This is a genomic window from Chloroflexota bacterium, assembly GCA_035652535.1.
Lineage (GTDB): Bacteria > Chloroflexota > UBA6077 > UBA6077 > SHYK01 > DASRDP01.
In genome coordinates this window covers 57,672-115,342 of sequence record DASRDP010000124.1, presented here as the reverse complement: position 1 = coordinate 115,342, position 57,671 = coordinate 57,672, and the positions used below count along the sequence as shown (strand labels likewise).

At 65.6% G+C, this 57,671-nt stretch carries 53 protein-coding genes, 1 tRNA gene and 1 pseudogene (1 of these 55 only partly in view); 18 read left to right on the top strand and 37 right to left on the bottom strand.

The genetic code is table 11. From position 1 onward, the window contains the following. Positions 1-29: 29 nt before the first annotated feature. Positions 30-1,718, bottom strand: a complete 1,689-nt coding sequence (locus VFC51_15995) for an ethanolamine ammonia-lyase reactivating factor EutA (protein HZT08524.1) — start codon at positions 1,716-1,718, stop codon at positions 30-32. 194 nt (positions 1,719-1,912) lie between these two features. Here VFC51_15995 and ftsH point away from each other — a divergent pair, with 194 nt between their 5' ends. Together ftsH and VFC51_15985 are read left to right on the top strand one after the other, a co-directional pair. Then, on the top strand, positions 1,913-3,907 hold the full coding sequence (ftsH, locus tag VFC51_15990) for an ATP-dependent zinc metalloprotease FtsH (protein HZT08523.1): 1,995 nt from the start codon (positions 1,913-1,915) through the stop codon (positions 3,905-3,907). Positions 3,908-4,031: 124 nt separating this feature from the next. After that, positions 4,032-4,385: a cupin domain-containing protein gene (locus tag VFC51_15985; GenBank protein HZT08522.1), complete on the top strand. Its 354-nt coding sequence runs from the start codon at positions 4,032-4,034 to the stop codon at positions 4,383-4,385. 93 nt (positions 4,386-4,478) lie between these two features. On the opposite strand, the gene VFC51_15980 is transcribed toward VFC51_15985, so the two are convergent. Beyond that, positions 4,479-5,570 carry an amidohydrolase family protein gene (locus tag VFC51_15980; GenBank protein ID HZT08521.1) on the bottom strand — a complete coding sequence of 364 codons (1,092 nt, stop codon included), beginning with the start codon at positions 5,568-5,570 and terminating at the stop codon, positions 4,479-4,481. A 182-nt stretch (positions 5,571-5,752) separates the two neighbouring features. On the opposite strand from VFC51_15980, the gene VFC51_15975 reads away from it, so the two are divergent. Together VFC51_15975 and VFC51_15970 are read left to right on the top strand one after the other, a co-directional pair. Further along, the gene (locus VFC51_15975) at positions 5,753-6,874 is read left to right on the top strand and encodes an LLM class flavin-dependent oxidoreductase (GenBank protein HZT08520.1); all 1,122 of its coding nucleotides are present in this window, start codon (positions 5,753-5,755) and stop codon (positions 6,872-6,874) included. A gap of 75 nt (positions 6,875-6,949) precedes the next feature. Continuing rightward, entirely contained in the window at positions 6,950-7,909 is a 960-nt protein-coding gene (locus tag VFC51_15970) for a TAXI family TRAP transporter solute-binding subunit (GenBank protein ID HZT08519.1), read from the top strand. Positions 7,910-7,967: 58 nt separating this feature from the next. Here VFC51_15970 and VFC51_15965 read toward each other — a convergent pair whose 3' ends face one another. From VFC51_15965 to VFC51_15930, 8 genes and pseudogenes are all read right to left on the bottom strand, one after another. Next, complete coding sequence (locus tag VFC51_15965) at positions 7,968-9,332, bottom strand: MmgE/PrpD family protein (GenBank protein ID HZT08518.1); 1,365 nt, start codon at positions 9,330-9,332, stop codon at positions 7,968-7,970. 96 nt (positions 9,333-9,428) lie between these two features. Further along, positions 9,429-10,439, bottom strand: a complete 1,011-nt coding sequence (locus VFC51_15960) for an LLM class flavin-dependent oxidoreductase (protein HZT08517.1) — start codon at positions 10,437-10,439, stop codon at positions 9,429-9,431. A 31-nt stretch (positions 10,440-10,470) separates the two neighbouring features. Beyond that, complete coding sequence (locus VFC51_15955) at positions 10,471-10,875, bottom strand: RidA family protein (protein HZT08516.1); 405 nt, start codon at positions 10,873-10,875, stop codon at positions 10,471-10,473. A 23-nt stretch (positions 10,876-10,898) separates the two neighbouring features. After that, positions 10,899-12,437 (bottom strand): ABC transporter substrate-binding protein, encoded by a 1,539-nt coding sequence (locus VFC51_15950; protein ID HZT08515.1) that lies wholly within the window; start codon positions 12,435-12,437, stop codon positions 10,899-10,901. 281 nt (positions 12,438-12,718) lie between these two features. Continuing rightward, positions 12,719-13,879 (bottom strand): Rieske 2Fe-2S domain-containing protein, encoded by a 1,161-nt coding sequence (locus tag VFC51_15945; GenBank protein HZT08514.1) that lies wholly within the window; start codon positions 13,877-13,879, stop codon positions 12,719-12,721. Between the two features lie 43 nt (positions 13,880-13,922). Further along, positions 13,923-14,723 (bottom strand): annotated as a pseudogene (locus VFC51_15940) (class II aldolase/adducin family protein). A 29-nt stretch (positions 14,724-14,752) separates the two neighbouring features. Then, complete coding sequence (locus VFC51_15935; protein HZT08513.1) at positions 14,753-15,703, bottom strand: hypothetical protein; 951 nt, start codon at positions 15,701-15,703, stop codon at positions 14,753-14,755. A 71-nt stretch (positions 15,704-15,774) separates the two neighbouring features. Next, positions 15,775-16,995 carry a Rieske 2Fe-2S domain-containing protein gene (locus VFC51_15930; protein HZT08512.1) on the bottom strand — a complete coding sequence of 407 codons (1,221 nt, stop codon included), beginning with the start codon at positions 16,993-16,995 and terminating at the stop codon, positions 15,775-15,777. A gap of 318 nt (positions 16,996-17,313) precedes the next feature. Here VFC51_15930 and VFC51_15925 point away from each other — a divergent pair, with 318 nt between their 5' ends. After that, entirely contained in the window at positions 17,314-18,885 is a 1,572-nt protein-coding gene (locus tag VFC51_15925; GenBank protein ID HZT08511.1) for an ABC transporter substrate-binding protein, read from the top strand. 37 nt (positions 18,886-18,922) lie between these two features. Beyond that, entirely contained in the window at positions 18,923-19,339 is a 417-nt protein-coding gene (locus VFC51_15920; protein ID HZT08510.1) for a hypothetical protein, read from the top strand. Positions 19,340-19,496: 157 nt separating this feature from the next. On the opposite strand, the gene VFC51_15915 is transcribed toward VFC51_15920, so the two are convergent. Next, positions 19,497-19,943, bottom strand: coding sequence for a MarR family transcriptional regulator (locus tag VFC51_15915; GenBank protein HZT08509.1), 447 nt, complete (start codon positions 19,941-19,943; stop codon positions 19,497-19,499). 61 nt (positions 19,944-20,004) lie between these two features. Between VFC51_15915 and VFC51_15910 the strand changes: the two genes are divergently transcribed. Continuing rightward, positions 20,005-20,502: a cupin domain-containing protein gene (locus tag VFC51_15910; GenBank protein HZT08508.1), complete on the top strand. Its 498-nt coding sequence runs from the start codon at positions 20,005-20,007 to the stop codon at positions 20,500-20,502. Between the two features lie 117 nt (positions 20,503-20,619). On the opposite strand, the gene VFC51_15905 is transcribed toward VFC51_15910, so the two are convergent. The 8 genes from VFC51_15905 to VFC51_15870 all read right to left on the bottom strand — a co-directional run bounded on the left by VFC51_15905 (position 20,620) and on the right by VFC51_15870 (position 25,769). After that, positions 20,620-21,687, bottom strand: coding sequence for an LLM class flavin-dependent oxidoreductase (locus tag VFC51_15905; GenBank protein ID HZT08507.1), 1,068 nt, complete (start codon positions 21,685-21,687; stop codon positions 20,620-20,622). A gap of 22 nt (positions 21,688-21,709) precedes the next feature. Further along, entirely contained in the window at positions 21,710-22,315 is a 606-nt protein-coding gene (locus VFC51_15900) for an NAD(P)H-dependent oxidoreductase (GenBank protein HZT08506.1), read from the bottom strand. Positions 22,316-22,699: 384 nt separating this feature from the next. After that, positions 22,700-22,775, bottom strand: a tRNA-Cys gene (locus VFC51_15895). 27 nt (positions 22,776-22,802) lie between these two features. Next, the gene (locus tag VFC51_15890; GenBank protein HZT08505.1) at positions 22,803-24,059 is read right to left on the bottom strand and encodes an MFS transporter; all 1,257 of its coding nucleotides are present in this window, start codon (positions 24,057-24,059) and stop codon (positions 22,803-22,805) included. A gap of 151 nt (positions 24,060-24,210) precedes the next feature. Further along, the gene (locus VFC51_15885) at positions 24,211-24,615 is read right to left on the bottom strand and encodes a heme-binding protein (protein HZT08504.1); all 405 of its coding nucleotides are present in this window, start codon (positions 24,613-24,615) and stop codon (positions 24,211-24,213) included. A gap of 50 nt (positions 24,616-24,665) precedes the next feature. Further along, the gene (locus VFC51_15880; protein HZT08503.1) at positions 24,666-25,079 is read right to left on the bottom strand and encodes a heme-binding protein; all 414 of its coding nucleotides are present in this window, start codon (positions 25,077-25,079) and stop codon (positions 24,666-24,668) included. Between the two features lie 15 nt (positions 25,080-25,094). Further along, the gene (locus tag VFC51_15875) at positions 25,095-25,541 is read right to left on the bottom strand and encodes a DUF309 domain-containing protein (protein ID HZT08502.1); all 447 of its coding nucleotides are present in this window, start codon (positions 25,539-25,541) and stop codon (positions 25,095-25,097) included. A gap of 27 nt (positions 25,542-25,568) precedes the next feature. After that, positions 25,569-25,769, bottom strand: coding sequence for a ferredoxin (locus VFC51_15870; protein HZT08501.1), 201 nt, complete (start codon positions 25,767-25,769; stop codon positions 25,569-25,571). Between the two features lie 177 nt (positions 25,770-25,946). Between VFC51_15870 and rpsO the strand changes: the two genes are divergently transcribed. The 5 genes from rpsO to dapA all read left to right on the top strand — a co-directional run bounded on the left by rpsO (position 25,947) and on the right by dapA (position 31,536). Then, positions 25,947-26,216 carry a 30S ribosomal protein S15 gene (rpsO, locus tag VFC51_15865; GenBank protein HZT08500.1) on the top strand — a complete coding sequence of 90 codons (270 nt, stop codon included), beginning with the start codon at positions 25,947-25,949 and terminating at the stop codon, positions 26,214-26,216. 122 nt (positions 26,217-26,338) lie between these two features. Further along, a complete protein-coding gene (pnp, locus tag VFC51_15860) occupies positions 26,339-28,726 on the top strand; it encodes a polyribonucleotide nucleotidyltransferase (GenBank protein ID HZT08499.1) in 2,388 nt (795 codons plus the stop codon). Between the two features lie 2 nt (positions 28,727-28,728). Next, positions 28,729-29,547: a 4-hydroxy-tetrahydrodipicolinate reductase gene (gene dapB / locus VFC51_15855; GenBank protein HZT08498.1), complete on the top strand. Its 819-nt coding sequence runs from the start codon at positions 28,729-28,731 to the stop codon at positions 29,545-29,547. A gap of 18 nt (positions 29,548-29,565) precedes the next feature. Continuing rightward, on the top strand, positions 29,566-30,624 hold the full coding sequence (locus VFC51_15850) for an aspartate-semialdehyde dehydrogenase (protein HZT08497.1): 1,059 nt from the start codon (positions 29,566-29,568) through the stop codon (positions 30,622-30,624). A 9-nt stretch (positions 30,625-30,633) separates the two neighbouring features. Continuing rightward, positions 30,634-31,536: a 4-hydroxy-tetrahydrodipicolinate synthase gene (dapA, locus tag VFC51_15845; protein HZT08496.1), complete on the top strand. Its 903-nt coding sequence runs from the start codon at positions 30,634-30,636 to the stop codon at positions 31,534-31,536. Between the two features lie 13 nt (positions 31,537-31,549). On the opposite strand, the gene glgA is transcribed toward dapA, so the two are convergent. From glgA to VFC51_15820, 5 genes are all read right to left on the bottom strand, one after another. Next, the gene (gene glgA / locus VFC51_15840) at positions 31,550-33,046 is read right to left on the bottom strand and encodes a glycogen synthase GlgA (protein ID HZT08495.1); all 1,497 of its coding nucleotides are present in this window, start codon (positions 33,044-33,046) and stop codon (positions 31,550-31,552) included. Then, a complete protein-coding gene (locus tag VFC51_15835; protein HZT08494.1) occupies positions 33,043-34,752 on the bottom strand; it encodes a 1,4-alpha-glucan branching protein domain-containing protein in 1,710 nt (569 codons plus the stop codon). Before VFC51_15835 ends, glgA begins: the two co-directional genes overlap by 4 nt. Before the next feature lie 93 nt (positions 34,753-34,845). Continuing rightward, positions 34,846-36,153: a glucose-1-phosphate adenylyltransferase gene (locus VFC51_15830; GenBank protein HZT08493.1), complete on the bottom strand. Its 1,308-nt coding sequence runs from the start codon at positions 36,151-36,153 to the stop codon at positions 34,846-34,848. A gap of 11 nt (positions 36,154-36,164) precedes the next feature. Next, entirely contained in the window at positions 36,165-37,415 is a 1,251-nt protein-coding gene (locus VFC51_15825) for a hypothetical protein (GenBank protein ID HZT08492.1), read from the bottom strand. 57 nt (positions 37,416-37,472) lie between these two features. Then, entirely contained in the window at positions 37,473-38,144 is a 672-nt protein-coding gene (locus VFC51_15820; protein ID HZT08491.1) for a 7-cyano-7-deazaguanine synthase, read from the bottom strand. 97 nt (positions 38,145-38,241) lie between these two features. Between VFC51_15820 and VFC51_15815 the strand changes: the two genes are divergently transcribed. Genes VFC51_15815 through VFC51_15805 form a run of 3 tightly spaced genes read left to right on the top strand, consistent with a single transcriptional unit; the run spans position 38,242 to position 40,194 of the window. After that, positions 38,242-38,976 (top strand): SDR family oxidoreductase, encoded by a 735-nt coding sequence (locus VFC51_15815; GenBank protein HZT08490.1) that lies wholly within the window; start codon positions 38,242-38,244, stop codon positions 38,974-38,976. An 11-nt stretch (positions 38,977-38,987) separates the two neighbouring features. Further along, positions 38,988-39,437, top strand: coding sequence for a 6-carboxytetrahydropterin synthase (locus tag VFC51_15810; protein HZT08489.1), 450 nt, complete (start codon positions 38,988-38,990; stop codon positions 39,435-39,437). Then, positions 39,430-40,194 (top strand): PIG-L deacetylase family protein, encoded by a 765-nt coding sequence (locus VFC51_15805; protein HZT08488.1) that lies wholly within the window; start codon positions 39,430-39,432, stop codon positions 40,192-40,194. The genes VFC51_15810 and VFC51_15805 overlap by 8 nt, the downstream gene beginning before the upstream one ends. A 37-nt stretch (positions 40,195-40,231) precedes the next feature. On the opposite strand, the gene VFC51_15800 is transcribed toward VFC51_15805, so the two are convergent. Further along, the gene (locus tag VFC51_15800; GenBank protein ID HZT08487.1) at positions 40,232-42,607 is read right to left on the bottom strand and encodes a transglycosylase SLT domain-containing protein; all 2,376 of its coding nucleotides are present in this window, start codon (positions 42,605-42,607) and stop codon (positions 40,232-40,234) included. A 212-nt stretch (positions 42,608-42,819) separates the two neighbouring features. Here VFC51_15800 and VFC51_15795 point away from each other — a divergent pair, with 212 nt between their 5' ends. Continuing rightward, positions 42,820-44,031: a M24 family metallopeptidase gene (locus tag VFC51_15795; protein HZT08486.1), complete on the top strand. Its 1,212-nt coding sequence runs from the start codon at positions 42,820-42,822 to the stop codon at positions 44,029-44,031. Between the two features lie 51 nt (positions 44,032-44,082). Here VFC51_15795 and VFC51_15790 read toward each other — a convergent pair whose 3' ends face one another. From VFC51_15790 to VFC51_15735, 12 genes are all read right to left on the bottom strand, one after another. Then, positions 44,083-45,195, bottom strand: a complete 1,113-nt coding sequence (locus VFC51_15790) for a CARDB domain-containing protein (GenBank protein ID HZT08485.1) — start codon at positions 45,193-45,195, stop codon at positions 44,083-44,085. A 124-nt stretch (positions 45,196-45,319) separates the two neighbouring features. Beyond that, a complete protein-coding gene (gene thiD, locus VFC51_15785) occupies positions 45,320-46,138 on the bottom strand; it encodes a bifunctional hydroxymethylpyrimidine kinase/phosphomethylpyrimidine kinase (protein ID HZT08484.1) in 819 nt (272 codons plus the stop codon). A gap of 27 nt (positions 46,139-46,165) precedes the next feature. Next, positions 46,166-47,062, bottom strand: coding sequence for an amidohydrolase family protein (locus VFC51_15780; GenBank protein HZT08483.1), 897 nt, complete (start codon positions 47,060-47,062; stop codon positions 46,166-46,168). Positions 47,063-47,329: 267 nt separating this feature from the next. Then, complete coding sequence (locus tag VFC51_15775; protein ID HZT08482.1) at positions 47,330-48,502, bottom strand: amidohydrolase family protein; 1,173 nt, start codon at positions 48,500-48,502, stop codon at positions 47,330-47,332. A 28-nt stretch (positions 48,503-48,530) separates the two neighbouring features. Further along, positions 48,531-49,538, bottom strand: a complete 1,008-nt coding sequence (locus tag VFC51_15770; protein HZT08481.1) for a cupin domain-containing protein — start codon at positions 49,536-49,538, stop codon at positions 48,531-48,533. A gap of 59 nt (positions 49,539-49,597) precedes the next feature. After that, positions 49,598-50,755, bottom strand: a complete 1,158-nt coding sequence (locus VFC51_15765) for an amidohydrolase family protein (GenBank protein ID HZT08480.1) — start codon at positions 50,753-50,755, stop codon at positions 49,598-49,600. Between the two features lie 109 nt (positions 50,756-50,864). Next, the gene (locus VFC51_15760) at positions 50,865-51,836 is read right to left on the bottom strand and encodes a dihydrodipicolinate synthase family protein (GenBank protein HZT08479.1); all 972 of its coding nucleotides are present in this window, start codon (positions 51,834-51,836) and stop codon (positions 50,865-50,867) included. Between the two features lie 168 nt (positions 51,837-52,004). Continuing rightward, entirely contained in the window at positions 52,005-52,427 is a 423-nt protein-coding gene (locus tag VFC51_15755; protein HZT08478.1) for a pyridoxamine 5'-phosphate oxidase family protein, read from the bottom strand. 94 nt (positions 52,428-52,521) lie between these two features. Beyond that, complete coding sequence (locus VFC51_15750; GenBank protein HZT08477.1) at positions 52,522-52,854, bottom strand: hypothetical protein; 333 nt, start codon at positions 52,852-52,854, stop codon at positions 52,522-52,524. 98 nt (positions 52,855-52,952) lie between these two features. Then, positions 52,953-54,683 carry an ABC transporter substrate-binding protein gene (locus VFC51_15745; GenBank protein HZT08476.1) on the bottom strand — a complete coding sequence of 577 codons (1,731 nt, stop codon included), beginning with the start codon at positions 54,681-54,683 and terminating at the stop codon, positions 52,953-52,955. Positions 54,684-54,721: 38 nt separating this feature from the next. Then, entirely contained in the window at positions 54,722-55,201 is a 480-nt protein-coding gene (locus VFC51_15740) for a flavin reductase family protein (protein ID HZT08475.1), read from the bottom strand. Positions 55,202-55,321: 120 nt separating this feature from the next. Next, on the bottom strand, positions 55,322-56,326 hold the full coding sequence (locus VFC51_15735; protein ID HZT08474.1) for a cupin domain-containing protein: 1,005 nt from the start codon (positions 56,324-56,326) through the stop codon (positions 55,322-55,324). Between the two features lie 123 nt (positions 56,327-56,449). On the opposite strand from VFC51_15735, the gene VFC51_15730 reads away from it, so the two are divergent. Together VFC51_15730 and VFC51_15725 are read left to right on the top strand one after the other, a co-directional pair. After that, positions 56,450-57,577, top strand: coding sequence for a cupin domain-containing protein (locus VFC51_15730; protein HZT08473.1), 1,128 nt, complete (start codon positions 56,450-56,452; stop codon positions 57,575-57,577). 25 nt (positions 57,578-57,602) lie between these two features. Continuing rightward, positions 57,603-57,671: the 5' end (the start) of a VOC family protein gene (locus tag VFC51_15725; protein ID HZT08472.1), read on the top strand. 303 nt of this gene lie beyond the right edge of the window; 69 of the gene's 372 nt are visible here — the first part of the coding sequence; its start codon is at positions 57,603-57,605; its stop codon lies off the right edge, out of view.

The window sequence follows — 57,671 nt, the reverse complement described above, 5'->3', positions numbered from 1 at the left end:
TCCTAACGCCGCGAGTGCGTCTTGGCTATTCAACGTGACGGGATACTTTCGCGTCCAGCAAACAGCAGCGACTTGATCACCACGGGGACTACGTTGCTCGCCTCCACGACCTCTCCGATGTCCACGAAGTCGAACTCCTTCAAGTCCATTCCGTCAATCGAGATCACGTCGCAGGCGACGTCAAGATCGCGCCGCAGGATCTCCCCCAGGGTCCGACCAACGTCGCGATCGAACAAGAGGACCAGGGGCAATCGCTGTTCGAGGAACGGAGCCATCGCGCCTGCGATTCCCTGCGCCAGAACGCGAAGGCGACGGTACAGCGGGTCACCGGGCCAGCGGAGCCCGAGCGCAACCGCGGCATCGGCGACGTCCATGCGCCGGAGGGCGGCGTCGATGGCGCGAGAGACATGCTCGGGGGTGATCTCTTGGGACAGATCGATTCGCGGATACACGACCGGGAGGTTGCGCAGCGGGAGCACGGACCGGTTGGACACCGAAATCGTGCTCCCGCTGAGCTGCACGGTGAACTGGGACGCTCCAATCACCGTTGCGCGAATTCCCTCGCCCGGATCTGCCAGCCGGTGTGGGATCCGACCGACCCCCAGAGCGGCCGCAAGCTCATGGCCCAGCGCGGCACCCAGGTCCTGGTACGCGGCGCGCTCGCGCCCGTAGACGTACTCTGATACGCCGCCGGAGAACGAGATTGAATCAATGGGCTCCCGAAGGACGATAGGGTCTGTAACGAACAGTCGCGCCGTCTCGTCGGCGATCTCCTCGCCGTTGACGATCCGCACCAGCGCGTCGACCCAGTACCGGACGAGGCGCATCCTGGCGTCAGGCGAGACTGGCTCGCCGAGCGCGATCTGTAGTCCCGCGGCCTCCGCCGCGAATCGCCCTGGCTCTTCGAGCCGCGTCACACGGCCAGCGTCATCGAGCGCGACGAGGCGCCCGCCGATGGCGATAGCCGCCGTGGAGACGATCTCGCCGTCCCTGATCAGCGCGAATTTGGACGTGCCGCCGCCAATGTCAACGTTCAGAACCGTCGAACGGTTGCGCCGCGAGATCGCTACCGCGCCCGACCCATGCGCCGCGAGCGATGCCTCCATGTGGTGCCCGGCGAGCGCACACACGAATTTTCCGGACTCGGCGGCGAACAGGTGAGCGATCGCCTCGGCGTTCTTCCGCTTGAGCGCCTCGCCCGTCAGGATAACGGCGCCGCTGTCGATCGCGTCTCGCCGGATCCCCGCGTCGCGGTATGCGCGCTCGATGAACGCCTCGAGCGCATCCGTGTCGATCGTGTCGTCCGCCCGGTACGGCGTGATCTCGATCGCGGACCGCCAGAGCACCTCGCGGCGCACGACGACGAATCGGCTCGAGAGGGCATCGGAGAGCCGGCGCAGGTGAACCTCGGCAAACATCAGGTGGGACGTCGACGATCCGATGTCGACGCCCACAGTTCGAAGCTCGACGTTTTCGAGTCGCCAAAGCCGCTCGGCAAGCTCCTGCTGCTCTTCCGGCGAGAGGTCTTCGCCGTGGTGGTCGTGGAATTCGTCCTCGTCGTGCCAGTGGTCGTGCGCATGGCCGTGGGCATGGATGTGTGCCGCCGACTCATGCGCGTGGCTGTGGACCGACGGCCCGTGCGTTGCGCGCGGGCTGCCGTCGCCGTCGTCATGCGCGTGGGAGAACGAATCGTGGGGGTGATCGTGGGTGCGGCTCATCTCGGGCTCCCTCGCGGGATACCTATTTGGCGGAAGTTGCCGATCTCGGGGGGCTGGCGTATCTCGCGACCGCCAGCATACCACGCGAGCGGCGATCACGATGAGACGTCTCGGCACCCCATCGATTAGTATCGAGGCAGGAACGGCGGCGCGAGCGTGGTTGCGCCCGCGTACCGCCTGCGAGGTAGTCAAGGATGGACGCAAGCCCGCCCGCGAGCAACAAAAAGAACGGCCCGTCGACCAATGAGCGCTCGAAGCAGCCACGGCCCCCGCGTCCTTTCCTCCCCCTTTGGCTCTGGTGGATCCTCCTCCTCGTCACCTTGCTGTGGAACGGATACGAGTTCTTCGTCCCTAAGTCGGCGCCCCAGGTCGCGCTGACCTATACCGAGTTCATCGGCCAGGTTCGAGCGGGTCAAGTGGCGTCGGTCACTATTTCCGGCCAGAACGTTGATGGCATGTTCAAGCAACCCATCGCGTGGCCGCCCCAGCAGCCCGCTCCGCAGAGCCAGGCGACTGCCCAACCCACGGCAGCTAGCCAGCAGACATACGCGCGATTCACAACGGTGTTGCCACCCATCGAGGACCAGCGTCTGCTTCCGCTCCTCGACCAGCAGGGCGTATCGGTGTCCGCGAAGGACACCAGCGGCGGCTCGTGGTTGCTGGAGCTGGCGGTGAACTTCCTGCCCATGCTCCTCTTTGTCGGGCTGCTGTTCATGATGGGGCGGCAGGCCCAACGTGGTCAGCAATCGCTCTTCGGGTTCGGCGCCAGCCGAGCCCGCAAGTACAGTAGCGAGCGCCCCAAGGTTACGTTCGCCGACGTGGCCGGAGCCGAAGAAGCCAAGGCGGAGCTGCAGGAGATCGTCAGCTTTTTGAAGGAACCCCAGCGGTACCAGGCGTTGGGCGCTCGCCTGCCTCGCGGAGTCCTCTTGGTCGGCCCTCCGGGAACCGGCAAGACGCTCCTGGCACGCGCCATCGCGGGCGAGGCGGCGGTGCCCTTTTTCAGCATCTCGGCCTCGGAGTTCGTCGAGATGTTCGTGGGCGTGGGCGCAAGTCGGGTGCGCGACCTATTCACGCGAGCCAAGCGGGAGGCCCCATCGATCGTCTTCGTCGACGAGATCGACGCCGTGGGCCGCCAGCGCGGCGCTGGTCTCGGCGGCGGCAACGATGAGCGCGAGCAGACGCTGAACCAGCTTCTCGTCGAGATGGACGGATTCGACGACCAGACGCACGTGATCGTGCTTGCCGCGACCAACCGGCCGGACGTGCTCGACCCGGCCCTGCTACGTCCCGGGCGATTCGATCGCCAGGTGACGCTCGGACTGCCGGATCGCGCCGGGCGCGAGGCGATTCTCGGCATTCATACCCGCCACCTGCCCCTCGCGCCGGACGTTGCTTTGGCGAACCTTGCGCGCCGCACGCCGGGATTCTCCGGCGCCGACCTGGCGAACCTCGCCAACGAGGCCGCGCTCCAGGCGGCGCGGCGGAACGCGCGCGAGGTTGGGATGCGCGACTTCGACGAGGCCATGGACAAGATCGTGCTCGGGACGCGACAGGCGATCCCGCTGAGTGAGGATGAGCGGCGGCTGGTCGCGTATCACGAGAGCGGCCACGCCCTGGTCGCCAAGCTGACGCCTGGCGCTGACCCCGTCAACAAGGTCACGATCATTCCCCACGGCCGGGCGCTGGGCGCTACCGAGCAACTCCCGGAGGAGGAGCGACACAATTATCCGCGGGAATATCTCCTGGGGCGGATCGCGGTCATGTTGGGCGGCCGCGCTGCCGAGGAATTCGTCTTCAACCAGCCGACCACCGGCGCGGAGAACGACTTGAAGCAGGCGACCGCCCTCGCGCGGCGCATGGTCGGCGTGTGGGGCATGAGCCGCGAAGTGGGCCCAGTCTCCTACGGTCTCGGCGAGACGCACCCGTTTCTCGGACGCGAGATCGGCCAACCTCGCGAATATGCGGAGGCGACGGCCGAGGCCCTCGACCGCTCGGTGCGCGCCATCATCGACGAGGCGTACGCGAACGCCCGTCACACGCTCGAATCCCATCGTGGTGTGTTGGATGCGCTGGCCGCGGCCCTCATCGCCCACGAGACGGTGGAAGGCCAGCAGATCGACGCGATCCTGCGAGAATGGGACGCCGCGCCGCCATCCACTGATCGCGTAACGACGGTTCCTGCGGCATAGCGATCACGGATCTCGGTGGCGCCCACCTCGGGGTACACTTTCCTCGACCTGAGCGGACACGGAAAGCGTCTCGCGCATCGCGCGCCGCGAGAACGTGCGCTGTCAGGACGAAAGGAGAGGTACCGTGAGACGTATCCGGCCGTCCGAGGTGAAACCGCAGCAGGACTCCGCGCCGATCTTCGTCGGCGACGTCACGCGCCAGCCGCTCTTGAGCGACAGCCAGGACTTCACTCTCACCGTCATCAACTTCGAGATCGGCTCGCGAAACAGGTGGCACGTGCACTCCGGCGACCAGGTCCTTTTCGTCACCTACGGCGCGGGATACGTGGCCGACGAGCGACAACAGATCGAGATCCACGCAGGCGACGTCGTGCATGTGATGGCTGGTGAGAAGCACTGGCACGGCGCGACGGAGCACTCGGCCATGTCGCACATCTCGCTTACGCGGGCCGGCACCACCACCACGATCGTCGAGTGACGCGCCAGCCCACCCTCCCTGGCTTAGCGAGGGCTCGGGTGGTGCCCTCCCCGGCCGCGGCCTGGGAGGGAGGAGGGGTGCGGCCGCTGGCGATCAGTCGAGCCCGTAGAGGCGCGCGCAATTGTCCCACATGATCTTCTGCTTCGCCGCGCGACTGACTCCCTCGAGACTCACGAAGTGACGACCTGCCTCCGGGAACTCCGAGTCAAAGTGCGGAAAATCCGATGACACAACCAAGTTGTCGTCGCCGATGGTGGCGATGACGCCCGGTAGCGTCCACTCGCTCACCTCGACCGAGCAGAAGCACTGCCGGCGCCAATATTCGACGGGCCGCAGCCGCACGTTCTCATCGATCCCGGGGTGGCGGCTCCGGAACTTTTCGCACTCCTCCTCGAGTCGAAACAGCCAGTACGGCACCCACGACGCGCCGCACTCGAGAAAAGCGACCCGCAGCCGAGGATGGCGTTCGAGAACGCCGCCCACCAGCAGCTCCATGAAGGTGCACATGTGCCCAACTGGCCGAGCGGAAGCGTGGACGAACAGATGTGTGGGCCGATCCCCGTAGCGGGCCTCCATCTGGCGTGGAATGCCGTTGTGAAAGTCCACCGCCAAACCGACCTCTTCCGCAGCGGCCCAGATCGGCTCGTACACCGGATCGTCGAACGGCGCGCCGTCAGGTCGCGGGTCCAGCAGGATGCTGACGGCCCCGAGCTCCTGTCGCGCCCGGCGAATCTCCTTCGCTGCGGCGACCGCGTCGCCCGTGGCGATGACCGCGTTCAGTTTCAGGCGCGAGGGGTCGAAGGCGCAGAATTCATGCAGCCAATCGTTGAAGGCGCGGCGCACGGCCATCGCCGCGTCAGGATCAGCCGTGCGTGGAGACGAGAGCGCTATCGTCGGAAAGAGAATCGCCGCGTCGATCCCCTCTCGATCCATGGCCCGAAGCTGCCCGGCCGCATCGATGGAGACGCCGTCCGGACCAAGGTAATCGTCGAAGAGATGGACCCGCGTTTGCCGAATCTCACGGATGTTGGCGGCCGGACCATGGGTGAGGGGATTGTAGCCCTCCGGTACGCCCGTGAGCGCCTCGATGTCGCCACGGAAGCGCGGATCGACGTATCGATGCCACAGGTTCCATGGCTCCGCCATGTGCATGTCGCAGTCCAACCACCGGAGGCCGTCGTTCATAGACTCGCGCTCCTCATACGCCAGATGGTCCGACGCTCTGTGATCATCGATGGCCAGTTTATGGAGCCAATGAGAATCACGCAACTGGCCGCCAATAAGCGTATCATCGGGTGGCCATCGGAACGTACCAGCATGCAATGCAGCTCAGCTCGTGACAGCGAGCTCCGCGGAGGAGTGAGGCGATGGAAATCTGGCTATTCGACATCATGATGTGGCCATACCGCCAATGGGAGATCCCCTACCCGTTCCCTGCGTCCATGTACGACCGGAAGCTGGGCATGAAGCTGTACGACGGCCACCTCGCGCTCCTGAAGCGGGCCGACGAGCTTGGCTACGACGGCGTGTGCCTCGCCGAGCACCACTTCGCCTTCAATGGGACTGCCCCGTCGCCCAACCTGATCGCCGCCGCCGTGGCGACGCACACATCCAACACCAGGATCGTCCTCATGGGCAATTGCCTTCCCATCCACGGACACCCGGTCCGCGTGGCGGAGGAGCTGGCGATGATCGACGTCCTCTCCCACGGGCGCCTCGTCAGCGGCTTCCTGCGGGGCACAGCACGAGAGACCCACGCCTACCTCGTGGACAACAGCGAGGCGCGGTCCATGTGGGAGGAGTCGTGGGAGCTGATCGTGAAGGCATGGACGGAGCCGGAGCCGTTTGCGTGGCACAGCGAGCACTACGACTACGATGAAGTGTCCATCATTCCTCGGCCGGTCCAGCAGCCGCACCCGCCCATCGTAGCGGCAGCCAACAGCGCGGAGAGCATTGAATGGGCGGCGAGCCACCACGCGGGGCTCCTCACGAGCTTCTCGCCGACCGAGCAGATCGCTGAGACTCTCGGCTACTACCGAAAATACGCCCAGGAGCAGTGCGGCTGGACCCCGCGGCCAGAAGACACCGGCGTGAGTCGTCAAGTGTATGTGGCCCACACCGACGCCCAGGCGCGCGAAGAGGTCGAGGCCCACGCCTTCCAGTTCTACAGCAACATCGGCGCAGGGGTGCACGATCCCCAAACGCGCGAGCGGCAGCGCCTCCGGATCAGCGATCGAAGCTACGCGTACAAGTCCGCAGGGCACCGGGCGATGCCCATCGGCGAGGACGCCCGGTATGAACGGGTGATCGAGGACGGATATCTCGTGGCCGGAAGCCCGGATACCGTCACGCGGCTGATCAAAGAGCAGCAGAAGGCGCTGGGCGTCGGCCGGTTCCTGACATACCTCCCCTTCGGGACGATGGAGCCCGATCAGGCGATGCGCAGCCTAGAACTGTTCGCAAAAGAAGTCATGCCGAATCTCCGCTGACCGCTGAACCCGTTCCCGACCACGAGCACGAGAGTCCCACGCATCGATCCAATTGCATTGAAGGAGCGCCCACCGGTGGCTGAACGACCAACCACATCCGTCCCGGCCGTCACTCGATCGTCCTTGATCCTCGAGGCGACCGCCGAGATGGTCCGCCAGCCCGGCTTTCGTTTCGATCAATCCCGCGTTCAGATGCGGACCCAGGGACAGCAGGCCTGGGCGGCGACGCTCTTCGGCAGCGATTCCTACCAGGTCGTAGACCAGGTCGTTCGCGGGGAAGTGGACATCGCGCTCATGAACCCCGCCGGGCCGTTGGCCGCCGCGTATCGCGGGAAGGCGGCGTGGTCGAAGCCGATGCCCGTGCGCGCCATCGCCGTTATTCCGTCGCTCGATTGGCTGGCCTTCGCCGTCGCGGACCGCACGGGCCTCCGCTCGCTGGCCGACATCAAGGAGCAGCGTTATCCACTGAAGATGTCGCTCCGCCGCCAGCCCGACCACGCCACCCACCTCTACATCGACCAGGTGCTGGCCTGCTACGACTTCAGCGTGGCGGACATCGTGTCATGGGGCGGGGCCGTCGTGCCCAGCTCGCACATGTCATTTCAGCGCGAACGGACCAGCCAGGTCTTGAGCGGCGAGGTCGACGCCATCTTCGACGAAGCCGTGCTCTCCTTCATTCCACAGCTCGGCGATCTGGGAATGCATCTCCTCCCCCTGGAGGAATCGGTGCTTCAAGCTATGGACGACGTTGGCTTCCATCGTTCGCCGATTCCCAGGTCGCGGTTTCCAAACCTCGACTCAGACGTACCGGCTCTCGACTTCAGCGGCTGGCCGATCTACACGCGCGCCGACGCGCCCGACGACATGATCTACCGGTTCTGCCAGGCGTTGGACGCCCGCAAGTCGGCGATCATCTGGCAGGAGCCCCGCGATCTTCCTATCGACGAGATGTGCCGGGACACCCAGGCAGCCCCGCTGAAGGTCCCGCTCCACCCGGCGGCCGAACGCTATTGGCGCGAGGCCGGCTACCTGTAGGGCGCCGCATCCGCCCCGATCGCGGGGAGTTGCCCGCCGAGTTGCCCGGTCGCCGTCGCTAATTGGCCAGGAGGGGGCGGAGCGCCGCAATGGACTGAAGCCCGGTCAGATCGAGGATCGCGTGCGCGGCTTCCGTGGCGCGCTTCTCGCCGTACACGCTGCCGATCAGATCCACGGCCTTTGCCAAGACCTCGTCCCGCGTCATGGGGTTGTCCCGCGTGCCTTTGACTGCCGGCACGTGCCGTTCGAGGACCGAGCCCTGGTTGGTGTGGACGCGAACCGTTGCCGGGCGCTGGCTCTCCATGCCCGCGAAATCCGGGTTGCCGGCGAGGCTCACGCGCTCCATCAGTCCAGTGATGGCCGGGTCGTTCAGGCGATCGTAGGAGTGCGTAGCCGCGAAGGTGAGCTTCCCTCCGTCGAGGAGGATGGACGCGATGCAGTACTGGAGATTGACGTCGGGCATCGTTCGCCCATCGACAACGCGCGCCCCCTGGGGAGGCAGCAGAACGTCGACGGAACGCACGTCGGACGCAGTCAGGCTGTGCTCTGTCACCAGGGCGGTCATCGCCTCGGCCGCCGCCTGGATCGGCGATCCAACCGAAAATTTCTTGATGTTCGTCAAGGAGATCTCGTAGTGCGAGCCGAGGGTAGACACCAGCTCGGGAAACTGCTCGCCCCTCGGGCAAAAGACCTCCAGGAAGCCGTTCTCCCCGTCGAACGCGTTCTCCTCGCCCGTCATTCCGGAAGCGACGAAGAGCGCAGCGGTCACACCGCTGCGCGCGCCGTTCCCACCGAAGACGAAGGACTTCTCCACGTGTTCCAGGTCTCGCACCCAGGAGGTGATGCCCGAGGCCTGCTGGGCCGTGAACGATAGCGCGTACCGAACGCCGACGGAATCGAGCTTGAGCAGGGCGGCCGCCGCCGCGGCCGAGCCGAACATTGGGCCGATGGTGTGCGTCGCATGCCCGTGCCATCCCCGGGCGTCGATCCCCCCCATTGCCCGTGCGACACGGCAGCCCACGTCGTATCCCAGCGCGACGGCGCGGATGAACGCCTCGCCCGTCGACTGCTGGCGCTCCGCGACAGCAAGCGCGGCCGGCACAATGGCGCAGCCCGGGTGGGTCAAGGATGGAGCATGGGAGTCGTCGGTCTCGTCAGAGTGCGCCAACATTCCGTTCGCCAGCGCCGCGTTGATCGCGGTGGTGACGATGGGCGACCCGACCACCGTCGCCTCCTGCGTACCGCCCTGGGTGCGGATGAAGTCGATAGCGGCGCGGCCGGGGCGGAGGCGCGACCCTGTGACCATCGCAGCGACCGTGTCGAGGATGTGGAAGGAGGTCTTCTCTTGCACTTCGGGCGGCAGCGGTCGCGACAGGGCCGACGAGATATAGTCGGCCAGCGACTCGAATGGTGAAGAGCGCACCACGGAACCTCCTTCATCCAACGACGGCGCGGTGCGCGCCGAGCGCGTATCGACACCGCTGTGCTCCGCAGTCGCCATGCGTGCGGAGCCGAGGCATCAGCCGAACGCGGGCATGACTGCACGGGCAAAAAGACGCATCGACTTCACCACGTCGGCGTGTGGGAGCCCGCCGAAGCTGAACTGCATGCCGAAGATGTCGAAGTCGAAGTTTTTCATCGTCCGTCGCAGGATCTCGACGCACTGTTTTGGGGTGCCATACACGTTTCGGCCTGCGGCGAGCATGCCCTCCCAGTCGCTCTCATCGGGTCGGGCTGGACGGCCGAGTCCGACGCGAGACAGCGCGTTGTACCGCGCAATGGCAGCCTGGCCCAGCTCACCCGCGCGACGCGCGTCCTCGTCGACGTAGGCCCGAAGGTGGATGAGGCAGTGGCGATCGGTCGGGCTGAAGCCAGCGTCTGCGAGGTTGCTTCGCCACGCGGCAACGCCCGGGCGAACCTCAGCCGGTGGGCGCGGATGGGCGACGGTCATGATGTTGTATCCGCGCTGGCCGGCCCGGCTCAGCGATGTCTCCGAGAGGCCGGCGATCCAGAGGGGCGGGTGCGGCTCCTGGATCGGGCGTGGGAAGATCGTGAGATCGTCGAATTGCCAGAACCGGCCCTTATGGCTATAGCGCTCATGCGTCCATGCGCCCAGGATCACCTCCAGCGCCTCCTCAAACCGGTCGCGCGCCTCGGCGATGTCCACGCCGAACACGTCGTACTCGCGCGGATTGTTTCCCACGCCCATGCCGAACTCCAGGCGGCCACCGGACAGCGCATCGGCGAGCGCGTAATCCTCGGCAATGTGCACGGGGTGCCGGAGCGGGAGAACTGAGACGGAGCAGCCGAGCCGAATCCGAGACGTACGGGCAGCGGCTGCGGCAATGAGCGCGGCTGGGTTCGGGCTGGGACCTCCGTACTGCATGAAGTGGTGCTCGGTGAACCAGAAGCAGTCGAAGCCAAGATCCTCCGCCAGCGCGATCTGCTCGAGCAGCTCCCGATAGTAGTTCGCGAACGGCGGGTCGACACCAACCACGTAGTTCGGCAGCATCACGACATGAAATCGCATCGCGGGAGCGCTCGAGTCTCAGGACCCGGTCCTACAGGACTGCAAGGACCGAGACTTCGAAAAACAGGTTGCTGTTGGGAAAATCGCGGTAGACGACGATCCGCCCGGGTCGGCTCTCCGGGTTCGGGAACATCTTCAGCCACTCGGCGTTGATCGCCTTCCGGTACTGCTCGTCCTTGAGATACACGGTGAGCTGGACGATGTTTTCGGTGGTGCCGCCGGCGTTGGCCATGAACTGCTCGACCGCGCGGAACACCTCGCGGGCCTGCTCCTCCGGATCGGTTCGGCTCATGTCGCGGACATCCCAGTTGATCCCGTGAAGGAGGGATGACGCTACGACGTTGCCGATCCGGGACCCCTCGGGGATAGGAGCCGAACCGGCCTCCTGGCGTCGCGGCCCTTCGCGCGAAAGAAAGATGGATCGTCGGTCAGCCATATGATGTTCCCCTCCAGATCACATTAGCTCGATACGTCCCAATCGTGGGCGTTCCAGGTCTGGACGGATTTCTGACTTCGCGCCGTGACGTTCTTGAGCCGCTTGGCAATCGCCGTCGGCTCGGTCTCATAAAACAGCCCCATCCACAGGACCTGGTCGGTCATGAAATGAACGATCTGGCCGAGCACGCGCATCCGATCCGCGAACGGAATCGTCGTGGTGTAGCTGTCGATCTGTGCGTCGAACTCGGGATTCCGGTATCGCGTGCGGTTGAGACCGGTGAAGTTGTTCTCGGGAAGGGGCGTCGTGCGGCTGTGGGCGCGCGTGATGGCATCGACGTCGTTGGGCTGGCGTACGAGAGCGAAGCCGGAGAATGTGGCGCGGTACTCCGCGTCCGTCGCGCGCTGCGGAGGGACGACGTCGACACCGACGCCGATCCCCAGCTTCTGCCAGTAGTCCGCCACGGAGAACGCCGACTTAACCTGGGCCTCGAGGCTCGACGTGACCTGGATCTGGACACCCAGAGCGGTTCCGGCCGCATCCCGATAACTGCCATCGGCCCCAGTCTCGAACCCCAGCTGTGACAGCCGCTGCTTTGCGGATCGCGGATCGTATTCATACTTCACGACGCTGGGCAGTATCTCGTTGAATTCAGCGTCCTGGGGGCTGACGTACACGTGCGCTACGGGGACCATCCCGAATTCGAGCGTATCCGCCATCTCCTGTCGGTCGATCCCATCGAGCAAAGCGCGACGAAACGCAGCCTCGCCGATGATCGCGGGATGTGGCGTAAGAAGCTGTGGGTACAGCGCCATCCAGCTTTGTGACGCGATGTCGACGGTGCCATCGCGCCATTGATCGCGGAGGTTGACGCCCTGCTCGAGGGACAGACTCCGCCCGAGCGTCACTTCGACGGAATCCGCGAGCAGGTTCGCGACGACCGCCGCGTTATCGGGGATGAATCGAATCTCAATCTCGTCGATCTTTGGCCGCCCGAGGACGTAGGCATCGTTAGCGCTCACCGTAAGGGAGGCGCCGCGCTCGAACTCCTTGACCCGAAACGCCCCGGTACCGATGAACTCGCCGCTCCAGTACGAGAGGTCGAGAAACCCGGCCCGGTCGTAGGTATACGGGTCCGCCAGGATGTGCTTCGGGAGCGGCAGCGCGATGGCCCGCGAGAACATCGAGTCGGCGCGAATGTACGGTCCGGACCAGCGTACGCGTACCGTGCGGGCATCCAGCGCATCGACGGACTCCACGATGTCGTACGTCGGGTCGCGAAAGACGGGTATCTCGCGATCCTGTCCGACCTGGACGGTGAAAACCATATCGTCCGCCGTAACCGGTACGCCGTCGTGCCACTGGGCGTTTGGCCGGATCGTCCACGTCGTCTCCATCCGCCCGTCGGACGTGACGATCCAGTGGCCGTTCTCGACCGTTGGGACCTCCTCCGCCAGCCGCGCCTGGAGCACTCCGTGGGCGTCCGGCGTGGACATCCCCACGTTCAGCAGCTCCTCGATGGCGTCGACGCCCGGTTGCGACCCACCAACGGTCGAGCCCACCCGTGAATTCAGCGTGGGCGGGTTGCTTTGCACGGCGGCGACGACTCGCTTTAGCGCTCCGGGCGATTGCCCCTCCGCGTTTGGACGTGACGAATAAGAGGACGAGCTCTGGGACGTGCACGCCACGACGAGGGTGAGCATTACAGCCCCCGTGAGGACGCGCACGATCTGGCTGGGGCACTGTGCGAAGGATCTCGCTCGACGGCGATGCTTCGCTACGATCAGCATGACCGTTCTGCCACCCACGCCGTTGGGGAGCAGATAGCCAGGTGGCTCACGAGCTAGGCCAGCGCGCGCGCCCGACGCTCGGGCCGCCGAAACTCGTTGTCCACGTTCGTGTCGATCACGGCGTGGTTCGGGTCTCGAATCACGTTCAGTGGGTCGAGCCCTTGCTGTACTCTCGCGATGTTCTCGAACATCATCTCCCGCAGCATCACGATCCCGCGATCGCTCGTCGCCAGCCGTTCCGCCGTGCGGTCTGCGATCTGTCCCTGGGTCTCCCACGCCATGTGGTCCTGCGCCTGGACTTCGATACGCGTGTCGAACCTCGCCTCCGGATGAATGCCGTCGGGTGGGCTCTTATATGGCGCAACATACTTCACCGACGACTCATCTTCATCCTCGATAACGCTTCCATCGGGTGTTGGCTCAAATCCGACCCGAAAGATCTGGGTGTGGGTATCGTCGACCGGGACCCGGATCTGCGTCTCGGTGAAGACGCGCAGGATGTTGGGAAAGATGTAGGGATGCTCGTCCACGTCGCCGTTCGTCCGAAGACGGCGCTTCATGATGCCATAGGGCACGCGCCACCACTTCTCCTCCACCACTTCGTCCTGCAAGCCCCGCGTCGTATTGGCGACGGGCTTGCCGCGCGCGATGAACTCCTGGTGCAGGATGAACCCATGGGCAATGTCCACGGCGTTCTCGGTGGGCTGAAACCAGTTGGCCGCCAGCATCGGCTGGACCGCGAGGTGCCGTCTGCCGTCCTTGCGTGCCCAGATATCGTACTTGGGAATCTCTGGCGCGGGCTGCGGGCCGAGATAGGCCCAGTACAGCCCGACAAACCGCCTCACCGGATACGCCTTCATCTTCACCGTAAGGTGGAACCTGCTCTCCGCCGGCTCGGCGGGCGTTTCCAGGCAGTTCCCGGCCGTGTCATAGAGCCAGCCGTGGTAGGCGCAGGAGATCCCGCGCTCTTCCACGCGGCCGTAGAGCATGGACGCCCCGCGGTGGGCGCAGTGGTCCTGAATCAGGCCCACGTTGCCCGACTTGTCCCGAAACGCGACGAGATCCTCTCCCAGCAGGCGGACGAACTTCGTCGGATTGTCGGGCGTCAGCTCGGCCGCGACGCAGAAGGGGAACCAGTACCGCCGCAGCAGCTCCCCACCGGGCGTGCCGGGGCCAACGCGTGTGAGGACTGCATTCTCTTCGTGTGTGAGCACGCGACCTCCTTCGCGATCGCATCGCACCCGTTATTTGGGTCGATCAATGGCCGAAGGCGAATCCCAGCTCGTTGAACTGAATGAGCCCGGGCTCATTGACCAGACTTACGTAGTAGTCCCAGCCGAAGCCGCGCTCACCGTCGCTTTGGCCGCTCGCCGCCGCCACACGCTCGCGACGATCGAACTCGGCTTTGTCCTCGTCGGAGATCTCGGGCGCGTCGCCCTTGAGGGCAGCGAGGTAATTCAGCCGCGCCAGGTTCTCCAAGACGATGGACTTGTGGGTCGCCTCCTCGACCGTCTTGCCCACGACGAGGATGCCGTGGGCCCGCATGAGGCAGACGTCTTTCTCCCCCATGCACTCGAGCATAGGGTTCGTCTCATCGAGAGTATGCAGCGTGATGGACCGCTCCTAGAGCGGAAGTCCCTTATATGCCATGCGCATCCCCGGCGGCTCATAGCCCCCAAAGATCGGCCGGAGGGTCACCCCCGTCATCGTGCACAGCAGAACTCCCGGCGGGTGGGCGTGGACGACGGCGTTGACGTCGGGGCGCCGCCGATACACTTCGGTGTGGAGATAGATCTCGTTCACGCGGCGTACGCCCTTGGCGTCCCCGACGACCTTTCCGTCGAGATCCACCTCGATGATGCTGGCGGGCTCGGCATACCGAAGACCCCGGTCCGCAGCAGGTCGCCCGCGCACGAGCACGTTGGCCGACTCCGGATGCCGCGTGCTCACGTGCCCCGTCGATCCCTTGACGAGCCCATGCTGCGCCAGGATTCGGCACGAGAGCGCCACCTTCTCTTTCAGGCTCTCGACCGTCTCAACCGCGCCCTTCGCCTGCATGTCCATACCCCCCATTCCGTTTTTCGTGTCTACGGACGCCAGATGCCGAACGTTACCCCCTGTCCGGTGCCTACCGCGGAACGGTAACAGGGGATGTAGTCGACGAGTGTCATCGCCCTGGGCTCCATGGAACCTGCGCAGGCGATCCAATTCAGGATCTCGGGCGTCCCTGGGGCGCCATTGAGGCGCTCGCGAGACACCGAGCACAGTGCCTCAGAGTCTGAGCTGACGAGCGCGTCGATGACGCTGCGGTCCAGCGCCTCATCGATGATCTGGTGGCTGAGGCCGCCCGACGCCATGATGACCACACGACGGTCAACATCCCAGGCTTCGACAGCGCGCCGGAGGGCATTCCCGAGCTGATAACAGCGTCGCGGGGTCGCCTGGTTCGGCAAGTACCGACTGATAGCGAACGGCACGTAGGCCACCGACGCCGCCGGGTCATAGATGCGCTGGAGCAGCGTGAACGCCTCATCGAGGTTCGCGCCCGGGCGCGACTGAAACGCGCACGCGAGGTCGAAGCCGTCATCGACCAGGTATTGCATCAGGTGCCGGGCGAGGGAGCCATCGGTCGGATAGGGCGGCCCTTCTCGGCGCTCGGCGGGATCGCTAACGGTGAGAGCCCGCTGGCGCGGATAGCGCGTGGTGACGGGCGGGGGATCGTCCAGATAGATCCCGAACGTTGGCTGCATGCGGTCCTGGTCGACGCCGCCGTGCGGATTGCTGAGCACGATCACCGTGTCAGGCGCCGCGTCGCGCAGCGCCTGGGAAACCAAGCCGATGGCACGCTGGCATCGATCGTATCGCTCCTGCAGTCGCTCGGGCGCAAGCTCGTTCTCGATGGCCGGGCCCGGCTTTAGCGCTGTGAAATCGAAGCGCGGGTCTTGCCGGTCTTCGACACCAAGCCGCAACCAATGGTCCGGCTCGGTGTGCATCGTGGGACCATGAGAGCTGCCGACCCCCAACACGACCGTTGCCATTGCACCGTCCCCTCTTCACGTCAGACTGGTTTCCCGCCGCTTCCGGGATTCGGTTGAAACCGGGTTCGCTCCTAGCGCGAGCTTCGGGAGCTGGAGACGCCGCCCACAGGGATCCCCGCGCGCATGAAGGGCACGGTGTCCCCGTCGAGATTCGTGTCGATGATCGCGTGATCCGGATCTCGCACGATGCCCAGTGGGTCCCGCCCCTGCTGCACCAGCTCGATCTGTTCGCGCATCATCTCGCGCAGCATGACGATGCCGCGGTCCGAGGTCGCGAGTCGCTCGGACGTGCGGTCCGCATTTTGCCCCTGGGTCTCCCACGCCATGTAGTCCTGCGCCTGAACCCAGTCGCCTGAGCCGTAGCCGGCCACGTCGATGATGCGCATGAAGTAGTGGGCGGAGGGATACAGCGCAGACGGCGGGTCCTTGTACGGCAGCGTGTACTCGACCGGGATCTCGCCCTCGTCCTCGATCAGACTTCCATCCGGCGTCGGCTCGAACACCACGCGAAACACCATCGTTCGGGAGTCGTCGACCGGTGTGCGGATCTGGATGGTGTTCCCGACCCGCAGCCCGTTGGGGAAGATGAGCGGGTGCTCATTGCCCGTTCCGTCCCGGTGCACGCGCTTCTTCATCAGTCCGTAGGGCACGCGATAGAACGTGTATGACTGGATATCGTCCACATTGCCGCGTGTCGAATTGGTGATGCGGACGCCACGCTGCTGGTGTGGCTCGTAGTGGAGCACATCGGCGTGCACGGGATCCGCCGCGTTCTCCATCGTTTGAAACCAGTTGCAGTCCAGGGTCGGCTGCACGACGATTCGACGCCGCCCATCCTTCCGCATGAAGACGTCGTAGCGAGGGATCACGGGGGTCGGCGCAGGGCCGAGATATGCCCAGAGCAGTCCCGAGAACTCCTGCACAGGATAGGCCGTCTGCTTCACCGTCATGTGGAAGCGGCTGCCCGCCGGCTCGGCCGGACATTCGAGGCAGTTTCCGCTCGTGTCATAGAGCCAGCCGTGGTACGCGCACGCAATTCCACGCTCTTCGACTCGTCCATAGAGAAGCGAGGCGCCGCGGTGCGCGCAATGGTCCGCCAGCAGGCCGACCCGTCCGCGTCCATCCCGAAAGAGCACGAGATCCTCGCCAAGGACCCGGACAAATTTCGTGGGCGAAGCCGGCGTCAATTCGGCGGCTGCACCGATGGGCATCCAATATCGGCGCAACAGATCCCCGGCCGGAGTGCCCGGCCCGACGAGCGTGAGTGCCTGATTCTCTTCCGGTGAAAGCACCCCTTCCTCCGCGCAGAGAGACTTCTTTTGGGATCCGGGTGATTGGGAGGAGTTGACGCGATGGCTCGTCCGAGTATAACGCGCTCGAATCGAGGTGATAGAGCAGAACGAGGCTCAGCGCGGCCACCGCCGCTCCGTATAATCGCGCGCATGCGATGCCTCCATACCATGCTCGGCTCGCGAACAGGTGCCGCGGTCCTATTGATCACCATCCTCACGTGGACCGATGCGTGCGCTGCCCTGGGCGCCGGAGGGACCGGTCCGCGGGGAGACGGCCCCGGCTCCAACTCCGCTCCGAAACGTATTCTCGCGGCCGTCATGAGCGATCCACCCCTCCTGAGCTTCAAGCTCAACCCCGTGTCGAACGTTCCCGGCGTTGACGCCATCGACGATCTGGTCAACGTCGGACTCACGACGATGGACGACACCAGCACAATGCAGGCACGGCTGGCGGAGGCGGTTCCCGCGCTGGAAAACGGCCTGTGGACGTTCCTACCGGACGGTCGGATGCAGACGACGTGGCGGATCAGGCCCGACGTCACCTGGCACGACGGAGAGCCCTTCACCTCGGCGGACCTCGTCTTTACGACAACCATCGATCAGGATCGGGACCTGCCCACCTCGCGCGACTTCGCCTACGACCTGATCGAATCGGTGGACGCGCGCGACCCTTTGACAATTACGGTCACCTGGAAAAAGCCCTTCATCGAAGCCGACACCATGTTCTCTCAGCTTCGAGGATTTCCCCTGCCGAAGCACATTCTCGAGAGCGCGTACGCGGCAGACGAGTCGACGTTTCTCGAGGTTCCCTACTGGAGCACCGAGTTCGTTGGCACCGGGCCGTACCGAATGAAGGAATGGATTCGGGGCGGCTCAATGCAGCTCGAGGCGAACGACGCGTACGTCCTCGGAAGGCCGAAGGTCGATGTGATCGAGATCAAGTTCATCCCCGACTCGAATGCGCTCGTGGCGAACATCCTCGCGGGCGCAGTGGAGCTGACGTTGGGGCGGAGCCTTTCGGTGGAGCAGGCGGTCCAGGTGCGCGACCAATGGCCGGCGGGACGTATTGGCGTGGGCATCCGCGACTGGATCGCAGTCTATCCCCAGATGCTCAACCCGACACCGGACCTCATTACCGACGTTCAATTCCGCCGAGCGCTCATGTACGCCCTCGATCGTCAGGAGATGGCCGACACCCTCGAGCTGGGACTGGCACCGGTCGCGCACGCATACGTGAGCCCGAACGACGCGGAGTATCCAAGCATCGAGGCGAGCATCGTTCGCTACGAACATGATCCCCGGCGCGCCACCGAGATGCTCGTCTCGATGGGGCTGACGCGAGGTCCGGACGGGATGTTCGTGACCCCGAGCGGCGGCAGGCTCGCCATCGAAGTGCGCACCACCGCCGGCGACGACCTCCAGGAGAAGGCAGCGCTGGCAACGGCGGGCTACTGGCAGCGGGTGGGCATTCCATCCGATCCGCTCCTCAGCCCACGTCAGCGCGCCCGAGATCTCGAGTATCGCGCCAACTTTCCGGGGTTCGAACTGGTGCGACAGCCGACAGCCCTGACATACGATTCGCTGACTCGGTTCCATGGTAAGCAGTCGCCCCTGCCGGAGACCAACTACGTCGGTCGGAACCGCATGCGCTACCAGAACGCGGAGTTCGACGGCCTCATCGACACGTTTCTCACCACAATCTCGCGGACGGATCGTGTCGCGATACTGGGCCAGATCGTGCACCACATGACGGACCAGGTCATCCCCCTCGCCCTTTTCCACAACGCTCAGCCGACGATCATCGCGAACCGCCTCGTCAATCTTCGGGGGCAGGGATCAGAGGGAACATATGCCTGGAACGCCGAGCAATGGGACGTGAGCGGCCCGTAATGCGTCAGGGTTGCGCGCCCACTGGGCGAGATTCCGCATGATCGAGCCGGGAGAATACTCGGATACGCTTCGCGCCCTCGGTCACTTCCTCGATCGGACCGGCGCGTCCAGCATCGAAATCGTCGATCGCGGCGATCACTGGCTCGTCGCCTCCACGCTGGGGAGCGAAACCCTCTTCGAAACCTATCACCTCGCTGACCTTCGGAACGAAGGACGCTTGCGGCGCGGCGACCCGGACAACAGACCGGACTCAGGTCTCTCCTGGATGCTGCGGACCCTGGGCCACGTCCTCGATACGCTGCGAGCAACCAGCTTCGGGATCTTCCAGGTCGAGGAAGGCTTTCGCCTTACGGCGACGAACAGCGCCGAAGAGATTGACCGAACCTACACGCTAGCGGAGATCCGCGCGCTCAACGAAGAACGGCGGCGCGATCGACGAGCGCTGGAGGCGTAGGCGCACATCGGCGGAGATCCTATCGCACCACCGCCTGCGCCGCCGTCGGCCCAAGGCTCCGGTGGAGCAGGACGACACGGTGGGAGCCTGATCGGTTGCAGCCCGGGCCGTGGAGCGCCTGCTCCGACACCGCCCAGTCTGTGGGCGAGGGTCGAATCTACTGGACGAGATCCGAAACCCACACCTCACAGAGCAGGGCCTTGAGCCGGGCGAACTTCGCGTCTCCCAACCGGTCACGCCATTCGGCTTCGATGTCCCGAAGGATCTCGTAGACCTTGGCCCACGCCGCGGCGCCGCGCTCGGTGAAGTGGACGATGCGCGCCCGGCCGTCGGCCTCGGCGCCGCTTCGCCGAAGGTAGCCGAGCCGCTCCAGACTACGCAGGAGCTGATTCATGGCCTGTTTGCTCATTCCGGCGCGCTCCGCCAGCTCAGTTGGACGGTAGCCGTCCGGGCCGGGGTACTGGAACACACTCATGTGCGGGAGGCGCAGATCATCGAAGCCGGCACTGTTCAAGCCGGCGATGATCCGGCGATGAATGGCGTGGGCGGGGAGTCGCAGCAGGGCGCCAATCAGCGGGTCCTCGGGCAATTCGAGTCTTGACATCGACAGTAAACTCCGTGTACTCTAATCAAGTCAATCCAATTTACTTTACACGGGAGGAGTCATGGCAGCCCAGCCCACAGTCAACGCGTCGGAAGAGACCATCCGCGTCGGCCCAATCGACATTCGTTTCCTCCTTACGGGCGAAGACACCAATGGAAGCGTGTCCGTCTTCGAGATGACGGTGCCCGCCGGGCAGAAAATCCCTGCGCCAGCGCATATGAACGACGCCTACGAAGAGACGCTGTATGGAATCGAAGGTGTGCTCACCTGGACCATCGACGGTCGGGCGATTGCGGTGGGCCCGGGCCAGGCCGTGTGCATCCCGCGGGGCGCTGTGCATCGATTCGACAATGGCGGCGCGGTGGCCGCCCGGCAGCTCGTCATGGTCACACCGGCGATCATGGGACCGGCCTACTTCCGCGAGGCCGTCGAGATCGTGCGTGCCGCGGCAGGCGGCCCGCCGGATGTGGCCAAGATGACGGACGTCTTCCGTCGCCACGGCATGACCCTCGCCGCTCCGCCTTCGGCCACGGCGCACTACAGCGGGTCACAGCCATGACCGGAGCGCAGGGAGCGCGGACCGGTCGGGCGGGGGTTTAATCTTGCCGCCACGTTCCCGAGGGCTGCCGTCGGACTAACTCCACTTCAACCGGCCCCGGCGCGGGCTGCGCTCGTTTTAACGCAGCCCGCGCCGCTCGATCAGCGGCGTGACGAGGGCGTCGAACCGCTCGAGCCCGTCGATGAAGTCCGGAAACGAGAAGAGCATGCCGTCGAAGTGTCCGTTCACGGCCATGTCTTCGATGAAGTCCGCGACGAGCTCCGGCCCGCCAATTAGAGGATGGGCATGGTAGATGAGCGTCCGCGGGAAGCCCTTCTCAAGGATCTCCCGGCCTCGGGCGACGCGATCGCCCTGGTAACCTTGGTCGTACACGTTGGCGATTGCCTCGTAGTCCGCCCCCGCGCGGAGATGATCGAGGATCCGCTGGGCGTCCGCGTTCGTCTCGCCGAGGACGAGCGTGACGTGCGCTTGCGTCTTGATCGTGCGGCCACGCTCGGCCGCCATCGCCTTCAACCGCTGGCTGACGTCGTTCTTCTGCGGACCCGCCTGGACGAAGGCCTCGTCGCACTGCTCGGCGACGAAGCGGAACCCGCCCTCGGACGACGTGGCGTAGAGGATCGGGGGCCAGGGCCGCTGGACCGGGCGCGGGTTCGAAGCATAGCCGTCGATGCGGAAGAATCTGCCCGCGAAGTCAACGGGCTCCCCGCTCCACAGCGCCTTCACGACGCGGAGCCATTCGTCGATGTAGGCGTGGCGGTAGGACTCGAATTCGTCCGGGTAGAGGCCCATCCGCGTGTATTCTGTGTCGGAGCTGACAATGTTGATGCCGATGCGGCCTGCGGAGATGTCGTCCAGGGTGGCCACCATCTTGGCGACGATCGCCGGGTGGATCAGGATCGGGGCGATCGACGCCACAAGCCGCAGCCGAGTGGTCGCCACGGCGAGCGCTGCCATGAGCGTGAAGGACTCGATCGAGAAGTCCCAGAAGCGCGTCTCTCCACCATAGCCGCTCCATTTCGCCATCGAGAACACGTAGTCGAACCCGATCCGTTCGGCCAGCTGCGCGATGTCCCGGTTGAGCTGGTAGGTCGGGAGGTACTGCGGGGCGGTCTTGGTCAACATCCACCCGTTGTTCCCCACCGGCATGAAGACGCCGAGTCGAAAATGCTTTCGTTGCGCGCTCACATGCTGCTCCGTCGCGCGGCGGTCATCTCGGCCGCGTCACTGCCCCGACCCCGGGAGATGGCGGGCCCCAGCCACGACCCGCGAGCTGGCGGGTCATGTACACGAGATCCCTGCCCAACGCCTCGGCTTGCTCGCGCAGCGCATCGTTGATCGCGCGCTCGGGCAGGAACTGCTCCCGCGAGCCGTAGAGCACGCCGGGTACCGTGTGCATGTTGAAGAAGGTCATGATGGGACGGAAGGCGATGTCGAGCGCCAGGAAATGGTGGAACGACGCCCCGGTGGCGACGAGCGCCGCCGCTTTGCCCAGCAGCGCCTCGACCGGCATCAGGTCGAAGAAGTTCTTGAACGCGCCGGTATAGGTGGCGCGATAGATCGGCGAGCCGAACACGAAGCCCTCAGCGTGGCCGGCCAACTCCAGCGCCCGCCGCGTGGCGGCGGAGTACTCCTCGGCCGGTCGGTTGGCCGCGAAATCGATCGGCGTCTCGCTCAGGTCGAGCAGCGCGGTGTCCACCTGCTCATCGGCCGACGCGCTGAGCACCGTCTCGACGAGCAGCCGCGTATGCCAGCTCTGACCGATCCCTCCGACTACACCGAGCAGGAACGTGGCTCTCTCTCCTCGCGCTCCCATTCATCACGCGGTGACCGGCGGATGGCTACGTAGATAAGAGCTCTGGGAAACCGTAGGCCCCGGCGCCGATCGCACTCCTGTGTTCCAATTGTTCGCCGCAACTGGAAGCCGTCCTGGCGACGCCGAGTCAGCCCTTCGCCATGTCCCCGCCGGTGCCGCGCGACGGTCGCAGCCAACGCCAATCCCCATCCGGCTGCCCGATAGATCGCTGGACGATACCGAGGTCGGGGGATTGGCTTCTTTGCCTCAGTCGCCTGAACAGCCGGTGTCGATTCACGGCCAGACTGTACCACGACTTATGGTCGAGATTGTGGTCAAAACGGGCGCCGGTTCGAACTGGGAACGAAAAAGAGCGGCCATCCGTGCCTGGATGACCGCCGTTGCTGGAGGCGACGGGCGGATTCGAACCGCCGAATAGGGGTTTTGCAGACCCCCGCCTTAACCACTTGGCTACGTCGCCATAACGATGCGTGGCGCAGCGCACCAATTATATCCGGGCGTTTCCGCCACCGGTCGGCGCGACCACCCCGACGCGGCGGAGGCGCGGCCACTGCAGAACCGTGGCGATCAGCCCCACGACCAGCGCACCGGCCGCGCTCAGATACATGGCGCCGAACCCGAGCGCCTGGATGACCATGCCAAACACAGGCGCGCCGACCGCCGCCCCGAGCTGGTAGGAGACCGAGTAGGTGGCCATGCCCGCGCCCGGTCGGTTGGGATCGGCAAGGTCCATGGCGACAACCAGGAGCATGGTATTGAGCAGCGTGCTCCCGAGGGCGTTGATCACGGCGGCGATCAGGACCACCTCGAGCCCGCGCGCCGCGTACAGGATCAGCATACTGACGATCATGGTGGCGAACCCAGCCACGACCCAGCCGCCGCGTCCGCCCCGGTCCAGAAACCGACCGCATAGCAGCTGGCTGATAATGCCCACCACGCCGGTCACGACGTAGAAGCTGCCGATCCCCTCGATCCCGACGGCCCGGGCGTAGAGCGGCAAGTAGGCCGTCGTCGAGACCTGCGTGACCGTCATGCACAGGAGCAGCCCCGCGGCGAGGAACACGCGCCGATCGACGAACCCGCCGATGACGCTCGAGACGGTTACCGCGCCATCCCGGGGTGATCGCATCTGCGTCTGCGGCGCCAGCGCCTGAGCGCCCCACATGCCCAGCGTGGCCGCCGCCGCCAGCAGCGCAGCGAAGAGAAAGACGCTCGGGTAGCCCATGGACGGGACGCCCAGTAGCCACAGGGCGACAGCCGGCGCGCCTGCGATGGGAATCGACGTCGCCAAGTTGTAGTACCCGGACGCTTCGCCCCTCCGGGCGCGGGGCGCCGTGTGAGCCAGGTCCGTGTATCCGCCGGTGTTGAGCCCGGCCCACCCGATTCCCCGAACGGCGTTCACCACTGCCATGACGGCAAGGTGGGGTACGAAGAACCCGAAGCTGGTCAGCGAGAGAATCAGGGTCCCGATCCCGAGAATGCCGCGCGCGCTCCACGCGTCGGTTAGGTATCCCACGACCGGCCGCATCGGGAAGCTGGTGATGCTGAACGCCGCGAGAATAAAGCCCGCCTCTACCGGCGTCCCGCCGAGCTTGGTCACGTACAGCGGCAGGATGGGCAGGATGAGCTGCTGCCCCGAGTAGCCGAGGAAGACCACGGTCAGGAGCAGCAAGAACCCGCGCGTCCACAGTTTGGGCCGGACGCGTCCGGTCTCGCTGGATGGGATGGCGCTGACGTCTGTCATCGCTTCCGAGACGGTCCTCCGTCGACGTCTCGCGGAGAAGCGGCAGGCGGCGCGGAAATCGCCGTCTGCCGACCCGCGCCCGCGAGCCAAGCCGCTGAGCTGACCCGCTGGCGCGGCAATCTTGGTGTGGCATCGAACGCCGCGCGCCTCGTCAGCTGGAGAGAACCCGGATGCCTGCCTCGGCCACTTGCTGGTCCTGCTCCGGCGCCGCCCCGCTGACGCCCACGGCGCCCATCATCTGGCCATTGAGCATGATTCGGCAGGCCCCGAGCGACGCGAAGAACTGGCCACCCGTCATCTCGACGAGCCCGGCCACAAACGCCGGGTTCTCGCCCATCTGCTGGAGCTGCGGTCCCTCCCGCCGGAAAGCCGCGCACGCGAACGCCTTCCCCAGCGCAATTCTCGGAGACACGAACGCCGCTCCGTCCATGCGCTGAATGGCCACGATGTGGCCGCCCTCGTCAACGACGGCGATGCTGAAGTTTCGCCCAATGGTCCGCCCTTCGGCGATACATGCCTCGACGATTCGATTGGCGGTCGCGAGATCGAGCGCCATCCCTTCTCTCCAATCCTGGCCTGCATTCCGCTCGGGGTGAGCCCGTCGAATCAGGCATCGCCACCGTACGCCACTGCGTCCACGCCCGCTTGGGCAATCTGGTGATCCTGCTCGCCGGATCCGCCGCTGACCCCCACGGCGCCCACCTCCTGACCGCCGACCACCACCCGAATCGAGCCCAGCGCTGCGAAGAAGCGACCGTGGCTAGCGGTCGCAAGGGCGCCGACGAAGGCGGGGGCGGTCTGGCCGAATTGTGCGACCTCGGGCCCCACGCGGTGGAAACCGATGCATCCGTGCGCCTTGCCGTAGGCGATCTCAACGGTCAGAAAGCGCGCCCCGTCCATTCGGGCCATTGCCATCATGTGCCCTCCCTCGTCCACGACAACCACACTCACCGCAATTCCCATGTCGTGGGCCTTGGCGAGGCTTGCGCCCAGCACGCGCTGGGCCACGTCAAGCCGCACGGTGCCATCCTCCCGTCATGCGCTCGGCGCGATGTCAATCGTCGGGATCAGCTCGAGGTCGAAGCGCGCCAGGCCTGCCGCTCCCCGCGCAACCAGGGCTGCGTGGGCGGCTTCAGCGTCCTCGACCAGCCGCGCGACCTGCACCCCTCGGCAAACTGGCGGCAGCGGGCGCAGCCGCGTGATGCCGCGTCGCAGACTCACGTGGGCGCCCCGGTAGTTCCCCCGCAGCAAGTGGTAGAAGGCTACGCCAATCTGCAGGATCCCTTGGTAGAGGTCGCGAACCGGAGCGCATTCGGCCAGCCAGAGCCGCTCCAGCGTCTCGTGGCAGGCGAAAAATTCGCGCCGATTGAATTGCCAAATGCCGGTGATGAGCTGCGGCGGCGGCGTCTCTGCGCACAGCGCGTACGAGTCCTCAGGGCGCGCTGACGCATCGCGCCGCACGGTCCAATCATCACGGGTCACGGGGCGACCGCCGCGGCGACGCCGCCGTCACGCCTCCACGACGCTCACTGCTCCGGTCGGGCATTGGCGCATGGCCAGCATCGCCTTGGCGCGCAGGCTCTCCGGCACCTCTTCCATCAAGACGTCGGAGTTGCCCTGATCGTCCACGGAGAAGACCTCGGGCGCGACTCGTGCGCACACGCCGTTTCCCTCGCACTTGTCCCAATCTATGCTCGCCTTGAGGGTCATGTTCATCTCCCCGATCGCGTTGTTCCGCGGACCGGGATTGTTCCATCGAGCACCCCGCGTGTCAACCCGCCGGCGAGCCGCTTCGCGTGTGGTATACTCGCCACGAAACAAGAAGTGGAGAAAACGTAGAGCGCATAGCGGCATGCCGATGCGTCGAAACACGCGTGGAGGGCGTCAGTGCCTTTAGCCCAGGCAGTAAAGGGCGAAATCATCGAGAAGTACCGTTTGCACCCGGACGACACCGGTTCGTCCGACGTCCAGATTGCGCTGCTCAGTCGGCGCATCCTGGACATGATCGAGCATCTCAAGGTGCATCCACACGACCACGCGTCTCGGCGCGGACTTCTCATGATGGTAGGCAAACGGCGCCGCCTCTTGAACTACCTGCGACGCGAGGATTTCGAGCGATACCGCCAGATCATCAGCTCTCTGGGTCTGCGGCGCTAACGCGATCCTTCACCGGTGCAGTCCTCAAACGGTAGACGGTCGGGCCCACCTCCCCGGGTCGCAACCTTCTCCCCCGCGGCTTCGCGATTCCGGCCTCCCGCTCTGCGGCGAAGGAGCGCCAAATGACCGAATCCCTGTCCATCGATTTCGCTGGACGCACCCTTACCCTTGAAAGCGGCCGCCTGGCGGGGCTTGCCGACGGCGCCGTGCTGGTGCGCTACGGCGACTCGGTGATCCTCGCAACGGCGGTGAGCTCGAACTCCCCGCGGGAAGGGATCGACTTCTTCCCTCTCACGGTGGATTACGAAGAGAAGATGTACGCCGCGGGCAAGATCCCGGGCGGCTTCTTCAAGCGCGAGGGTCGCGCAGGCGAGTCGGCGATTCTGGCCGCCCGGCTCACCGATCGACCGATTCGCCCGCTTTTCCCGAAAGACTACCGGAACGAAACGCAGATCATCATCACGGTCCTCTCGACCGACCAGCAGAACGACCCCTCGGAGCTGTCCATCCTCGGCGCTTCCGCCGCCCTGTGCATCTCCGATATCCCGTTCCACGGGCCCGTGTCCGGCGTGCGCGTCGGGTACATCGGCGACGAGTTCGTCATCAATCCCACCCTGTCCGAGCTGACCTACAGCAAGCTCGACCTCATGGTCGCGGGCACGGCGGACGCCGTGATGATGGTAGAGGCCGGCGCGCTCGAGCTTCCCGAAGAGACGATGCTCCAGGCCATTGAGTTCGGACATCGGGCGCTCCAGGAGCTGAACGAGCTGCAGAACCGGCTCGTCGCGCTCGTCGGAAAGCCCAAGCGCTCGTATCCCGGCGCCGAGGAGCATCCGGAGCTAGACGAAGACGTACGCGCCTGGCTCGGGCAGCAGCTCAGCGAGGCCGTCTTCAACCCCGACAAGGCCCAGCGCGAAGCGGCGGTGGACGCGGTTCGCTCGGCGATGATCGCGGAGTTCGTGAGCCGCGGGCACGATGAGAAGACGATTGGGAAGATCTTCGGATCGCTGGAGAAGGAGACTGTCCGGAACGCGATCCTGGACCGGGGCCTTCGGCCGGACGGACGCGCCCTCACCGAGATCCGCCCCATCAGTTGCGAGGTCGGCGTTCTCCCCCGGACCCATGGGTCAGGGCTGTTCACGCGCGGCCAAACGCAGGTGCTGAGCGTTGCCACCCTCGGGACCGCGAGTGACGAGCAGATCATCGACGGCATCGGCGTGGATGAGTCGAAGCGGTTCATGCACCATTACAACTTTCCGCCGTACAGCACGGGCGAGGCTCGCCGCATGACGGGCCCCTCGCGCCGCGACATCGGGCACGGCCATCTCGTTGAGCGGTCGCTCCAGGCCGTGCTGCCCGACGAGGCCGAGTTCCCCTACACCATCCGCCTCGTCGCCGAGGTCCTCTCTTCCAACGGATCGACCTCAATGGGCAGCGTGTGCGCTGGGACACTTGCCCTCATGGACGCCGGCGTGCCCATCCGCGAGCCCGTCTCGGGCATCGCGATGGGTCTGGTGACTCGGGACGATGGCACGTATCGCATCCTGACCGATATCCAGGGAGTCGAGGACTTCCTTGGCGACATGGATTTCAAAGTCGCCGGCACGGTCCACGGGGTCTGCGGTCTCCAGATGGACATCAAGGTGCGCGGCATCACGCCGACGATCATGCGCGAAGCCCTGGCGCAGGCGCACGAAGCGCGCATGTTCATCCTCGATAAAATGCGTCAAGCCATCCAGGTCACGCGGCCGGAGCTGTCGCCATACGCCCCGCGGATCACGAAGATCACCATCAACCCCGACCGCATTCGCGACATCATCGGCCCGGGTGGCAAGGTCATCCGGCGAATCACCGAAGAGACGAAGTGCACCATCGACATCGAAGACGACGGCACGGTGCTCATCGGCTCGACCAGCGCGGAGAACACGCAGAAGGCCATCGACATCATTCGAGGCCTCACCCGGGACGTTGAAGTTGGCACCATCTACACCGGCAAAGTGACTCGCATCATGGCGTTCGGAGCGTTCGTCGAGGTCCTTCCGGGTAAGGAGGGCCTCGTCCACATCTCCGAGCTAGCCGACTATCGCGTCCCCTCGGTCGAAGACGTCGTCAAGATCGGCGATGAGATCACGGTCCTGGTGACGGAGATCGACCGGCAGGGGCGGATCAATCTCTCGCGGCGCGCGCTGCTCGCTCCGACTCCCGAGGGCGAAGGCCCGGGTCGGCCGCCCATGCCGACGGGCGCCGGCGGGCGCGGACCCAACGGCCGCGAGAACGCAGGCCGACCGACCCAGGGGAACATCATCCGAGGTGGCGGTCGCGGCTTCGATCGACCGCGCGAGCCCTCGGGGGGCCCACGGCGTGAAGGAGGCCCGCCCGAGCGCCATCGTCCCCCTGCGCGACCCGGTGCGCCCGAGCGGCCACCGCGAGGACCGGCGCCGCTGCACGACCGCCCACCCGTGGCGCGCCCGAATCCCCGGTGGGATGAGGGCCTGCCGCACGAGGACTGATCGTGGCGACGGAGGGCGCCACGTCAGCTTCTACTCGACCCATTCGCGTCGCGATCTGCGGAGTCCTCGGCCGGATGGGCCAGGAGATGCGTGTCAGCCTCGCTGAGGACCCTGCGCTGGTCGTCGTCGGCGGGTGCGATCCTCGGCCTCCCATCGACGGATCGCCGCCGCCCGACATCCCCATCACGACATCCCTGTCGGATCTGCTCACGCTGGTCGAGGTCGACGCAGTCGTGGACTTCACCACGGCAGAGGCCGCGAGGGAGAACGCCGAGACGGCGCTCGGACGCGGCATCCCCATCGTGATCGGCACGACGGGCCTGGCGCCGAGCGATCTGAAAGAGATTGACTCCTTCGCGCGCACGTCGGGTGTCGCGGCGCTCGTCGCCCCCAACTTCGCCATCGGCGCCAATTTGCTGATGCAGTTCGCCCGTCTGGCGAGCAAATTCTTCGACAGCGCCGAGATCATCGAGACCCACCACGACGGAAAGATCGACGCGCCGTCCGGCACGGCACTGATGGTGGCCGAGGCGATGCGAGCCGCGCGCGACAGGCCGTTCAGCGGTGATCACGTCACCAAGCACACGATACCCGGCACGCGCGGCGGCATCGGCTCCGACGTTCACATCCACAGCCTGCGGATGCCCGGGTTCGTCGCCTCGCATCAGGTCGTGTTCGGCGGGCCGGGCCAGTCGCTCACCATCCGGCACGACTCGATCGGCCGGGACTCGTTCGTTCCGGGGGTCATCTACGCCCTCAAACATCTGCGGGGACGAGTCGGGCTCGTGTACGGGCTCGACCAGCTCATGGATCTCACGTAGTACGCTGGGGAGGAGTCCTTGAATCGTCATCTCACCGTCGCCGTCCTGGGTGCGACCGGCCTCGTCGGGCGCACCTTCCTTCGCGTGCTCGAAGAGCGCGGCTTCCCGGTCGCGGAGCTGCGCCCGCTCGCATCCGAGCGCTCGGAAGGCAAGACCGTGCGGTTCAAGGGCCAGGAGATCCCCGTCCACGCGGCCCGGGCCGACTCGTTCGACGGCGTAGATCTCGCGTTCTTCTCCGTCGACGAGGAGATCAGTCGCGAGATGGCCCCGATCGCAGCGCGCGCCGGCGCCGTCGTGATCGACGATAGCGCCGCGTGGCGGATGGACCCGGCGATCCCATTGGTCGTGCCCGAGGTCAATCCTGACGATGCGCATCGACACCGTGGCATCATCGCGGGTCCGAATTGCTCAACGATCCAGATGGTCGTGGCGCTGGCACCCATCCACCGCGCCAACCCGATCACCCGCGTCATCGTGGACTCGTATCAGGCCGTGTCGGGCACCGGCGCCGCCGCGGTCGAGGAGCTGCGGACCCAAACCCTGGCCGTGGTCGACGCGGCGCGCGCGCAGAACGGATCCGGAGCTTCGACGGCCCCGCTCTCGGCGCACGCGCCCGGCCTGGAAACGTCGGCGTATCCGCATCCCATCGTCCTCAACGTGCTCCCGCACATCGGATCTTTCCGAGACAACGGATACACCAGCGAAGAGATGAAGCTGGTCAACGAGACGCGGAAGATCATGCACGCGCCAGATATCGCCATCTCCGCCACGACCGTGAGGGTCCCGGTTGAGGTCGGCCACTCCGAAGCCGTCCACGTCGAGCTTTCGCACCCCATGACAGCGGGGGAGGCGCGCGCGATCTTGGCGTCCGCGCCGGGCATCGCCGTGGTGGACGAGCCCTTCGAATCGCGGTACCCTTTGCCTTTGCAGGCCGCCGGCCGCGACGAGGTGTTTGTCGGCAGAATCCGGAGCGACATCTCGCACCCGAACGGGATCGCGATGTGGATCGTCTCCGACAATCTGCGAAAGGGCGCCGCCCTGAACGCCGTGCAGGTGGCCGAGCTGCTTTTCGCCTGAGGTAGACGGATGCAACCGTTTGGCCGCCTCATTACCGCCATGGCCACGCCCTTTGCTGATGATGGCTCGGTGGACTATCCGCGCGCTCGCCAGCTCGCTGATGCGCTGCTCGCGTCGGGAACGCAGAGCCTCGTCATCGCGGGCACGACGGGCGAAGCGCCCACCATGACCCACCAGGAGAAGGCCCGGCTGTTTTCGGAGATCAAAGACGCCGTGGGCGATCGCGCGGCTGTCATCGCCGGGACGTGCGGGTACGACACGGCGGAGAGCGTGCGCTTCAGCCAGGAGGCCGAGCGCCTCGGGGTCGACGGTATTCTCGGGACGGTGCCCTGGTACAACAAGCCGCCCCAGGCCGGCCTCGAGCGGCATTTTCGCGCAATCGCCGACGCCGTCAGCATCCCGATCCTCCTCTACAACATTCCAAGCCGAACATCGACGAACATGCTTCCGGAGACGACGATCCGTCTGAGCCGCACTCCCAACATCGTCGGCGTGAAAGAGGCGAGCGGCAACATGGAGGCAATCGCCACCATCATTCGCGACGCCGAGCCGGGCTTCCGCGTGTGGAGCGGGGACGACGCCGTGACCCTCCCGATCCTGGCCCTCGGCGGCTACGGAGTCGTGAGCGTCGCGAGCCATCTGGTCGGGAGGCAGCTCGCTCGCATGATCGCATGCGCCGTCGAGGGCGTCCCGGAGGAGGCGGCACGGATCCACGCGTCGCTCTCACCCCTCTTTAGCGCCCTCTTTGCGACGACGAGTCCCATTCCGCTGAAGTACGCGCTGGCGCGCTGCGGCTTTTCGTGCGGCGGATTACGGCTGCCGCTGGTGGAGATCGACGAGCGGTCGGCGCAGGTCATGGATCGAGCGCTCGCCGGCATTACGGTCGACTTGCCCGCTCCCGCCCCCGCCTAACCCCGCGACGCGATCACCCGCCCATCCCCCTCGGAACGGGCGAGGGGTCCTGTCGCCGCAGGGCGCAGGCGTCGCGGTACGCCTCGACGTAGCGCGCCGCCGACGCGCCCCACGAGAAATCCTGGCGCATGCCGCGCTCCTGAATTCCGCGCCACCGCTCGGCGTCGCGATACACCTCCAGGGCGCGCCCAACCGCGAAGGTGAGCGCGGTCGCGTCATAGCGACGAAAGACAAAACCGGTCCCCCGCTGTGTCGACGGCTGGTAGTCCTGGACCGTGTCAGCCAGGCCTCCGGTGGCCCGCACGATCGGCACCGTCCCATACCGGAGCGCGATCATCTGCCCCAGTCCGCACGGCTCGAATCGAGACGGCATCAGGAACGCGTCGGCGCCGGCGTAGATCCGCTGAGCGAGCGCCTCGTCAAAGGTCAGGTTCACGGCTATGCGCGCCCGGTTGTGGGACGCAAGGACGCGAAAGAGGTCGTGATACCGTTGGTCTCCGGTACCCAGGACCACGACCTGAACATTCGCCTCGGCCGTGAGGGGCTCCAGCACCTCAGCGACGAGGTCGAATCCCTTCTGGTCGGCCAGTCGGCCGATCAGTGCGACCACCGGCGTGCGGGGGTTTACGTCGAACCCCATCTCGCGCTGCAACGCAGCTTTACACGCCGCCTTTCCCCGGACGTCGTCGGCTGAGTAGTTCATGGCAATGTGCGGATCCCGAGCAGGATCGAAGGTCTCGTAGTCGATCCCGTTCAGAATGCCCCGGAGCTGATTCTGCCGTGACGTCAGAAGCCCGTCGAGACCCTCGCCGAACTCGGGCGTCGTGATTTCGTGAGCGTATTGCTCACTCACGGTGCTGATGAGATCCGCGAACTGGATCCCCTGGCTCATGAGGTCGGCGCCGCCGTCTCCGCGCTTCCGAAGCGTGGCCGGATCGACCCACGGCGGTCCGAGCTTTCCCGGGTCGAAGGCCCCCTGATAGGCGAGGTTGTGGATCGTCAGCAGCGATGCCGACGCCCGCGCCCGTTGCGGAAGATCGCGTCGCGTTCGAAGCCAGTAGGGAATCACCGCCGTGTGCCAATCGTTGCAGTGGATGACCTCGGGCTCCCAATCCACAGCGTCCAACACCGAGAGCGCAGCCCAGCAGAAATACAGGAATCGTTCGGTGTCGTCCGGAAAGCCGTACACGCCGTCGCGGTCGAAGAAGCGGTTGCTGGCAATCAGGTACACCGTCACGGCGCCCATCTTCGATTCGTACAGCTCCGCCGGGGCGTCGCTGCCCGGAACCGCGATCGCGCTGGCGTTGGTTCGCCGCACGCCGCGCGCATTGCGATCGATTTGCCGATAGAGCGGCATAACGACGCGTACGTCGTGGCCCATGGCGCACAGCGCCTTCGGGAGTGCGCCCGCCACGTCCGCGAGACCTCCCACCTTGACGAAGGGAGCGACCTCGGCGGCGACGAACAGGACCTTGACGGGAGCGGTCGCGTTCCGCGGGCCCGCGCTCAACTGGCGGCCGACCGACGACGCGGCTGCGCGCTCGTCGAGCTTTGAAACGTTCGCCAGTCGATGTCGGCGAACGGATTATCACGATCGTATAGCTCGTCGGCCAGCGCCCTCGCCCGCGCGTCGACGGTTCCGCTCTCGAGCGCCGACGCCAGACGATCGAACCGTTCGACGTGCCCCTCGAATCGCTCGATGGCGTACTCCCGCGCCTGGCCCGTGGTCACGAGGAATGGCCAATCGCTGCTCTGGAGCAACAGCGCTTCGCGCGCGGCCTGCTTGAGCACCGCCGCCTCCAGATCGTTCGCGTGGGTGTGTCGGTCGGCGATACATTCGATCCTGCGTTCGCGTTCATGGATCACGGGCCACATCCACTCCGTGTCGACGTTCTTCCAGGTGAAGTCGCCCCCGCCCTGGCCCCAGGAGCTCTCGGGAAGGGTGATGTGGTGCTCTGGAGGATGCAGCTGGACGAACTCGCTTGCCGTTGTCAGGTCGACGACGTCGCTCGCGGCGAGAAGCCGTAGCACCTCGCGCAGCCAGTCGGTACCTTCGAACCACCAGTGGCCGAACAGCTCGGTGTCGTAGGCGCAGCTCACGATGCCATAGCGACCGGTCTGCGCGTGGTAGCCTGCGACCAGGTCCTCCACGAGCTGGGCAAAGTGGCGCGCATGGCTATTCATCGCATCGCGCGCCCGATCGAAATCGTATTCCGCCTTGTCCGCCAGGTCCACTCGACGTCCGGTAATGCGCCAGTACCGCATCCCGGATACCCCGTCACGCTTGTGGAACTCTCGGTACGCGTAGTCGCCGGGATAGCCGTGCTCGGCGGACCAGACCTGCATGCCTGTGCGATTGTTGCGCGCGATGACAGCAACGTGCGTCGAGCCGACATAGTACGGCTCAAATGTGGTGCCATGGTGGGGTGTAGCCGGGCTCGAAAGCGGGACGGAGTAGCGCCGCGGGACGTCGCCGTAGGGTCCAATCGTGTCGCCCGCGGCCTTGCCCACGGGCGTGCCGCCCTCCACCGTGTGCGTTTCGCTGAAAAAGACCTGCAAATCGTAGTCGGCGAGGACCTCCTCCAGGCCTGCCTGGCGGATCGGGACGCCGTCGATGGTCACCGTCCGCGCGGGGCGGTACGCGCACTCGGGCAGCCAGATCGCGGTCGGGCGCCGACCGAAGATTCGGCGGTACGCATCGAGTCCTACCGCCACCTGCGCCGCCACGGATGACTCGCGCTCGAAGAGGGGCAGGTACCCGTGCGTGGCGGCTGACGTCGCGATCTCGATATGGCCGGAGTCCTGCAGGCTCTTGAAGGCCCCAACGACGTCTCCACCAAGCCGGTCGAGGTAGGTTTGCAGCGTCTCCGCGTACAGGGACCGATAGCGCGACGCCAAGGCCGCAAGCCGCTCCGAACCGGCGCGCTGATGCCGCGCAACGTCACTCGACGCCGCGTCGATCAGCCCGCGAATGTATTGCTCGAGGTGCTCGTTGACCAGCGGGTCACGAAGCTGCTCCACGAGGATTGGAGTGAGACCGATCGTCGACTTGAACGCGACTCCCTCATCGCGCAGGTCCCACAGTCCCCGAAGGAGCGGCACGTAGCACTCCGTCGCTGCCTCGTGGATCCACTCTTCTCCGTGCGGCCATCTCCCCGCCTGCCGACAGTACGGTAGGTGGGAGTGCAGTACGAAGGTAAACGCGCCAAGCTTCATCGCCATCTCCCTGTGCGGCCATCAGCTCATTGTCCCACGGGTCGCGCACTGAGCGCTACGGGCTTCGGGCACGCCTGAGGAGCGGGGCGCCGACTAAGCGCGCGCAGCGGTCCGCCGCGCGGGAATCTGGGTTTCGGTAGATCGGGCGATGATGGATTCGCCGCTCGGAACGACGGCGGATCCGCCGTAATCGCTCAGTCGCGCGCGCGCATCGATCATGCAATTCCGTCCGATCCGCACGCCGACCGGGATCTCCGCGCGCTTCCCCACGATGGTGATGCCGGCGTTGAGACGCTGGGGCTCGAGGCGATTGATGACGTTGGCCTCGCCGAATCCGACGATTGCGCCGCGCTCGACCCGAACCTCCTTATCGATGATCGAGCGGTCCACCACGGCGCCGGTCCCCACCACGGTGTCGGTCATCACAATCGAGTCCCGCACAATGGCGCCTGGCTCGATGATGACCCCTGGGGACAGGACCGAATGTTCGACTTGCCCGTAGATCGTGCAGCCGTGGCTGATGAGGCTGCGACTCACCCGCGCCTCGGACAGCACCCGGGCTGGTGGCCGCTCTTCGCTCCGAGTGTGGATGACCCATTCAGGATCGTAGAGGTCAAACTCGGGCGGATCTTCGACCAGCTCCATGTTCGCATCCCAGTAGCTCTCGATGGTCCCCACGTCGCGCCAATAGCCCTGGAAGCGGTACGCATAGACGCGGTCGCGATTCACCATGGACGGGATGATGTCGCGGCCGAAGTCGTGCGCCGTGCGCGCGGCCGCATCCTCGGCCAAGCGCTCGGCAAGGATGTCCTTTTCGAAGATGTAGATGCCCATGGACACCAGGTTGCTGCGGGGGTTTTTGGGCTTCTCATCGAACGAGAGCACGCGGCCGCGCTCGTCGGCAAAGAGCGTGCCGTATCGGCCGGCATCCTCGATCGGCACTTCGAACACGCCCACCGTTACGTCGGCCCCCCGGTCCTCGTGGAATTCCAGCATCCGGCGGTAATCCATGCGGTACACGTGGTCACCGGAAAGGATGAGAACGACCTCGTCTCGGTGCGTGGTGATGAAGGTGAGGTTCTGATTCACGGCGTCGGCCGTGCCTCGGTACCAGTCGGAGTCCCGACGGCCCAGGAATGGCTGAAGCAGGCGCACGCCACGATGGGTTCGATCCAGGTCCCACGGCCGGCCGATCCCAATGTGATCATTGAGCGAGTGGGGTCGATACTGGGTGAGGATGGCGACGTCGTAGATACCGGAGTTCACACAGTTGCTCAGGGTGAAGTCGATGATGCGGTACTTGCCGCCGAAGGGAACGGCCGGCTTCGCGCGCTCGCGCGAGAGAACGGACAGTCGCTCACCCTGGCCGCCGGCTAGGATCAGCGCCACAACGCTCCGCACGCCTGGATCCCTTAGGGAGCGAGGGCCAGCCGCGCGGGCTCAGCGCCCGACCGCTCGACCTCGACACCGATCATCAGGGACCGGACGGCGAGCGCCCGGATGAACGGGTGCAGAGGCTGCAACGGACGGAGGTCCTCGATGGTGACCGCGGCGGCGACGGCGCGGCGCGCCTCGACTTCCCGCCCGGTCCGCTGAAAGATGTAGGCGGTTTCCTCGAGTCGACGCCGGAGCCCCTTCAAGACTTTCGGCGGATACAGCTCCTTGGCGGCCTCGCGGATGATCCGCTCCTGACGGTCTTGTGGACTTTCCGGGGTCAGGATCAGCCGCGTCGCGGTAGATTCGGTCAACTGGCGCACCCATCGGCGCGTCGCGCTGGGCGGATCAAACCACGGTTCGATCTCGGGCTGTTCGAAGAGCCGCGGGGACTCGTCGACCAGGGTCGGATGCAGGCGCACTTCGATCGCGCTGATCTCGCGGTAGATCAGCGCCTGGCCAAATGGCTCATCCGGGTTGTCAATCACGTCCGACCACATGACGAACGCCGGTGGAATCGGGCGATGCGCCTCCCGCGACACGGATGCCGCCTCCTGGACGAGCTGCTTGGCGTAGTCGTGGGGTAGCTCGACCCACGCCGTCGGATCCTGCGCGCGCCGCGACTCTTCCAGCTCCGCGAAACGTTTGCGGGTCGTGTCGCGCACCGTGACGTCCACGAGACCCTCGAGGTCGTTCAACATCACGGCGATGAGGTAGATGCCCCCCAGTGGTCGCTCCGCCCCGAACCAGATCGCGCGCGATCCGCTTCCGTCGTATGCGCTGGCGATCACGCGGTAGATCGTCGCTGCTCGGCTCCCAACCGTTGCTGTGGTGGTCTCCGCCACCTTCTCCGGCTTTATGCCCTGGCTGGCCAGACGGTACAGGGAGCGTCGGGCCGCCTTTTTCACGGCTCGATCTCCGGACGTGGAGGCGACGCGATCCAGCGCATTCGCGGCTTCGACGTGGCGCACCGTCCCGAGGAGATCGGCAGCCACGGAGGCGACCGGGGGTCGGGCCGAGAGCGCGACCCGTTCCAGGAAGGGGGCGGCGGACGGCGCTTCGGTCAAACCCGGCGCGCGGAGCTGGGCGATCGCCTCGGGGTCGGACAACGATTGAAGCGCGTCGGCGAGGTCTTCGGGGTCTCGACCGTCGCGCAAGTCAGTGGCGATCGAAGGGGCCAATGCCTCGTCTCGCCCCGCGCTGTGGTCGCGAGCGCCCGGCTCAGGCATTGACGCTCCCCAGGGATCTCTTTGCCGATTATACCATCGGCATTTTTGCGTCCCCCCTCAGGGTCGCGAGGGCTGAGCGGCATACTGCGTCGGGTCCGCCACACCGGCGGCTACGAAACCCTGGCGGCGCTCGGCGCACTTGTTGCAGCGCCCGCAATGGTTGCCGTCAACGGGATCGATGCACGAGAAGGTCAAACCGAGGGGGAGCGCTGCGCCAGCCCGCACGACGTCCGGCTTGTGCATGCCGGCCAGTGGGCGATCGACCTCGATCGAGTGCGACAGGCCTTCGGAGAGCGACGTAGCCAATAACGTGAAGAACGAATCGGTCGCGTCGGGGAACGGATTTCCTGCCAGCACCCCCAGGGCGATGCGATGCATCCCATTGAGGGCACAGTAGACGGCCGTCTTGGCGACGAGGATGACGTTGCGTCCGGGTAGATAGACGGCTTCGTCGGGCGTGTCCGCCGAGGGCACGTCGGCGCCTCGCATGCTCCAGTGGGCACCGTAGACGTCGCTCATAGGAAACCGGAGCACGTGGACCGGCCGGAGCCGCGGAGAATCCAGCGCCTTCAGGAACCGTTCGAGCCACCGGAATTCGACCGATTCCCAGGCCGTCCCCGTCTGCACGTACACCGGTTGGATGCTCGCCCCATCGTCCAGCATGCGACTCAGCATCACCGCGCTGTCCAGACCGCCGCTCACCAGCGCACAGTGGACATCGTCGGGCACGGTGCGCCTCCGAAACGGTGTGTGGGAACAGGCTACTTTACCGGTGCATTGACCATAGTGCAAGATTAGGCATTCCCTTCCGTACACGAGGTGGCACGTGGAGCTTCGAGACCGCACTGCGCTCGTCACGGGAAGCGCGCTCCGAATAGGACGGGAGATCTGTTTGGCGCTCGCGGGCCGCGGCGCAAACGTGGTCATCAACTACCGCACGTCGGCCGAAGCCGCGGGCAAGCTGGTCGACGAGATAGCCGCTCGCGGTGGCGCTGCCATCGCGCTCCAGGGCGACGTTTCGCGCGGCGATGACGTACGACGGATTCGGGACCATGCCGCCCATCGGTTCGGACGAATCGACGCGCTGGTCAACAACGCATCGATCTACCCCAAAACGCCACTCGCGACGCTCACCGAGGAGCAGTGGGACGAGTCGATCGCCGTCAATCTCAAGGGGCCCTTTCTTTGCTGCCTCGAGATCGGACGCCACATGATCGCAAGTGGGGGCGGCGCCATCGTCAATCTCGCCGACTGGGCTGCGTATCGGCCCTATGCGGATTACCTGCCCTACCTCACCGCGAAAGGCGGGATAATCACGATGACGATGGCCTTCGCCCGCGAGCTGGCGCCAACCGTTCGCGTGAACGCCATAGCTCCGGGCCCCATCGCGCCGCCACTTGATCTTTCCGCTGCCGAGACGGAGGAAGCCCGAGCCGGCACGCTTTTGGGCCGCTGGGGATCGCCGCGCGACATCGCGGCGGCGACGCTCTTCCTGATCGAGGGGTCGGACTTCATCACCGGCGCCATCTTGCCCGTCGATGGCGGGCGCCTCGTGGCGTGAGAGGGGCGATCGTGTATCGAGTCACAACCGAGATCCACTTCGCATACGGTCATCGACTCATGAACTACGACGGCAAATGCGCCCATCCCCACGGGCACAATGCCCGGGTGGAGGTGGAGCTGGCGACGGAAGAACTGGACGCGGCCGATATCGCCACCGACTTCACGGTCCTCAAGCACGCCATTCAGGACTGGATCGACGAACACGTCGACCACAAGATGGTGCTCCGACGGGATGACCCGCTCTTGCCCGTCCTGATCGAGATGAACGAGCCCGTGTACGTGATGGACCGGAACCCCACCGCGGAATGCCTGGCCGAGCTGATCTACGACATCGCGGCCGAGCACCACTTCCCGGTCGCGGCCGTGCGCTTCTGGGAATCTCCAACGTCGTTCGCCACGTACACCCCAAGCCGCGCACCCTACACGGGTGCGCTGACGGAGGAAGATCAAGATGACTGAGCCATCGGACGTTCGGGCCGTGGCAAGTGAAGAGCAGCGCGCAGCCGAGGCTGAGGAAATCCCCAGCCGCATCTTGGTTGTCGCGGCCCACCCCGATGACGCCGAGTTCGGGTGTGGAGGAACTGTCGCCAAGTGGGTGCGGCAGGGCTCGACCGCCTTCTATCTGATCTGCACCAACGGTGACAAGGGGAGCGACGAGTTTGGCGTGGACCCAGAAGAGCTGGCGGCCCGACGCGAGCGCGAGCAGCGCGCGGCCGCCGCCGTGATCGGCGTCAGCGAGGTGGCATTCCTTCCCCGCCGCGACGGCGAACTGGTGTACGGAATCGACCTCCGGGGCGACGTCGTCCGCTGGATTCGAACGTGGAAGCCGGACGCCGTGTTCACCCACGATCCGTCCACCATCATCACCTCGACGGGCTATGTGAACCACGCCGACCACCGGGCGGCCGGACAGGCCGCGGTCGACGCCGTGTATCCCTTCTCCCGCAGTCCGCTGCAGTACCCGGAGCAGATCGCCGCCGGGCTGCAGCCGCATTCAGTCCCACAGCTCTACCTGTGGGGCGCCAATGATCCGAACTATTTCGTGGACGTGAGCGATTCCGTCTCGTGCAAGGTGGACGCGCTGCGTCATCACGAGAGTCAGTTCGGCGACTTCGATCGAGTGGCCGAATTCGCCAAGGAACGCCTGCGAAAGGCCGGGGAAGATCACGGGGTCGAATACGCCGAGACCTTCCGCCGGGTCCTCTTCCGCCGGTAACCGCGGACCGGAGTCGAGCGGCGTCGGGCGCGTGGCTCTATCCGCCGTAGAGGGCTCGGTACGTCGCGTAAATCTCGTAGATGGAGCGCACGTAGGTTCGCGTCTCCGGGTAATCGATGTTCGTCACGAAGTCGTCGGGATCGATGCCTGCATTCCCGTTGGTCCAGCGCCGCGCGTTGCCCGGCCCGGCGTTGTAGGCGGCGAGAGCAAGCAGGGGGCGGTCGTTGAATGAGCGCTGCTGTTGCCCGAGGTACCACGCGCCAAATGCCACGCTGATCGTCGGTCGATAGAGATCGGTTGGCCGAAAATCGGCTTTGCCGAGCCCGCGCGCGATGTCGGCGCCGGTCGGCTGGGTCACCTGACTCAATCCGTAGGCCGGCGATCCCGAGCGCGCCATCGGGTCGAACCAGCTCTCCTCCCGCAACAGCGCGAGCAGGACGTATGGATCGAGGCCGTTCTGCATCGATTGGTCCTGGACCAGGTCCGCAAAGGCCTGCGGATATGCGATGCGGCGGAGGCAATCGGGCGCGGACTCGAGCGAGCCCGCCGGACTCACACTGGCGAGACGATTTGCGGCGTAGATCGCCGGGGAGAACATGCCCGAATCGGTCAGCGCTCGCGCCAGCGCGAAGAGCGCGTGGGGCTGGCTCGCGGAGTCTCGGGCAGCGTCGAGCGCTTCGGACTCGGCGGCGGCGGACAGACCGACGGCGGAAAGCCGGCGGATCCGGTCGATGGCGGCGGGCTGACCCGCGGCCTCCTGCGCGTCAGATGCCCACGAGTCGAGCCAGCTCGCGCATGCGGAATCGTCTCCAGACTTCGGAGGCGGAGGAGAGAGCCGCGCCGCGCGCTGCGCGACAAGGGGCTCAGCTCCCAGGCCGCGCTTCACGACATCCGCGGCGCGCAAACCGTCGTATGACCATGGAGCGGCGCGCGCGGCGTCGGCGAGATCGGTGGCACCACCGTCGTCTCGATCCTGAAGTCGCGCCCGCCCCCGGGCGAACAGCGCCCGCGCACGGACCGTGCTCGACGAGGTGAGGTCCGCGATGCGCTTCCACGCCGCTTCTGCGCCGACCCGGTCGCCGCTCCCGAGCCGCAGCGCCGCCGCTCGGAACAGCGACGATGTCGCTTCGTCGCTCGCGGGAAACGCATCGGCAACGGATTCGTAGGCGGCAATCGCATTCTGCGCCGAATCAGTCGCCTCGACGATTTGGGCCGCTTGCTGGAGCGCCGTCGCTGCGAGGGGATGGCCGGGAAACTCGCGGGCCATCGAGCGAAGCTCCGCGCCCTCCTCGGTCGCGTCCCCGAGCGCCCCTTGCGCCAGGGCGGCATAGTACCGCGCCGGCGCCGCGTTCGGGCCGTCGGGTGCGACGGATGCGAACGCATCGATCGCATCGGACGGATTCCCGCTCGCCAGCAGCACGCGACCGCGCACGAAGTCGCTCACCAGGCCCGCAAATCCATCATCTTCCAGGGCAGACAGCGCGGACGACGATTCGCCGCTCGTCGGGTAGTCGCTGGCAATCTGCGCGTACACGCTTGCCGCGTCGCTGACGGCGCCTGCCGCGTCCTGCGCCCGGGCAAGCGTCAGTAGGACGGCCGGCCGGCGCGCCTCACTCCCCATGCGGACCAGCTCGCCATTGAACCAGATGGGCTCGTGGTTCGATTCGACCTGCGCCGCGATGTCCGCTGCCCGCTGCAACGACGAAACCGCGCCCGCGGGATCGCCAAGATCCAGCAATATCGACCCCATCCGAGCTGCAGCGGCTACCTGCCATAGGCGACTCATCGGCCGTGCGAGCGCCTGCGCATACGCGTCGACTGCGCCCTGCGCATCGCCCTCGGTTTGATAGATCTGGCCTTTGAGGAAACCGGCATACCCGTCCGCCGGGTTCAGCGCGAGGGTCGTGTCCAGGTCCGCCAGGGCTTGATTCGAATCGCCCAGCGCTTCATTCGCCCGCGCCCGCACGAGATACGCGTCTGCGGCATCGGATCGCCGCTGGATGGCAAACGTCGCGAGATCTATGGCCCCCCGGTAGTCACCCCCGTCGATCATCGCAGCGCTCCCCTCAATCGCCGATTGCACCGCGGAAGATGGCTGCGTTTGGATCGCCTGGTGATACGATGCCACGGCGTTTGCAAGCTCGCCATTGAGCCGCTGCTGCCGAGCGCGGAGGAGCGGGTCCGACACCGAGGGAGTTGGCGTGGCGCCCGACGGGATCAGCGTAGGGCGGCCCACGGTCGGCGTGGGCGCGTCGCGGACGGTGTCCGGATGCAGCAACACCGTCGGCAGGGTGATGTTCAGCGCCGGCAGCGCGATTGGACGCGACCCTTGCAGCAAAAACGATACGGCGATCGCCGCGCAGAGGAGGCTCGATGCGCCGGGGCGGGGATTGGGAGAGCTGTGCCGCGCCATAGGGGGATCGCCAGAGTGAAAGTCGCCGGGCCGGGCCTGCGGGCCCGCATCGCTGACCTGGCGGATGCGTCCGCAACCCGTTAGGGGGCCAGTATAGCAGGAGACGCCGTCCGCGGACTCCCTTGCGCGGCACGAGCGAGGGAGGCTATGAAGAGAATCACACCCTTGGGCGTCCAACAACGCGATGATTTTGCGAAGGGGGCTGGAATCCCATGATGTCACCATCCGAGCTGCCCGTTCCGCGGTTCTCTCTCGCCGAGCGGGACCGGCGATGGGCCGCAGTACGCAAGAGGATGGCGGAGCAGGGCGTGGACGCCCTCGTCTGCGTCTACCACACGGGACACCACAATCACTGGCAGGCGGACCTGCAGTACCTGTCGCAGATCGGCGGCAACAACGTCGACGCGTCGCTCGTGTTCCCGCTGGAGGGCGAGCCGACCGGCTTCGTCATCAATCCGTACTACGAGGGGCCCGCGGCGCGTGATTGGATGAGCGATTTTCGGGTCACGCGACGCGCGTGGGGAGACCTCATCGCGGAACGGATCAAGGAGCTGGGGCTCGAAAAGGGAACCATCGCCATCTCTGGGCTGCGGGACCACCTCCGCGCCCCCGAGGGGATCGTTCCTTCAGGGACGCTCGATCGCATTCGTGAGCTTGTCCCGAACGCGGCGATCGTCAACGGAACGTGGATCTGCCAGGAGCCCCGAATGGTGAAGAGCGCCGAGGAGATTCGGTTCCTGGAGAAATCGGTCGAGTTGATCGAGCGCTCCGTCGACGCAATGTACCGAACGGCGCGTCCCGGCGTACGGGAGAGCGAAGTGTATGCGTGGATGATTTGGGAACAGATCGCCAACGGCGGCGATATGCCCACGCTGCTGTCGTGGCTATCGGGCCCCTGGGGCCGCGTCTCCCAGCGGCTGCTCCAAGCCACGACGCGTCTGCTCCAAAAAGACGACATGATCTTCAACGAGATCGAGGCGAGATACGGCGGCTACTGTGCGCAGCAGGTCCAGCCGATGTGCGTGGGGCGCATCCCACCCGAAGTCGAGGAGCAATTCAAGTGGCAAGGCGAGGCGTTTGAAGCCGTGCGCGAGATCATGCGCCCGGGCACGACGTTCGACGAGCTGATTCACGCGGCCGAGATCGTGGGCCGAAAGTCCGATCGGTTCGAATCGAGCCTCACCCTGCATGGTCGCGGGCTCGGAGAGGATTGGCCGCTCCTCATGGGCCGGTATTCTCCCGAGGTCGGGCAGATGCAGCTTCAGGAGCGAATGGTGTTCATCATGAAGCCGACCGTTCGTCGCAAAAACGCCCAGCTGCGGGGCGAAGGCATCGTGTGGGGCGATACGATCGAGGTGACCTCATCGGGCGGCCGGCGCCTGGGAAAGCGCCCACGCGCGTTTCTCCAGATCGAGGACCTCTGAGCCACGCGTCGAGGAGGGCAGCCGGCAGGCGGCTGCCCTCCCACTGCACGTTCAGGCAGTTGTGAGCTGCACGCGCGAATCGAGCTGAATCCAGACCTGATTTGCGGGCGAGTCGCCCTCCCAGTAGGCGAGCGCCCAGCCTTCCTCTTGCTGCGTGACGCGGTACCACTCACCGGGCTGCGCCACCCATAACGGATCCATGTTGACCGAGAAGGCCTGGGTCGGGGCGAATACGACGAGCCAGAGCTGCTGGGCCGGTGGCCGCGCAGATGGAACGTGGGTCGGCGTCAGCTCGACCCGGGCGTCGAGCTGGATCCACACCGACCACTCCGGCGTGTCCCCCTCCCAGATGGCGAGCGCCCAGCCGCCTTCCTGGCGAACGACGTAGTACCACTCATCTGGCTGCGCGACCCATAACGGCGCGTTGGTCACCGAATACGCCTGCGTTGGAGCCAGTATGTGCAGCCACAGTGGGCCGGAGACGGGCGGCTGCGCAGGCGGGGGAGGAGGCGGCGCCGGGACCGCGGTCGGCGTCGGCAGGGCGGCCGGAGTCGCCGTTGGCTGCCCGGGAGCGGGCGGTTGCGGAGGCGGCGGCGGTGGCGGCAGGACCGGAACACCAACGAAATCCACGTTGTTGGTCTCGTCCGTCTCCGTGACCTGGTTCGCCGGATCGACGACCACGCCATTGGTGATAACGGGCGTGTCGCCCGTCGCCACGAGGCCGATGACCAGGGACGCGCTACCGCCCGCTGGGACACTGGGGACGGGACAGACGATTTCGACCAGCGTGACGCGGCACCCGGGCGGCACGAGTCCAGGGGCGGCGCCAGGTGGGATTACGTCGCTGAGCGTCGTCGCGGCTGATGGCGCAGCGCCCTCGTTGCTGATCGTCACGTTGAACAAGACCTGCGCTCCCGCTGGCACGGGAACCGGGGGCGCGGTCACCGCGACGGTCAGGTCGGGCAGCCCCGGCGGTGGATTGAGCACGGGGGTCGGCGTCGGCGTGGACGTCGGCGTATCGGTTAGCCCCGGCGTGAGCGTGATTGTGGGGGTCGGGGTCGGCGTGTCTGACGGCTGTTCCGCGACCGCGGAGTGGGCGAACGGGCCGAGGAGGAACGGGATCGATCCAAAAAGCAGAACGGAAAAGAGCACGCTTCGAAGCATCGTACATCTCCACATGCACATGAACCAAAGTCCCAGCTACGTATTCAAACGCATCAGCCGCAATTGAGTTACAGCTTTTAGGCAGAATAGTTATCTAACATCCCGTTCACACATGGTTCACGGTTTATGAATCGGCTGCACGCGACACGGTATTGACCAAGTAGCTGCCGTCACCCGCAACAATCGCGCGCCGAATTCCCGCGGCGACGACGCTCTTTGCGCCTGCGACGGCCGTCGGAAGATCGTCGCCGCGGGCGAGGCAGGCCGCGATGGCCGCGGAGAAGGCGCATCCGGTGCCGTGCACCGCCTGCACCGCGTATCGTGGCCCGCTGAACTCCCGAAAGCCGTGTCCGTCGAAGAGCACGTCGATGGCCGCGTCCGCGTCCCTCGCATGCCCCCCTTTCACCACGACCGCGCCCGGCCCGAGCGCGTGAAGGTGACGGGCCACATCGCGAATTGCGGTCGGCGTTCGAGCCGATCGCCCGGTCAGCGCTTCGGCCTCGTCGATGTTCGGCGTCACGACGGTGGCTAGGGGCAACAGCTGGGAGACGAGAGCCGATAGCCCGTCATGGTCGAGCAGCCGCCTCCCCGTCGTCGCGACGAGGACCGGATCGATCACGAGCGGCTGGAGCCCGTGCTCGCGCACCTTCGCGGCGACCATCTCGACGACGCCCCGTTCCGCGAGCATGCCCGTCTTCGTCGCGCCGATGCCGAAGTCCTGCGCCACGGCATCGATCTGTCCACCCACGAATTCGGGATGAACGGGCAGCACGTCGATGACGCCGCGGGGGTTCTGCGCGGTGAGCGCGGTGACTGCGCATACGCCATGGACACCGAGCAGGGCGAAGGTCCGCAAATCGGCTTGAACGCCGGCCCCACCGGACGAATCCGACCCGGCGATCGTGAGGGCGACCCCGGGGCGCTGGGGGTCGATCGGCTTCATGGGCTCGCCGCTGGCGACTGCGCGCGATCAGAGCTTGTAGAGCCGCGCGGCGTTGCCCCACAGCATCTGTTCGCGCTCGTCGTCGGGAACTCCAGCAAAACTTCGCTCGATCTGCGTCCGCGACTCGGGCCAGGTGGAGGTCTCGAGGGGGAAGTTCGTGGACCACATGATGTTGGCCGAGCCGATGAACCCGCGCGTAAGGATTCCGGCGCGGCCGTACCAGCCCGTGAGGTAACACTGCCGCTTGAACATCTCCGATGGCGTGAGGTCGTATCCCTCGAGGTGCAGCCCATCTTCTCGCGCCTGCTGGTCGGCAAACTCGAGCTGATAGGCGCCCCAGCCCAGGGAGCTCTCCGCGAAGACCACGCGGAGAGCGGGGTGGCGCAGCAGAATCCGCGAGACCAGAAGATTCACCACGATGGACACCGTGCTCGCCGACCGAGCGATTGACGTGAACGCGGCCGCGATTCGAGGCGGCATGTCCGACGCGGCAGGCACCTGGATCGACGCCGCGGAGCCAGAATGGAAGCACACGGGCACCCGCAATCGCTCGCACGCCGCCCACAACGGATCGTACTCGGGCCCGTTGATGTGAGGAACGTCGCGCAGCTCCATCGGTATCGCGGGATAGATCAAACCCCGATGGCCGCGATCCACCGCCCGATCCAGCTCCGCCACGGCGGCGGCGATGGGGTAGAGCGGAACGATGCACTGGGGAATGAACCGCTCGCTCGTCGAGGCCCACTCATCGATCACCCAATCGTTGTACGCCTGGACACAAGCAAGCTCGAGGGCCGGATCGGTGATCCGACCAAACGTCTCTCCCCCAACCCCCGCAACTGTCGGATACAGCACCGAGGCGTCGACGCCGTCAGCATCCATCGCCTTCAATCGCTCCACGGGGTCCCACGCGGCCCGAGGCACGTCTGACCAGCTCCGCGGCGCGGCGCGACGATCGGCACAAAGCGCCCCCGCGGATGCCACGCCGGAAATGGGGATCGGGACCCCATCGACCACCCACCTCTCGCGTCCGTCACGCGCGGCGATGTGGGGGACACGATCTCCCCAGGATCTCGAAAGGCGCTCCGTCCAGACTCGGGGGTGCTCCTGAACGTGGTCGTCGACGCTGATCAGGCCAAACTTCCGCACCATCGGTTGAAAAACCCCCAAAGCCCCTCGCTCGGGCTTCGATCAAGCGAGCCGATACAGCCGGAGCGCGTTTTCGTAGAGAAGCTTCTTGCGCTCGTCGTCGGGCACGCCGGCCACCACGCGCTCTACGTGCTCCCACGAATCGGGATAGGTGGACGTGATGTGTGGATAGTCGGATTCCCACATGATATTGTCGACCCCGATGAACTCCCGCAGCTCGATTCCCGACCGTTCGAACCAGAAGTCGACGTAGATCTGGCGCCGGAACGCGTCGCTGGGGCGGCTTAGGACTCCCTCGGTCCACAGTCGACGCCGCTCCCACTCGTGGTCGCAGGCCTCGAGGACGTATGCCATCCATCCCATCCCAGTCTCGGCGCAGGCCCATTTGAGACGCGGATATCGGTCGAGGATTCCCGTCAGCAGGAGATACGGGATGAGCTGCGACGGCGTTGCGCAGAGCCGACCGGTCGACACCGTATGAAACTGCCGCGTCGAAAACCCTTCCCATCTCGGCACCGCCAGCTCGCTGGCCAGGCCGGCCGAGCCGTGCCAGTTGATCGGGATGTTCATCTCCTGGCACGCCGCCCAGAGGGGATCCCAGTACGGATCGTTCAGGTGCCTGGCGCCCTTCAAGGCCATCCCTGGCTCCGCCAAGATCACGATCCCCCGATGTCCATGGTCGACCGCCCGCTGGACCTGCGCCACGACGCTCTCTATAGGGCTGAGGTACGGAATGATCGCCACGGGAATGTACCGGTCGCTGTACCTGGCCCACTCGCCGAGCGCGTCGTTATATGCCTGTACGCACGCCATCTCGTATTCCGGGTCGCCGAAGCAGAAGTTGAACCCTTGAATCGGCGTGTTGGGGAACAGCACCTCGGCGTCGATGCCATCTTCGTCGAGCGCACGCAGACGCGCCGCCGGGTCGTACACCTTCCGGGGGACCTCCTCCCACCGCTTGGGGTAGTAGCGTTTCTCGTGCATCGCCGCGGGGCAATTGACGACACCGCCGCTCTGCAGCTTGCCGTTGACGGTCCAACGCTCGACCCGCTCTCCGTGGTCCTCGACCTCCACAACCTGGGGGATGCGATCTCCCCACTTCGCCTCAGACATCCGACTGGTGAACGCGTCTCGGTCGAGCTGGCCGTGTGAATCACAGCTCACCAGGCCGTACTTGATCTCCATATGGTTCTCGCCTCCGTCACGGCGATCCATCGGCACTCGTTGAGTGCCGAAGTGCAACTTAGCGCGATTCTTGCGTCTCCTCGCGGTACAGCGCCAGCGCCTTCATTGCGGGCCAGTCGCTGATGGAATAGAGGATCGCGTCCGTATCGGACGCGTTCTCGTGAGCGTGCCAGGTCCACGGTGGCACGATGAAGATGTCACCCTGGGACCACTCAAATCGCTCACCCTCGATCGTCGTCACGCCGCTCCCGCGATACGCGTGGTAGATCGTCGTGCTGTTGTGTCGGTGGGTGCCGGCCTTCTGCCGCGGATTGAAAAGCTGGATCTCGCAGGCGTACGTCGGCAGCGTCGGCCCCCCCGTCAGCGGGTTCGTGAAGGTGAGCTGCAACCCATCGCAAGGATGACCCTCGATCTCTTGCTCGCGCAATGCCGTGAGCGCCGCGTACGTTTCCGCCCACGGATACCGGTGCGGAGGCGGGGTGGGCCTATCCCACCCGATCCAGGACGGCTTGGCATGGGCGACGAGACGGTTCGAATAACCCTCCGGCAGCTCGATGGGCTGCTGATCCTGGCCGAAGCGCTCGTTCATGCCCTTGCCGATGCCCACGAGCCGCGTGTCCATCCCGTCCAGCCAGATGGCCGGCTCGTTGCCTCCGTTGTGGTGGTCATGCCAGCTCCAATTGGGTGTGGTCACCACGTCTCCGGAAGACATGGGAAACGATTCGCCGTCCACGACGAACTCCGCCCCGGTGGGCGCCTGCAGCACGAAGCGCGTCTCGCTGACCAGGTTGCGATGCGCCTTCGTCCGCTCTCCAGGCATGAGGCATTGCACCGAAAAGTGGAGGGTGTTGCTCATGCGGCCGCTGAGGCCAGGGTTCTTGAGCTGAATCGTACGCATGGCGACGGCGTCGATAGGGACGAGCGCAGCGGCGGTCGTGAGCGCCGTGTGAATGTCATCCCACTTCCAGATGCACGGCTTCACCTCCTCAGCCGGACCCCGCGACATGTTCCACATGCCGCCCATATGTCGCTCGCTGAGCCATCGATTAAAGTCGTCTAGCTCCATGGCCTCCTCCACCGCGCCCGGGCGCGCGGATCTCGAACCGAACGCAACGTCCGATGCGGTCAGTTCTTCAGATCGTCGAGATGGAAGAACTCGACAGCGTTCTGACAGACGAGTCGGTTCCGCTCGTCGTCCGGCACGCCGGCGAACATCTCGTCGAGGATCTCGCGCGAGTTGGGCCAGTTGCCGGCCGAATGCGGAAAGTCGTTGCCCCACATGGCATTCTTCACGCCTACATCGTGCCGGACCTTGACCCCCCAAGGATCATGGAGAAAGCCCCAGATGCAGTGGTCCTTGATGTATTCGCTCGGCCGTCGCTTCAGAGGGGGAAGCCCGTACTCGCGCTCGGCATAGTACCGGCATCGCTCGTAGATGTCGTCGACCTGCTCGTAGAAATAGGGGACCCAGCCGATCATCGTCTCGGCCCAGTAGATCCGCAGCTCCGGGAATCGATCGAAGACGCCCGCGAAAATGAGCTGGATCGCGTTCTGGCTGATCCCGCCCCCGAACCGGGTCAGGAGGCGCACCGGGTCGGTGCCGAATCCCGCCGCGGTTGGGTGCTTCGAGTATTGGAACACCGGCCCCTCGCGTCCAATGAAGCCGATGTGAACGGAGATGGGCATGTCGAGGTCGCACGCGGCCGCCCAGAAGCGATCGTCTTCCGCCGTCGGATAGCCCTTGCCACTGGGGAAGGAGTTGAGGGCCACGCCCTTTAGTCCCGCCTTCTTGCAGTACTCCATCTCCGCGACGGCGTCGTTCACGCTGGTGCTCGGGATGACGGGCATGGCGAGGAGGCGATCGCGGTCGACCGCGCAGTATTCCTCGGCGAGGAACTCATTGTAGGCGTGGATGACGGCCCGGTAGGCCTCGTCGTTGCCGATGCCGCGCCAGAAGCCCCCGTTGCCGGCCGAGGTGTACATCACCTCGGCGTCTACGCCGTCGAGGTCTTGCTCCTTCAGCCGCTGCTCGGGGCTCGCCGTCCCCGGCCCTTCACCGTAGCGAATGCCCGAGAGCTGGTGCTCCTGATATGGCTTTCCGGTCACGGCCAGGCCCAGAACGTAGAGCGGGCGATTCTCGACGATCACGCCGTGCCCGCCGTCCTCCAGCTCCACGAGCCGCGGCGCGTGGTCGCGATGCTTCGCCGGGACGCGCCCCGTCCATCGATTGGGCGCGATTTCGAGATGCGAGTCCGCGGATATGAGGCGATACGCGCGTGCCATCCTTCCCCCCTCGTTCGCCGCCCCGGGCAAGCGCCATGAGGAAGGCTGCACCCCGTGAGGTGCAGCCTTCCGTGTTACCCTCGGGGCTGTACGCGCGAGCGACGCGTCCTTACGCGCGCCCTGCGGCGACTGGCGCTTCCACCAGCGGTCGGTACTTCGCGTTGAGCCGAGCCCAGCCCTCGGCTCGCTGGATAGCCTTCTCGAGGGACTCCGGCCGCACAACCACGAAGGGCGGGCGGTTCGGGCCCTGATTGGCGTATCCGGTTCGACTGGCGCCCAGCTTACGGGCGTTGTCCTGCGGGCCGCCGAAGTCCTGGCTCCCGGTGGCGATGGCCTGGATGTCCCGCAGCACCTCTTTCGCCCCCTCGCCGTCATTCGCATCCGTGCAGTTCCGCAGCCTGAGCAGCGGCCATGGGCCCATGGAGACGTCCGTGGACCAGAAGCCCCGGGCCCCGAGCTCGTGGTACGGGTAGTACTGCATCTGATTGACGAACACGCTGATCTTCCCCTTCGTTACGTCAATCAAACGGATGAATTCCATCGTGGAACGATGGCTGTCCTTCATCGACACCACGTTCCGCTTCTCCGTGATCTTCGGAAACGCGGAGACGGGGATGTGGATGTTGTGCAACGGAGGATTGTGGTAGATCTGGATCGAGAGATTCGGAAAGTAGTCCGCTAGGTCGTGGTAGAACTGGATGGCGTTGTCCACCGTGGGCGGGTAGTAAAAGGGAACACCGGTGAAGATTCCTTCCGCCCCGAGGTCGCGCGCGATCTTCGCCTTGCGAACGACTTCGCGGCTATTGAGGCTCGTCACGCCGATGAACACGGGCACCCGCTTGTTCACGGCGTCGAGCGTCGCCTTGGTCATCGTCTTGAACTCGTTCTCGGTCAGGGTGTGGAACTCACCGTAGCTCCCCATCGCCGATACGACGTTGATGCCGTCGCGGATCAGCTTGTCCACACACTCCGTGAGGTTGTCGACGTCGACGGTGTCGTCTGAGTCAAGCCCTATCTCCACGTCCTTCGCGCATGCGGGGATCATGGCGTTCAGACCGTGGAGGTCTTCCGGTGTGTACACGGCGCGTCGCCTCCTCTCTCGATTCGCGCGCGTTCACGCGGCGCTTGCCGCGAGTATAGACCTGCTCGGAAAACGCGTCAACGCAAGCGGCGCGACAACCATGCCGTCTCGCTGCTCGTCGCGCGCGAGCCTGACTCGAGAGCGTGGAGTCTCGCGAGAGCGGTCGACTCAGCTCGCGCCGTCGCGCTCCTGGAGCGTCTTGCCGGCGAGGCGGACGCGATCCACGCGGACGAGGACGCCGAAGCCCTTTCGCTCCGGGTCCTTCTCCAATTCAACGGGGATCGTCCGCCCCATGATCTGTTCACGCATCGCGCCCTCGCGGTGGATCGTGGCCTGGCCGTAAAAGCGGAGGAGCATTCCGCGGGACGTGCTTCGATACAAGACCACGATCTTGGGATTCTGGGCAACCTGCTCGATCTGCTCGGCCAGGCTGCGCTCCCACCATGCAAGGTGGTCCTTATCGAACACCATCATGCTGCCCTTGAAGGCGATGTCCGGCTGGCCCGAGCTGTCGGCCGTCGCGAGAAGGCAGGGGTTGCCATCCTCCAGCGCGTGATTCACCGCTTCTTCAAATTTCGACAGGTCGATCATGCGCGCACATTCCTCCACAAACCCTTTTGCGTGATTTACGCCTTCCGCCGATTATACGCACGGTGCGGAGCCCTGCATTCCCGCGGCACGACGATCACCCGCCGGCGACGACCAGGACGACGTTCCCCGTCGTCGCGTGCTGGGAGAGCACGTCGATCGCCGCGACCGTGTCCCGCCAGTCGGCGGCGTCCGAGTACGACACGGCGTCGGGAAGTCGACCGACGCGGTACACGGGCACGGCAACGCGACGGCTCCACCCGCCTCCATCGGCGATCCCGACGACCCGCGTCCCCACCTTCGGTCCGCCGCCGTCGGCCGCCGCGACGGCAACAATCCCAGCCACATCCCGACCCGGCCGCCAGCCATCCGGCCGCTGCTGGAGCAGGCTGATCTCACCGCGATTGACCGCGTATGCGTGGACATTCACGAGGACGTCCTGCGGTCCGACCTCGGGCTCTGGTAGGTCGCGGAGGGCTAACCCACCCGGAGCACTCGGTCGGTGATGTATCCAAGCATCACATCGTCCTACGACTCAACCCAGTGCCACTCGTGGACGTTCCAGTAATCGGTCGTCGCGGGAGCGCCGGTCTGCTCCGGCCCCTTGAGATCGGCTTCGGCCGCCAAGACGTAGATGTTGTAATAGAGCGGAAACGCCGGGGCTTCCTCGCTGAGGATTCGCATCGCGTCCGCCACCGCCCGACGGCGGTCGGCCGGATCGAGCGTGGAGTTGTATGCGTCGTAGTCTGCGTTATACGCGGCGTTCGACCATCCACCCCGGTTGCTGCCGCTCCACCGGTTCGCCGGCGTGCCGATCTGGCTGCTGATGAAGTTCTCCATCATTGCCCGCTCCGTGCTATCGCCGGAGCCGGGCATGTTGATGCCCGGAAACGTGTTGCGCACCTCGTTGACCCGCACCTGCTCGTTCGGCAGAACGGTGAGCTGCACGTCGATCCCGGCTCTGTTCCACGAGTCCGTCATGACCTGGCCAACGCGCTCGTAATCGACGCTGTTGAGGACCTGGAAGTCGAGACGGAACCGCTGGCCTGACGCGTCGGCGAAATAGCCGTCCCGATCTTTGGTGAATCCGGCCTCGTTCATGCCCTGCTCGACGCGCCGCGGGTCATAGGGGTATTTCGTGATCGCGGCCTCGACGTCGCCGTAGTAAGAAATCTGCCGCGACACGAACGTGTCGGCGACGGAGCTTGCGCCGTCGTAGAGCGCCTCGATGATGGCAGGCTTGTCGATGCCGTACATCAGCGCCCTTCGCACCCGTACATCCGCGAGCGCGGGCATCTTGAGGTACTCCGGTCGAAACTGCACCTGGTTGAACAGGGGGGCCGTTGGGTCCAGAAAGACCTTGCCCTTGCCGGCGCTCTCCCACTGCGTCCTGAGGGTCTGCCCGTGGTTGAATCGCAACGTCGTCCGCGCCGCGTACTGGATATCGCCCGTCAGTACGTTGGCCATGATGGCGTTTTCGTCATCCATGATGCGTTCGATGATCCGATCGATCTTCGGGCGCCCGAGTGCGTGGCCGTCAAAAGCGGCGCCATCCAGCTCGATGCCGTGCTGCCAGGCCGTGAGCTTGAAAGGTCCGGCCCCGATGTAGTCGTTTGTCCAGAACGAGTTGTTGAGAAAGGCGTCCCGCGTGGACGCGTCCTGCTGAAACGTGGCGTATGGGCCCGCAAGGATGTGCTGCGGAAGCGGGTCGAGGGTGCGATCGGTCATCGTCGCCGCGTCAGGATACGGCGCGCTCCAGCGGATCAGGAGCGTGCGGGGGTCCATGGCTTCAACCGAGTCCATCTTGTCCTGCGGGGTGGAGGAGAATGGCCCTTCAACCGTGGTATAGACCCGCCAGGCGAACACGAAGTCGGCGGCGGTGAGGGGCTCGCCGTCCTGCCAGGTGAGATTGGGACGCAATCGGTAGGTTGTCTCCATGCGTCCGTCGGGAAAAACGCGCCAGCTATCGGTATTGAGCTGCGGGAGCGCTTCCGCGAGGTAGGGCTGCGTGGTGCCGGAGGCATCCACCAGGGCGAGGTCCGCGTTGAAGAGGCGCTTGGTCCGCCAAGACCCGCCCTGGGCGAGGATCTTCGGCGCAAGGTCGATCGGCTCGTGCCGGTCCACCACCACCAGAGTCTTCGTCGGGGCGGGCTTGGGCGCCTGATTTGCACCGGGTACCGGTCCGCTTGTCGGAGCCGCTGCGCACGCCCCGGCCAAGAGGAGGAGCGCCAGGCCAAACGCCGAAGTTCTGACGTTCATCGCCCACCTCCACGTGGAACATCAGGCCCCGTACGCCCTTAGCCGCCGTAGTTCCACCCAGTATCGCGCATCAAGAGAGGTGGAGCGGGGTTCTCGTGGACTCCGGCCTCCACGACCTCTCCGATGAAAAGGTGGTGATCGCCCTGCTCCACGACGTCCACGAGCCGGCATTCCCAGTAAGCGGGCACCTCGTTGATGATCGGCGCGCCTGTCGCTCCCGGCCGGATCGTGACGGACCCGAGCCGGTTTCCCTCCGGGTGGACGGTCATGAAGAATTCCTGGGCCACATCCTTCTGGCTTGCGCTGAGCACGTTGATGGCGAAGTGGCCGGCGGCCCGAACCGTTGCGTACGGATGCGTGTCGAGCTTGATCCCCACGGCCACCAGGGGCGGCTTGAACGACGTCTGGGTGACCCAGTTGACCGTAGCCGACGCGACATCGTCGCCGTTCTTTGCCGTCAGAACGAACAGCCCGTAGGGGATCATTCGGAGCGCTTGTTTTTTCGCGGCCTCGTCCAACGTCTCCTCCGTAGCGCTATTGGGATACGAATCGACCGGCCACACCCGGCCTCTCGAACGTTGCGACCTGCTTCGACAAGCCCAATGGCGAACTTGCCCAGAATTGTCTCACGCGTCGCACTACGACGCCGCGACCTCTTCCTCGCGATAGAGGCCGAGCGCCTTGAGCGCGGGCCAGTCGTCCATGGAATACAGGACCGCGTCCTCGCTCGATCGATTCTCGTGGTAATGGCCCGTCCACGGCGGCACGACGAAGATGTCGCCCTTGGTCCACTCGAGCACTTCCCCGTCGACGACGGTGACGCCGGACCCTCGGAACACCTGATAGATGGTCGTGCTGATGTGCCTGTGCGCCTTCGTCTTCAGGTTGGGGGGGAGAAGCTGCAGCTCGCAGGCGAACGTCGGCAGCGTCGGACCGCCGGTCATCGGGTTCGTGTACGTGAGCTGTAGGCCGTCGAATGGATCTCCATCGGTCTCGCTCTCCCGAAGGGCGTCGAGCGTCGCTTGCGTATCCTTCCAGGAGTACCGAAACGCCGGCGGCTGCTCCTCAGCCTTGGCCCATGAAGGCTTCACGTGCCCCAGCGTGGAGGCCGAGTAGCCGATCGGTCGCAGGATGTCTTGCGTGGGCTTCGGGAACCCCTCGCCCAAGAGCTTCCCCATCGCGGTGAGCCGGATGTCGAGGCCGTCCAGCCACATGATCGGATGGTCGCTATGGTTGTAGTGGTCGTGCCAGCACCAGCTCGGCGTCGTGATGAAATCGCCCTCCTCCATGGGGAGCGGTTCACCGTTGACGACGGTGGCCGCGTCCGGCGAGCCCTGAATCACGAAGCGGACCGCGGCCGCCGTGTGTCGGTGAGCCTCGGCAACCTCGCCAGGCATGACACACTGGATCGACATGTGGATCGTATTGCTCATCCGGTCGCCCATGCTCGGATTACGAAGCTGGATTGTGCGACGGCCCGTCTGGTCCATCGGAACGATCCGGGTGGCCGCCATCAGCCCCTCGTAGATCTCGGACCACTTCCAGAGGTAGGGCTTGAACTCGGCGCGCTCGCCCATCCCACGCCAGTGGCCGTTTAAATGCCGCTCCGCAAGCCAGGCGTCCAATTCCTGGATCGTCTCCATGCTCGTCTCCTTCCCTAGGCTGCAGCCAGTCTATCCGCCGTGCGAAACAGCGTCAATCGACGTCCCGAAGTCCGGAAGGCCGTAGTACTATTAGCGCGACGATCGGGAAGGGAGTTTGATTCGATGGCGCAGACAGCAATCGAGGAATCCGTTCGCGAGTCGGCCCGCGAGGCCCGCGCCTGGAAGTCGCCCTACGAGGAATGGAAGGAATCCCAGGGAATCCCAACGATTCACGGCCTGGCCGTGGACAACGTCTACACCGTCGAGTTGACGCCGTGGCCAGCCCGGGGTGGATCCGGCGTGTTCATCAACCTGGACGGCACTGGGGGATTCAACGATACGTACGTGTGCGAGATTCCGCCAAGGCAGTCTCTGCAGCCGATCAAGCACATCTACGAAGAGACCGTGTTCATTCTCAGCGGTCAAGGCGCGACCACGGTCTGGATCGACGATCAGAAAAAGCAGACCTTCGAGTGGCACAAAGGCAGCTACTTTGCCATTCCGCCCAACGCGTGGTACCAGCACCACAACGTGTCGGGTTCCGAGCCGGCGCGCTACATCGCGATGACCGCGGCGCCGCGTGTCATCGATACGTTCAAGAACCTCGACTTCGTATTCAACAACCCGTTCGTCTTCACCGATCGCTTCAACGGTGAGGAGGGCTATTTCAAGGAGGCGCCGCAGATCCGGGCGCGGGGCGGCTGGCCCACGAACTTCGTATCGGACGTCATGGAGGCGAGCGTTCGCCGAACCCACGCCGACGGCGGGCCCACCTGGAACCGCGCGATCGGCGGGTTCGGCACGGCGTTCGCGATGGTGAACAGCACCGTTCGCTCGCATAGCTCGGGATGGGCCGTGGGCACGTATAAGAAGGCGCATCGCCACGGGCCGGGCATCCACGTCCTCATCCTGAAGGGGACCGGGTACTCCCTCATGTGGCTGGAGAACCAGCCCGTGCAGCGCATTGACTGGGGCCCGGGCAGCATGTTCGTCCCGCCGGAGATGTGGTTTCACCAGCACTTCAACACGAGCCCGGAGCCGGTCCTGTTCCTGGCCATCGGCTGGGGGACGGACAAGCCCAAACTGGGCGGCAAGCAGTACGTGTACGTCAGCACCAAAGAGGGCGGGGACCAGATCGAGTGGGAGGACGAGGACCCGGCGATCCACCGGGACTTCGAGGCAGCTCTGGCGCGGGTCGGCGTCACATGCCAGATGGGGGCGCACCACCCCTTCTGCACACAGAAATCGTAGCCACGACGGGCAGAGGGAGGATCAGATGACCATCGTCCTGGATCACCTCAGCATTCCTGCACGGGACAAGGTCGCCACGGCCGAGTGGTACGCG

Excerpts from the sequence above, each read along its gene's own strand:
- VFC51_15995 (HZT08524.1), bottom strand. The coding sequence starts at position 1,718 with ATGAGCCGCACCCACGATCACCCCCACGATTCGTTCTCCCACGCGCAT.
- ftsH (HZT08523.1), top strand. The coding sequence starts at position 1,913 with ATGGACGCAAGCCCGCCCGCGAGCAACAAAAAGAACGGCCCGTCGACC.
- VFC51_15980 (HZT08521.1), bottom strand. The coding sequence starts at position 5,570 with ATGAACGACGGCCTCCGGTGGTTGGACTGCGACATGCACATGGCGGAG.
- VFC51_15975 (HZT08520.1), top strand. The coding sequence starts at position 5,753 with ATGGAAATCTGGCTATTCGACATCATGATGTGGCCATACCGCCAATGG.
- VFC51_15960 (HZT08517.1), bottom strand. The coding sequence starts at position 10,439 with ATGCGATTTCATGTCGTGATGCTGCCGAACTACGTGGTTGGTGTCGAC.
- VFC51_15955 (HZT08516.1), bottom strand. The coding sequence starts at position 10,875 with ATGGCTGACCGACGATCCATCTTTCTTTCGCGCGAAGGGCCGCGACGC.
- VFC51_15935 (HZT08513.1), bottom strand. The coding sequence starts at position 15,703 with ATGGCAACGGTCGTGTTGGGGGTCGGCAGCTCTCATGGTCCCACGATG.
- VFC51_15925 (HZT08511.1), top strand. The coding sequence starts at position 17,314 with ATGAGCGATCCACCCCTCCTGAGCTTCAAGCTCAACCCCGTGTCGAAC.
- VFC51_15920 (HZT08510.1), top strand. The coding sequence starts at position 18,923 with ATGATCGAGCCGGGAGAATACTCGGATACGCTTCGCGCCCTCGGTCAC.
- VFC51_15915 (HZT08509.1), bottom strand. The coding sequence starts at position 19,943 with ATGTCAAGACTCGAATTGCCCGAGGACCCGCTGATTGGCGCCCTGCTG.
- VFC51_15910 (HZT08508.1), top strand. The coding sequence starts at position 20,005 with ATGGCAGCCCAGCCCACAGTCAACGCGTCGGAAGAGACCATCCGCGTC.
- VFC51_15900 (HZT08506.1), bottom strand. The coding sequence starts at position 22,315 with ATGGGAGCGCGAGGAGAGAGAGCCACGTTCCTGCTCGGTGTAGTCGGA.
- VFC51_15890 (HZT08505.1), bottom strand. The coding sequence starts at position 24,059 with ATGACAGACGTCAGCGCCATCCCATCCAGCGAGACCGGACGCGTCCGG.
- VFC51_15885 (HZT08504.1), bottom strand. The coding sequence starts at position 24,615 with ATGGCGCTCGATCTCGCGACCGCCAATCGAATCGTCGAGGCATGTATC.
- VFC51_15870 (HZT08501.1), bottom strand. The coding sequence starts at position 25,769 with ATGACCCTCAAGGCGAGCATAGATTGGGACAAGTGCGAGGGAAACGGC.
- pnp (HZT08499.1), top strand. The coding sequence starts at position 26,339 with ATGACCGAATCCCTGTCCATCGATTTCGCTGGACGCACCCTTACCCTT.
- dapA (HZT08496.1), top strand. The coding sequence starts at position 30,634 with ATGCAACCGTTTGGCCGCCTCATTACCGCCATGGCCACGCCCTTTGCT.
- VFC51_15835 (HZT08494.1), bottom strand. The coding sequence starts at position 34,752 with ATGAAGCTTGGCGCGTTTACCTTCGTACTGCACTCCCACCTACCGTAC.
- VFC51_15825 (HZT08492.1), bottom strand. The coding sequence starts at position 37,415 with ATGCCTGAGCCGGGCGCTCGCGACCACAGCGCGGGGCGAGACGAGGCA.
- VFC51_15805 (HZT08488.1), top strand. The coding sequence starts at position 39,430 with ATGACTGAGCCATCGGACGTTCGGGCCGTGGCAAGTGAAGAGCAGCGC.
- VFC51_15800 (HZT08487.1), bottom strand. The coding sequence starts at position 42,607 with ATGGCGCGGCACAGCTCTCCCAATCCCCGCCCCGGCGCATCGAGCCTC.
- VFC51_15795 (HZT08486.1), top strand. The coding sequence starts at position 42,820 with ATGATGTCACCATCCGAGCTGCCCGTTCCGCGGTTCTCTCTCGCCGAG.
- VFC51_15790 (HZT08485.1), bottom strand. The coding sequence starts at position 45,195 with ATGCTTCGAAGCGTGCTCTTTTCCGTTCTGCTTTTTGGATCGATCCCG.
- thiD (HZT08484.1), bottom strand. The coding sequence starts at position 46,138 with ATGAAGCCGATCGACCCCCAGCGCCCCGGGGTCGCCCTCACGATCGCC.
- VFC51_15775 (HZT08482.1), bottom strand. The coding sequence starts at position 48,502 with ATGGATCGCCGTGACGGAGGCGAGAACCATATGGAGATCAAGTACGGC.
- VFC51_15770 (HZT08481.1), bottom strand. The coding sequence starts at position 49,538 with ATGGAGCTAGACGACTTTAATCGATGGCTCAGCGAGCGACATATGGGC.
- VFC51_15765 (HZT08480.1), bottom strand. The coding sequence starts at position 50,755 with ATGGCACGCGCGTATCGCCTCATATCCGCGGACTCGCATCTCGAAATC.
- VFC51_15755 (HZT08478.1), bottom strand. The coding sequence starts at position 52,427 with ATGATCGACCTGTCGAAATTTGAAGAAGCGGTGAATCACGCGCTGGAG.
- VFC51_15745 (HZT08476.1), bottom strand. The coding sequence starts at position 54,683 with ATGAACGTCAGAACTTCGGCGTTTGGCCTGGCGCTCCTCCTCTTGGCC.
- VFC51_15735 (HZT08474.1), bottom strand. The coding sequence starts at position 56,326 with ATGGAGACGATCCAGGAATTGGACGCCTGGCTTGCGGAGCGGCATTTA.
- VFC51_15730 (HZT08473.1), top strand. The coding sequence starts at position 56,450 with ATGGCGCAGACAGCAATCGAGGAATCCGTTCGCGAGTCGGCCCGCGAG.